41 protein-coding genes are annotated in these 54,991 nt (G+C 67.7%); 16 read left to right on the forward strand and 25 right to left on the reverse strand.

Features of this window, described 5'->3' with window-relative positions; genetic code table 11:
• The first annotated feature begins 192 nt into the window (after positions 1 to 192).
• Positions 193 to 705 (forward strand): transcription repressor NadR, encoded by a 513-nt coding sequence (locus tag HRL51_RS11345; RefSeq protein WP_172191874.1) that lies wholly within the window; start codon positions 193 to 195, stop codon positions 703 to 705.
• A gap of 147 nt (positions 706 to 852) precedes the next feature.
• Here HRL51_RS11345 and HRL51_RS11350 read toward each other — a convergent pair whose 3' ends face one another.
• The 4 genes from HRL51_RS11350 to HRL51_RS11365 all read right to left on the reverse strand — a co-directional run bounded on the left by HRL51_RS11350 (position 853) and on the right by HRL51_RS11365 (position 7,219).
• Positions 853 to 2,712 carry a glycoside hydrolase family 13 protein gene (locus HRL51_RS11350; RefSeq protein ID WP_172191876.1) on the reverse strand — a complete coding sequence of 620 codons (1,860 nt, stop codon included), beginning with the start codon at positions 2,710 to 2,712 and terminating at the stop codon, positions 853 to 855.
• A gap of 59 nt (positions 2,713 to 2,771) precedes the next feature.
• A complete protein-coding gene (locus HRL51_RS11355; protein ID WP_280528699.1) occupies positions 2,772 to 4,388 on the reverse strand; it encodes an L-serine ammonia-lyase in 1,617 nt (538 codons plus the stop codon).
• A 54-nt stretch (positions 4,389 to 4,442) separates the two neighbouring features.
• Positions 4,443 to 6,479, reverse strand: a complete 2,037-nt coding sequence (locus HRL51_RS11360; protein ID WP_172191878.1) for an alpha-amylase family protein — start codon at positions 6,477 to 6,479, stop codon at positions 4,443 to 4,445.
• A gap of 359 nt (positions 6,480 to 6,838) precedes the next feature.
• Positions 6,839 to 7,219, reverse strand: a complete 381-nt coding sequence (locus HRL51_RS11365) for a winged helix-turn-helix transcriptional regulator (RefSeq protein WP_172191880.1) — start codon at positions 7,217 to 7,219, stop codon at positions 6,839 to 6,841.
• Between the two features lie 128 nt (positions 7,220 to 7,347).
• Here HRL51_RS11365 and HRL51_RS11370 point away from each other — a divergent pair, with 128 nt between their 5' ends.
• Together HRL51_RS11370 and HRL51_RS11375 are read left to right on the forward strand one after the other, a co-directional pair.
• Positions 7,348 to 7,962: an NAD(P)-dependent oxidoreductase gene (locus HRL51_RS11370; RefSeq protein WP_172121218.1), complete on the forward strand. Its 615-nt coding sequence runs from the start codon at positions 7,348 to 7,350 to the stop codon at positions 7,960 to 7,962.
• Positions 7,963 to 8,188: 226 nt separating this feature from the next.
• Positions 8,189 to 9,028: a hydroxymethylpyrimidine/phosphomethylpyrimidine kinase gene (locus tag HRL51_RS11375; RefSeq protein WP_172191882.1), complete on the forward strand. Its 840-nt coding sequence runs from the start codon at positions 8,189 to 8,191 to the stop codon at positions 9,026 to 9,028.
• 209 nt (positions 9,029 to 9,237) lie between these two features.
• On the opposite strand, the gene dnaB is transcribed toward HRL51_RS11375, so the two are convergent.
• Positions 9,238 to 10,767 carry a replicative DNA helicase gene (gene dnaB, locus HRL51_RS11380; RefSeq protein ID WP_280528700.1) on the reverse strand — a complete coding sequence of 510 codons (1,530 nt, stop codon included), beginning with the start codon at positions 10,765 to 10,767 and terminating at the stop codon, positions 9,238 to 9,240.
• Between the two features lie 449 nt (positions 10,768 to 11,216).
• Between dnaB and HRL51_RS11385 the strand changes: the two genes are divergently transcribed.
• Positions 11,217 to 12,587: an MATE family efflux transporter gene (locus tag HRL51_RS11385; protein WP_172191884.1), complete on the forward strand. Its 1,371-nt coding sequence runs from the start codon at positions 11,217 to 11,219 to the stop codon at positions 12,585 to 12,587.
• A gap of 91 nt (positions 12,588 to 12,678) precedes the next feature.
• Here HRL51_RS11385 and rplI read toward each other — a convergent pair whose 3' ends face one another.
• The 5 genes from rplI to HRL51_RS11410 all read right to left on the reverse strand — a co-directional run bounded on the left by rplI (position 12,679) and on the right by HRL51_RS11410 (position 16,916).
• Positions 12,679 to 13,134, reverse strand: a complete 456-nt coding sequence (rplI, locus tag HRL51_RS11390; protein WP_172121215.1) for a 50S ribosomal protein L9 — start codon at positions 13,132 to 13,134, stop codon at positions 12,679 to 12,681.
• Positions 13,135 to 13,149: 15 nt separating this feature from the next.
• On the reverse strand, positions 13,150 to 13,386 hold the full coding sequence (gene rpsR / locus HRL51_RS11395) for a 30S ribosomal protein S18 (RefSeq protein WP_006547882.1): 237 nt from the start codon (positions 13,384 to 13,386) through the stop codon (positions 13,150 to 13,152).
• Between the two features lie 101 nt (positions 13,387 to 13,487).
• Complete coding sequence (locus HRL51_RS11400) at positions 13,488 to 14,072, reverse strand: single-stranded DNA-binding protein (RefSeq protein WP_172121214.1); 585 nt, start codon at positions 14,070 to 14,072, stop codon at positions 13,488 to 13,490.
• Positions 14,073 to 14,098: 26 nt separating this feature from the next.
• A complete protein-coding gene (rpsF, locus tag HRL51_RS11405) occupies positions 14,099 to 14,386 on the reverse strand; it encodes a 30S ribosomal protein S6 (RefSeq protein WP_172121213.1) in 288 nt (95 codons plus the stop codon).
• 223 nt (positions 14,387 to 14,609) lie between these two features.
• Positions 14,610 to 16,916, reverse strand: a complete 2,307-nt coding sequence (locus tag HRL51_RS11410; RefSeq protein ID WP_413228094.1) for a transglycosylase domain-containing protein — start codon at positions 16,914 to 16,916, stop codon at positions 14,610 to 14,612.
• A gap of 276 nt (positions 16,917 to 17,192) precedes the next feature.
• Between HRL51_RS11410 and HRL51_RS11415 the strand changes: the two genes are divergently transcribed.
• Positions 17,193 to 20,672, forward strand: coding sequence for a PPi-type phosphoenolpyruvate carboxykinase family protein (locus HRL51_RS11415; RefSeq protein WP_244960184.1), 3,480 nt, complete (start codon positions 17,193 to 17,195; stop codon positions 20,670 to 20,672).
• Between the two features lie 235 nt (positions 20,673 to 20,907).
• A complete protein-coding gene (locus tag HRL51_RS11420; protein ID WP_244960185.1) occupies positions 20,908 to 23,820 on the forward strand; it encodes a DNA methyltransferase in 2,913 nt (970 codons plus the stop codon).
• Between the two features lie 3 nt (positions 23,821 to 23,823).
• Here the strand turns inward: HRL51_RS11420 and HRL51_RS11425 are convergent, their stop codons facing one another.
• Positions 23,824 to 25,155 (reverse strand): MFS transporter, encoded by a 1,332-nt coding sequence (locus tag HRL51_RS11425; protein WP_172191886.1) that lies wholly within the window; start codon positions 25,153 to 25,155, stop codon positions 23,824 to 23,826.
• 98 nt (positions 25,156 to 25,253) lie between these two features.
• Positions 25,254 to 26,258 (reverse strand): hypothetical protein, encoded by a 1,005-nt coding sequence (locus HRL51_RS11430; RefSeq protein WP_172191888.1) that lies wholly within the window; start codon positions 26,256 to 26,258, stop codon positions 25,254 to 25,256.
• A gap of 279 nt (positions 26,259 to 26,537) precedes the next feature.
• Between HRL51_RS11430 and HRL51_RS11435 the strand changes: the two genes are divergently transcribed.
• Both HRL51_RS11435 and HRL51_RS11440 read left to right on the forward strand, forming a co-directional pair.
• Positions 26,538 to 27,863, forward strand: coding sequence for an MFS transporter (locus HRL51_RS11435; RefSeq protein WP_172191890.1), 1,326 nt, complete (start codon positions 26,538 to 26,540; stop codon positions 27,861 to 27,863).
• Between the two features lie 87 nt (positions 27,864 to 27,950).
• The gene (locus HRL51_RS11440; RefSeq protein WP_172121205.1) at positions 27,951 to 28,592 is read left to right on the forward strand and encodes a TetR/AcrR family transcriptional regulator; all 642 of its coding nucleotides are present in this window, start codon (positions 27,951 to 27,953) and stop codon (positions 28,590 to 28,592) included.
• A gap of 90 nt (positions 28,593 to 28,682) precedes the next feature.
• On the opposite strand, the gene HRL51_RS11445 is transcribed toward HRL51_RS11440, so the two are convergent.
• The 5 genes from HRL51_RS11445 to HRL51_RS11465 form a co-directional block, all read right to left on the reverse strand.
• Positions 28,683 to 30,074, reverse strand: coding sequence for a glycoside hydrolase family 30 protein (locus tag HRL51_RS11445; protein WP_172121204.1), 1,392 nt, complete (start codon positions 30,072 to 30,074; stop codon positions 28,683 to 28,685).
• 132 nt (positions 30,075 to 30,206) lie between these two features.
• Positions 30,207 to 32,324: a beta-galactosidase gene (locus HRL51_RS11450; protein ID WP_172191892.1), complete on the reverse strand. Its 2,118-nt coding sequence runs from the start codon at positions 32,322 to 32,324 to the stop codon at positions 30,207 to 30,209.
• 317 nt (positions 32,325 to 32,641) lie between these two features.
• A complete protein-coding gene (locus HRL51_RS11455) occupies positions 32,642 to 33,826 on the reverse strand; it encodes a phosphoglycerate dehydrogenase (protein WP_172121202.1) in 1,185 nt (394 codons plus the stop codon).
• A 161-nt stretch (positions 33,827 to 33,987) separates the two neighbouring features.
• Positions 33,988 to 35,076, reverse strand: coding sequence for a 3-phosphoserine/phosphohydroxythreonine transaminase (serC, locus tag HRL51_RS11460; RefSeq protein ID WP_172121201.1), 1,089 nt, complete (start codon positions 35,074 to 35,076; stop codon positions 33,988 to 33,990).
• A gap of 133 nt (positions 35,077 to 35,209) precedes the next feature.
• Complete coding sequence (locus HRL51_RS11465; protein WP_172191894.1) at positions 35,210 to 36,679, reverse strand: CCA tRNA nucleotidyltransferase; 1,470 nt, start codon at positions 36,677 to 36,679, stop codon at positions 35,210 to 35,212.
• A gap of 102 nt (positions 36,680 to 36,781) precedes the next feature.
• Between HRL51_RS11465 and HRL51_RS11470 the strand changes: the two genes are divergently transcribed.
• The 8 genes from HRL51_RS11470 (at position 36,782) to HRL51_RS11505 (ending at position 48,964) form a co-directional block, all read left to right on the forward strand.
• Positions 36,782 to 37,291, forward strand: a complete 510-nt coding sequence (locus tag HRL51_RS11470; protein ID WP_172121199.1) for an NUDIX hydrolase — start codon at positions 36,782 to 36,784, stop codon at positions 37,289 to 37,291.
• Positions 37,292 to 37,299: 8 nt separating this feature from the next.
• On the forward strand, positions 37,300 to 39,831 hold the full coding sequence (locus HRL51_RS11475; protein WP_172191896.1) for a DUF6049 family protein: 2,532 nt from the start codon (positions 37,300 to 37,302) through the stop codon (positions 39,829 to 39,831).
• An 8-nt stretch (positions 39,832 to 39,839) separates the two neighbouring features.
• A complete protein-coding gene (locus tag HRL51_RS11480; RefSeq protein ID WP_172191898.1) occupies positions 39,840 to 43,502 on the forward strand; it encodes a murein biosynthesis integral membrane protein MurJ in 3,663 nt (1,220 codons plus the stop codon).
• Between the two features lie 100 nt (positions 43,503 to 43,602).
• On the forward strand, positions 43,603 to 44,562 hold the full coding sequence (gene trxB / locus HRL51_RS11485; protein ID WP_172191900.1) for a thioredoxin-disulfide reductase: 960 nt from the start codon (positions 43,603 to 43,605) through the stop codon (positions 44,560 to 44,562).
• 36 nt (positions 44,563 to 44,598) lie between these two features.
• Positions 44,599 to 44,925, forward strand: coding sequence for a thioredoxin (trxA, locus tag HRL51_RS11490; protein WP_172121195.1), 327 nt, complete (start codon positions 44,599 to 44,601; stop codon positions 44,923 to 44,925).
• Between the two features lie 171 nt (positions 44,926 to 45,096).
• Entirely contained in the window at positions 45,097 to 46,524 is a 1,428-nt protein-coding gene (thrC, locus tag HRL51_RS11495) for a threonine synthase (RefSeq protein WP_172191902.1), read from the forward strand.
• Positions 46,525 to 46,679: 155 nt separating this feature from the next.
• Positions 46,680 to 47,987: an aminotransferase-like domain-containing protein gene (locus HRL51_RS11500; protein WP_172121193.1), complete on the forward strand. Its 1,308-nt coding sequence runs from the start codon at positions 46,680 to 46,682 to the stop codon at positions 47,985 to 47,987.
• Positions 47,988 to 47,995: 8 nt separating this feature from the next.
• Positions 47,996 to 48,964, forward strand: a complete 969-nt coding sequence (locus tag HRL51_RS11505; RefSeq protein ID WP_172191904.1) for a D-alanine--D-alanine ligase family protein — start codon at positions 47,996 to 47,998, stop codon at positions 48,962 to 48,964.
• Between the two features lie 248 nt (positions 48,965 to 49,212).
• On the opposite strand, the gene HRL51_RS11510 is transcribed toward HRL51_RS11505, so the two are convergent.
• The 8 genes from HRL51_RS11510 to rpmH form a co-directional block, all read right to left on the reverse strand.
• A complete protein-coding gene (locus tag HRL51_RS11510; protein ID WP_172191906.1) occupies positions 49,213 to 50,433 on the reverse strand; it encodes a ParB/RepB/Spo0J family partition protein in 1,221 nt (406 codons plus the stop codon).
• Positions 50,433 to 51,338, reverse strand: coding sequence for a ParA family protein (locus HRL51_RS11515; RefSeq protein ID WP_172191908.1), 906 nt, complete (start codon positions 51,336 to 51,338; stop codon positions 50,433 to 50,435). The genes HRL51_RS11510 and HRL51_RS11515 overlap by 1 nt, the downstream gene beginning before the upstream one ends.
• Before the next feature lie 158 nt (positions 51,339 to 51,496).
• Positions 51,497 to 52,093: a 16S rRNA (guanine(527)-N(7))-methyltransferase RsmG gene (gene rsmG / locus HRL51_RS11520; protein WP_172192047.1), complete on the reverse strand. Its 597-nt coding sequence runs from the start codon at positions 52,091 to 52,093 to the stop codon at positions 51,497 to 51,499.
• Positions 52,094 to 52,195: 102 nt separating this feature from the next.
• Positions 52,196 to 52,729: a Jag family protein gene (locus tag HRL51_RS11525; protein ID WP_172191910.1), complete on the reverse strand. Its 534-nt coding sequence runs from the start codon at positions 52,727 to 52,729 to the stop codon at positions 52,196 to 52,198.
• Positions 52,730 to 52,765: 36 nt separating this feature from the next.
• A complete protein-coding gene (gene yidC, locus HRL51_RS11530) occupies positions 52,766 to 53,932 on the reverse strand; it encodes a membrane protein insertase YidC (RefSeq protein WP_172121188.1) in 1,167 nt (388 codons plus the stop codon).
• A 73-nt stretch (positions 53,933 to 54,005) separates the two neighbouring features.
• Entirely contained in the window at positions 54,006 to 54,311 is a 306-nt protein-coding gene (yidD, locus tag HRL51_RS11535) for a membrane protein insertion efficiency factor YidD (RefSeq protein WP_172121187.1), read from the reverse strand.
• A complete protein-coding gene (rnpA, locus tag HRL51_RS11540) occupies positions 54,308 to 54,682 on the reverse strand; it encodes a ribonuclease P protein component (protein ID WP_172121186.1) in 375 nt (124 codons plus the stop codon). The genes yidD and rnpA overlap by 4 nt, the downstream gene beginning before the upstream one ends.
• A 3-nt stretch (positions 54,683 to 54,685) precedes the next feature.
• The gene (rpmH, locus tag HRL51_RS11545) at positions 54,686 to 54,823 is read right to left on the reverse strand and encodes a 50S ribosomal protein L34 (protein WP_006547843.1); all 138 of its coding nucleotides are present in this window, start codon (positions 54,821 to 54,823) and stop codon (positions 54,686 to 54,688) included.
• Between the last annotated feature and the right edge of the window lie 168 nt (positions 54,824 to 54,991).

Genomic DNA, 54,991 nt, shown 5'->3' on the forward strand with positions numbered 1-54,991 from the left:
GCTCCACCCGCAGACGTCTCCGCCACCCCCACGACCGTTGTCCCCACCCTGGGGACAAGACGGGCGAACTCGCCTTGCTCACACCCCCACCCTCGGCGTGTCGCTCCTGCCCGGACCGCGTGCGACCACCGTGCTAGGTTCCAGGCGCCCCACCACAGTCGGGGCCGCAGAGCCTCACGAGGAGGAAGGACTATGGAGGCCACCCAGCGCCGCGCGGCGATCCTGACCCGGCTCTCTCAGACCAGCACCCCGGTACCTGCCGCCGTGCTCGGCGAGGAGATGGGAGTCTCCCGCCAGATCGTCGTCGGCGATATCGCTCTCCTGCGGGCAGCAGGCCACCCCGTGCGGGCAACCAATCGCGGCTATGTCCTGGCACGCCCGTCCCACGCACCTAGGCGCTCAGTCACCGTGCGCCACAGCAACGAAGCTGCCGCCCGTGAGCTGCGCACCATCCTGGCAGCCGGAGGGAGCGTCCTGGACACCTCAATCGAGCACGGCCTGTACGGACAGATCACCGTTGACCTCCTTATCCGCTCACAGGAGGACCTAGAGGACTTCCTCGCGCGCCTGAGCACCACACCACATGCCTCTCCCCTATGCACCCTCACCGACGGCTGGCACACCCACACCATCGAGGCCGCCAACGAGGAGGTTCTTGACGCCGTCGAACAGGCTCTGGATGAGCTCGGGATCCTGCAGAGGTAGCACCGCCTAGTCCGACCGCCAACGCCCCACCCGACCGCCAACGCCCCACCCGACCACCGAATTCGCGTGAATACGATGGTCGGACGGGGCATTCGTGGTCACTGAGGGCGTTAGGGGGCGGCACAGGCCTGACGGCATCGCAGCACCTCAGGATCGACACATCCAGACCGTCGTCGCCGCAGGCAGTACGCGGCCGTGCCCTGCACAGGCATCCCCAGGACGTGGGTTGCTGGACACAAGAACCTCACCCACCGGCAGCTCAGCGTCCTGGTCGAAGGCCGTCCAGCACTCGACCCCACCGCGCGCGAACGCCAGGACGTGCTCGTCGCGCCGCAACCAGGTTAGTGGCTCCCGGTTGGCCGCGCCCCACAGCTGGTGACGCAGCGCCAGCCCACGCCGGTACAGCACCAGGGTCGAGCCAGAGTCCCCCTCCTCGACGTCGACGGCGTGGCTCCCCCACCCTGCCGGCTGCGGCAGGTGCGCCTCAGCCCCGCCGTCGGGCCCGAAGCCGTAGCTCGCCCCCTCAGCCGTCCAGGGCAGCGGCACCCGGCAGCCGTCGCGTCCCTTCTCCACCTCGCGGTTGCGCGAGGCGATGGGGTCCTGCAGCCGCTCCTGCGGGATGTCAGGCACCTCGGGCAGACCGAGCTCATCCCCCTGGTAGATATACATGCACCCCGGTAGCGCCATCATCAGCAGGGCACCGGCCCGCGCCCGCCGCTCTCCCAGCCCGGCGTCCTGAGCCGGGGACTCGCCGTCGGCCAGCACCCACAGGCGCGACAGACGCATCTGCCGGCCAGCCGGCGCACCGTCCGCGCCCGCTCCCGCGTCATGGGCCTGGTCGCGGTCAGCACGCACCTGCTCGACCACCTTCTCCTCAGGGTCGAATCCATAGCGCGTGGCCACCCGGAAGGTGTCGTGGCACCCCAGGACCCAGGTGGTCGAGCCACAGGCAGCCTCGTCAGCCAGACCGGCGTCGATCGCCCAGGCGTAGGAGGAGGCCGTGAAGTCAGCGTCCTGGAGCTGGAAGTTGAAGGCCTGCCCGATGGAGGCGACGTAGCGCGCACGGCGGGCCGGGTGGACACCAGCCTCGGCGACGGCGAAGCGCGGCGGGTCGTAGGAGTCCAGCACGGTACGCCACTGGGCGTAGACCTCGTGGACCTCGTCGCGGTCAAAGAGCGCGTGGGAGCCGTCATCCGGCAGCGGCCAGTAGGGCATCTGCGCGAAGGGGCGCTCGAGCTGCTCCATGTCCTTGGTCATGCCGTGAGCCACGTCCACGCGGAAGCCGTCGACTCCGCGGTCGCACCAGAAGCGCAGCGTGTGCTCAAAGTCCTTGCGTACCGCAGGGTTGGCCCAGTTCAGGTCGGGCTGCTCGGGCGCGAAGATATGCAGGTACCACTGGTAGGGGCGCCCCGTCCCCGGTCCAGTCAGGGGCGTACCGTCCTCAGCCTGGTCCTCGACCCGCTCCCAGATGGGGCCGCCGAAGAGGGAGCGCCAGTCGTTGGGAGGCTCCACGCCACCCTCGCCTCGGCCCTCGTAGAAGTGGTAGAGCCCGCGCTCGGGGGCGTCTGGCCCACCCGCCAGCGCCGCGCGGAACCAGGCGTGACGGTTGGAGGTGTGGTTAGGCACGAGGTCCACGATCACCCGGAGCCCGACCTCGTGGAGCGCGGCGACCATGGTGTCGAAGTCCTCCAGCGTCCCGATCTCCGGGGCGACGTCGCGGTAGTCGTCGACGTCGTAGCCGCCGTCAGCCAGGGCGGAGGGGTAGAAGGGCGAGAGCCACACGGCGTCCACGCCGAGGCGGGCCAGGTAGGGCACGCGGCTGGTGATGCCGGCGAGGTCGCCGATGCCGTTGCCGTCCGCGTCCGCGAAGGAACGCGGGTAGATCTGGTAGACGACGGCGTCCTTCCACCACTGGCGGGAGGCGGCCTCAGAGGTCTGGGAGGTCTGGGAGTCAGGAGCGGCGCCAGCGGGTGCGGTCGCGTAGGTCGAGCTAGTCACGGGCGGCATCCTGCCAGGTTTTGGTGTAGCGCAAAACCTGGCAGGATGCCGCCGCTCTTGCCCCGTACTCAGCACTCGACGACGTTGACGGCCAGTCCCCCGCGCGAGGTCTCCTTGTACTTGGCGAGCATGTCCTCACCCGTCTGACGCATGGTCTCGATGACGGTGTCCAGGCTGACCTGGTGGCGTCCCTCGCCCCACAGCGCCATCCGCGCCGCGTTGATCGCCTTGACCGCGGCCACCGCGTTGCGCTCGATGCAGGGGATCTGCACCAGACCCCCCACCGGGTCGCAGGTCAGGCCGAGGTTGTGCTCCATAGCGATCTCTGCGGCGTTCTCCACCTGCGCCGGCGTGCCCCCCAGAGCCTCAGCGAGCCCTGCCGCAGCCATGGACGACGCCGAGCCGACCTCACCCTGGCAGCCCACCTCCGCCCCGGCGATAGAGGCGTTGGTCTTGATGAGTGCACCCACGGCGGTGGCGGCGAGCAGGAACCGGCGAGCGCCTTCGTCGTCCGCTCCGGGGATGAACTGCTCGTAGTAGCGCAGGACCGCCGGCACGATCCCGGCCGCACCGTTGGTCGGAGCGGTCACCACACGCCGGCCCGCGGCGTTCTCCTCGTTGACCGCGAGCGCGAACAGGTCCACCCAGTCCATGCCGCGCAGGGGGTCAGCCGTCGTGAAGGCAGCCGCCGGCCCGCTGGCCTGGGCCAGCAGGCGCTCGTGCAGACTCTTGGCCCGACGGCGCACCCCCAGCCCGCCCGGCAGGGTCCCGTCCGCTGTCATACCGGCCTCGATGCACGCCGTCATGGTCTGGCGCAGGCGGTCGAGGTAGCCCACGACCTCATCCTCCTCACGTACCGAGACCTCGTTGGCCATGACGACCTCGGACACGCGCAGTCCCTCGCGGGCGCAGATCTCCAGCAGCTCGGCCGAGGAGGAGAAGGGGTAGGGCGCGGGGGTGGCGTGAGCCTGTGCGACGACCGCGGTGGCCAGGGCACGGATCGAGGGCGAGCCGGGCCTGCCGACGTCCTCCATGACGAAGCCGCCGCCCACGGAGTAGTAGGTGCGCCGCAGGACCTCGCCGCCAACGGCGCAGTAGGCGGTCAGTGTCAGCCCGTTGACGTGATAGGGCAGGACGCGTCCGGGCAGGAAGTGGATGTCGCTGGAGGGGGTGAAGGGGACCGCGCCCACGCCACTAACCTCCAGGCGCCCGGCCTCCTCGACCTCCTCCATGAGGTTCTCGCACACCTGGCTGGGCACGGTCTCCGGCTCGTAGCCGGCCAGCCCCATGACGACGGCACGATCGGTGGCGTGCCCGCGGCCGGTGGCACCCAGCGACCCGTAGAGCTCGACGGTGAGGCGGCTGACCGGCTCGGTGCACTGGCCGTCGCCGTGGTCGGGAGCGGGTGAGGAACCGCGCCCGGCCTCACCACCAGGCTCCAGCAGGTCCCTCACGGCCGCGTCCGCGGCGACGACGGCAGCCAGCTCGGTGGCAAAGGCCCGCCCGGCGCGCATCGGTCCCACGGTGTGCGAGGAGGAGGGCCCGATGCCGATGCGCATGAGGTCGAAGACGCTCAGCGGGCGCGAGGCCTCCTCGGCGGTGATCTCTCCGGCCAGCAGGGCAGCCGGTGTCGCGGCGTCCAGGGCGGTGGGGTGCAGGGTCGTGTCGACGGCGTCGGCGGTCATGAGCCCATCATGCCCGCCTCGGCCTGCGCGCCGCACTCCCCGCGCTGGCAGCACTCAGTCCGTCGAGCGCACGAGCCACCAGGCGGCGAAGGGAGGTACCGGCACCATGCCGTCGCCGCTGCCCTCCAAGGTCGCAGAACCTGCCGGGACCGTGTCGGTCAGGGCGTCGACGGCGCCGAGGACGCCGTACTCGGCCAGGCGCCAGGCCGGGACCGCTCGCCAGTCGCCGGTGACGTTGTAGACGCCGACGAAGCTGCCGCGCGGGTGCTCACGCACCGTGACCAGCACGCCGTCGTCATCCACCGGGGCGACGACGGTACGTACCTGCGCCCCCAGCTGCGGCAGGCTGGCACGCACCTTGCCCAGGTGCGCCAGGTCGCTGAAGACCCGGCCGGGGACCGTCGTCGGGTCGTGGCGCTGGGCCACAGCCTCATCACTGAGGACCGGGCGCCCGGCCCAGCGCGAGTCCGCCTCGTGGCCTGACTCGGTGTCCCAGTTGGGGTCGTTGAGCTGGCCCAGCTCGTCGCCGCTCCACAGTACCGGGACGCCTCCCCATCCGTAGATGATGGCGTTGGCCAGGCGCAGGGCGTCCAGCCTCTGGGCGAGCCAGTCTCGCAGCTCCTCCTCGCGCCAGGCCGGCGTCTCCTCCCCGATCCCGGCGACCGCCTCGGCAGCCGCCTCGATGCCGATGAGGGAGGCGGCGGTCCCGGAGATCCGGCGGTCCTGGGTGACCGGGTTGTACTGGAAGACCAGGCCGCGTGCGTCAGACATGGGGTAGACGCCGCGGTACCAGTCGGCCAGGAACTGGCGGTGCCAGTAGCCGTTGAGCCCCACGGCCTCGGCGTCGGCGTCGTCGATCGCCCAGCCGATGTCATCGTGGCAGCGGATGTAGGTGATCCAGGTAGCGCTGGGCGGCTCGACCGGCAGGGCGGACAGAGCCCGGGCGGCCAGGCGGACGTTCTTCGAGGCCAGCATCGACCACACCTGCACCATGAGGGAGTTGTGGTAGGCCAGGTCGGAGACCTTGCCGGTGTACTTGCCCTGCCCCAGGTACTGGAGCAGCTCGGTCGGTGCCACGATGGCCTCTGCCTTGAGGTCCACTGCGGGGCACGCGATCCGGGTCAGGGCCTTGAGTACCTCAGTGATCGCGTGGACCTCAGGCTGGCCCTGGCAGTCCGTGCCCTTGCGCTTGATGGTGAAGGCGATGGCGTCCAGGCGCAGGACCTCCACCCCACGGTTGGCCAGGTCCAGGACGATCTGGGCGTACTCCTCCATGACGTCGGGGTTGCGCCAGTTGACGTCCCACTGGAAGGAGTTGAAGGTGGTCCACACCCAGCCCTTGGCCTCCTCGTCCCAGGTGAAGTTTCCGGGGGCGAAGTCCGGGAAGATCTCCGGGAGGGTCTGCTCGTAGGCGTCCGGCTCGGTGCGGTCGGGGAAGATGTAGAAGTAGTCGCGGTAGCGCTCCTCGCCGGCGCGGGCTCGCTGAGCCCACTCGTGCTCGCGGGCCACGTGGTTGAGGACGAGGTCGACGACGAGGCTGATCCCCTCATGGCGCAGCGCCCCGGTCAGGTGCTCCAGGTCCTCCATGTCACCTAGGTCCGGGCGCACGCTGCGGTAGTCGGCGACGGCGTAGCCGCCGTCAGAGTCGCCCGGGCGTGGGGTCAGCAGCGGCATGAGGTGGAGGTAGCTGACGCCCAGCTCGCGCAGGTAGGCGATACGGTCCTCGACCCCGCGTAGGTTCCCGGCGAATCGCTCGGTGTAGGCGGCGTAGCCGATCCGTGAGGGGTCCTGCGCCCACAGCGGGTCGAGCGTGCGCTCCAGGTCCAGGCGTCGCAGCTCCCCGGAGCGCTCAACGTAGGCCCGGGCCGCCTTCGCAGCCAGATGAGCGGCTGTCACCTCGGCCCTCTCCCCGTAGAGGGTCTCCAGGCCGTCCATGAGATCGGGGCACCAGTGCCCTAGTCGCGTCAGGAAGACCTCACGCCTGGTCGCTCCCATACCCTCCAGGACCGGAGCAACGGCGTCCCGCACGGCTGGCGGCAGACCGTCAGCAGTCTGGGTGCCCGTGGCTGGTGAAGACGTGTTCGCGCTCATACCCCTATAGTCGCTGATTTTGCTCGCAGATGGGCCCAGGCGGGGAAGGATGCTCACGCAGCGGACCGCCAGGCACCGGCGTCTCTCCTCCCCGGCGTCGCCCACCCCGACCTCCGCACCAGGTCTTGGCGGCGTGCTTTGCACCATGGGGGCGTACTTACACCCCACGAAGGCGTACTTCCATCTTGGCGGCGTGCCCACACACGTTCTGACGAACGCCCTCACATCCCAGGCACGCCACAGCATCAGGGAAGCACGCCGCCACTAGAAGAACACGCTGCCAGACTGCGGAAGCACGCCGCCAGGGGCAGTGGTGGCGGCTCAGCTCGGGCTGCGCCCTGCCGCGCGCCTCCATCTCGTCACACCACCGCGGCGTCGTGCCTCTCACGGCGCGCCAGCACCTGACCGGCATGATCCTGCACCCAGTCACGCAGGGTCGCCAGCGGCCCGGTCAGACTACGACCGAGCTCAGTCAGCTCATAGTCGACGCGAGGTGGGACCCCGGGAGTCTGGGTACGCGCCACGAGCCCGTCGCGCTCCATCGAGCGCAGAGTCTCGGTGAGGACCTTGGGGCTCACTCCCCCGACCTCACGCCGCAACTCGCTGAATCGCCTGGGCCCCTCAGACAGCACGACGACGACCAATGGCGTCCAGCGGTCGACGACGTGGCGCAGCACCGTGCGCGAGGGACACTGGGGCGAGAGGACGTCGAAGTCCACGAGAGGCGCCTGCTGTGTCACGATCCACACCCTTAGTTACGTTGAGGTACCTAGTACCTAAAACATGACCATGAGGTCATCGCAACCGCCTTGCCCACATCCGAGGCACCACCAACCACCGGGGCCGCACCCCAAGACAAGGAGCCATCATGAAGATCACCGTCATCGGAGGAACCGGTGCCACCGGATCGGCCGCCGTCGCCGAGGCCGCCAAGCGCGGGCACGAGGTCACCTCCGTCTCCCGCTCCGGCAGGAAGCCCGAGGGCGCCACCCGCGCCCTGGCCGTCGACTTCACTGACACCGCCTCGGTCGTCGACCTGGTGGACAAGGCTGACGCCACGATCATCGCCGTCTCACCCAACCGCACCGGCGGCTCGCCCCAGCCGGTGATCGACGCCTTCAAGGCCCTCATCGACGCCCGTCCCACCAGCCGTCTCGTGGTGGTCGGCGGCGCCGGATCGCTCCTGGACGCGTCCGGCAAACGCCTCGTGGACGACCCCTCCTTCCCTGAGGCCTACCGCAGCGAGGCTCTGGCCTTCTCCGAGGTCCTGGAGCTCTTCCGCGCGGCCGGCAGCTCGATTGCCTGGACCCTGCTCTCCCCAGCCCCGGCCTACCCGGTCCCCGCGTCCTCGGGCTCCTACGTCACGACCACTGACACCCCTGCCGGCGAGACCCTCTCTGCCGCGGACATGGCCATCGCGCTCGTCGACGAGGCCGAGCAGGACGCACACCGCGGCGCCCGCTTCGCCATCGCCAGCGCCTGACGGCTGCGGAAGGTACCCGTGACGTCGCTTCAGGCCCTGAACAGTCGATCCCCACGCTCACAGCACAGGGATCGACTGTTCAGGGCCTGAAGCGACGAGGTGGGGAGCGAGAGCGACGTCAGTGCGGACAGGATCCGACTGTCCAGAGCCTGATACGACGCCGAAGCAGGCGAGACACGCGGGCAAGCACCACGTGCGGAGACCAGCCAGGGGGCAGGCTTCACCCATGACTAGCACGCACGCGACCACCCGCCCCGACAACCCACCCATCGCCCTAGCCATCGCGGGCTCCGAGGCCTCCGGAGGCGCCGGCGCCCAGACTGACCTCAAGACCTTCGCCCAGCTCGGTGTCTTTGGCTGCGTGTCCCTGACCTGCATCGTCTCCTTCGACCCCAAGAACGACTTCGCTCACCGCCTCCACGCCATAGACCCGCAGGTCCTGGCCGACCAGATCGAGGCAGCCGTAGGTGTGCACGGCACCATCGACGCTGTCAAGATCGGCATGCTCGGCACGATTCCCACCATCGAGACCGTCGCCCAGGCCCTCGAGCAGTACAACCTACCCAACGTCGTCGTCGATCCCGTCCTCATCTGCAAGGGCCAGGAGGCGGGCGCCGCCCTCGACATTGACAACGCCCTGCGCGAGAAGGTCCTGCCCTACGCCACCATCACCACCCCCAACCTCTTCGAGACCCAGGTACTGGCTGGCGTCGAGGAGATCACCACGGTGGACGCCCTTAAGGACGCCGCCAAGCGGATCTACGACCACGGTGTGCCGAACGTGCTCGCCAAGGCCGGCACCCTGCTCGGCACCGGCACCGCCCTGGACGTCTTCTACGACGGCGAGACCCTGGAGGTCCTTGAGGTCCCGGCCATCGGCCAGGAGCGGGTCTCCGGCGCCGGCTGCACGCTGGCCGCCGCCATCACGGCAGAGCTGGCCAAAGGCGCTAGCCCGTTGGACGCCTGCCGTACGGCCAAGGACGTCGTCGTCTCCTCCATCGAGAACCGGATGCACGGCAACGCCCCCTTCGACTGCGTCTACCAGGGGCGTTACGGACGCCAGTGAGGCGTCAGCAGCCGGACGTACCCGCGGCCTGGGGTCGCACCTCCTTCAGGAGGCCAGGTCTCCGTCCTTGGACGGAGACCTGGTTGGCTTAGGGGCAGGACACATCAACATGTGGCGCGATTCTACGGAGAACCGGGCTCCGCTAAGAGTCCCAGCCGGCACGCCCCGGAAGCGAAGTCACCCAGGCCCCGGTGCAGCTGCCTCGCGGATCAGTACTCCGGCTCCGGGGCCATGTCCCGTGCCATGTTGGCAAAGCGGGACAGGTGCCCCTGGAAGGCGACGGGGATCGTGCGGGTCGAGCCGTTACGGTGCTTGGCCACGATGATGTCCGCCTCACCAGGGCGCTCCTCGGGCTGGTAGTACTCCGGACGGTGCAGCAGCATGATGATGTCCGCGTCCTGCTCCAGCGAGCCGGACTCACGTAGGTCAGACATCTGCGGCTTGTTGCCGGTGCGCTGCTCGGGGCCACGGTTGAGCTGGGCGACGGCGACCACTGGGATGTCCAGCTCCTTGGCCAGAAGCTTGAGCGAGCGGGAGAACTCACTGACCTCCTGCTGACGCGACTCCACCCGCTTGCCTGAGCTCATGAGCTGGAGGTAGTCGATCACCATGAGCCCCAGCCCCTGCTGCTGCTTGAGGCGCAAGGCCTTGGACCGGATCTCCGGCATCGTCAGGTTCGGGGAGTCGTCGATGAACAAGGGCGCCTCACTGACCTGGTGGTAGATCGAGGCGACGTCCTTCCAGTCGCGGTCGTCCATCGACTTGCCGCCACGCAGCTTGGTCATCTCCACCCCGGACTCGGCCGAGAGGATGCGCATCATCAGCTCCATGCGGCCCATCTCCAGGGAGAAGTAGCAGCTGGTGAACGGGTTGCCGTTGTGGTCCCGGGCGTGGATGGAGGCTGAGCGGCAGAAGTCGACGGCAAGGGTCGACTTACCCATCGCCGGACGCGCCGCGACGATGATCATCTGCCCGCCCTTGAGGCCGCCGGTGAGCTCGTCAAGCTCGGCGAAGCCTGTGGCCACGCCCGTCATCTGGCCGTGCTCGCGTGACTGGCCGGCCTCGATCTCCATGTTGGCGTCGTTGAGCAGCTCGCCGACGGCGGAGTAGTCCTCCCGCTCCCCCTCACGGTGAGCGACGGCGTAGACCTCAGCCTCTGCCATCGTCACCAGCTCGTCGATGTCACCGGCGTCAGTGGAGTAGCCCAGCTGGGTGATCCGCGTGCCGGCCTGGACCAGCCCGCGCATGAGCGACTTCTCCTTGACGATGCGGGCGTAGTAGCCGGCATTGGCCGCAGTGGGCACCTGACCCATGAGGTCAGCGAGGTAGGGAGCACCTCCGACTAGCTCCAGCTCGCCGCGCTTGGCCAGCTCGTCTCCCACGAGCAGCGCGTCCGCAGGCTGGGAGCGGTTGTAGACCTCGACGATGGCGTCAAAGATCATCTCGTGGGCCGGCTTGTAGAACTCCGGCCCGCGCAGTACCTCGATGACGTCAGTGACAGCCTCCTTGCTCATGAGCATGCCACCTAGGGTCGCCATCTCGGCTGCCAGGTCCTGAGGCGGCACACGGTCGAAGACGCCGTCGAAGCGGGCTCCGCCCGAGGGAGCCGCGTCGCCCGAGCGTCCCAGAGCGTGGTCGCCGCGCGGACGCGCTCCCTCACGACGCTCCCACCGTCCCGGGCGCTCACGTCCGGGACGCTCCTCACCCACCGGCTCGACTGCCGGCTCCATCTGCGTCATCCACTGCTCCTGACCGACCTTGCCACCGCACGATCGCTCCCGACGGTCCCGAACCATGCTTACCGGCGGTACCCCGCGCGCGTGACCATAACCAGCGACCCGACCTCGCGCAAACACTCACCCACGACCTCATGTGGACAAGCACGGTGCGGTTGTGGAGCATCAACGGCTTTCTGTGGTGAGGCGGGGGTCGGATATGTGGATAACTCTGGGGTCAAATCCGGCGCAGATGTGGACTCCCCTCCTCGAACCTTGTCATCACAACGAAAAATCCCGATTTTTCCTGTGTCCTCCTCACAGCCCGATCAGGCCGTCAAGATGTGGATAACGCATCCACTCTGTGGACAAACCTCAAGGTAAGGATGAGATTCAGGGCCCGTGAGAGACTGAGGCGTAGCAGATTCTCCTGACGAACCTAGAGCACCTCTCCGACAGGTCTTCCGTTACCCATGACCCAGCACCTCCCCTCGGCCCCTGCAGGTCTGAACCGTCAGATCCTCTCCCTGGCCCTGCCAGCCCTCGGCTCTCTCGTGGCCGAGCCCCTCTTCGTCCTCATCGACTCCGCGATGGTCGGCCACCTGGGGCCCACGAGCCTGGCGGGACTGTCCCTCGCCTCGACGGTCCTGACCACCGCCGTCGGCCTCTTCGTCTTCCTGGCCTACGCGACGACGGCGACCACAGCCCGCCGCTTCGGTGCCGGCGACCGTGCGGGCGGGCTACGTGCCGGGATCGACGGGCTGTGGCTTGCTGCGATCCTGGGACTCGCCGCATGCCTGCTGCTGTGGGTGCTGGCCCCCTGGGTGTCCCACGCCCTGGGCGCCCGCGGGGAGCTCGCAGCCGCCGCCGTGGCCTACCTGCGCGCCTCCGCTCCTGGCCTACCGGGCATGCTCATCGTCTTCGCCGCCACCGGCACCCTGCGAGGCCTGCTCGACACCCGCACGCCCTTTGTGATCGCCGTGGCTGGGGCGGTCACGAACGTGGCGCTCAACGCCACCTTCCTCTACGGGCTGCGTACAGGAATCGCCGGCTCGGGTGCAGGCACCGCCATCAGCCAGAGCCTCATGGCGGTGGCACTCACCCTGCCCGTCGCACGGGCGGCGCGGCAGGCCGCGGTCTCGCTACGTCCTCACCGTGCCGGACTCGGTACCTCGCTGAGCGCCGGGCTCCCCCTGCTGATCCGCACCCTGTCCCTTCGCGTAGCCATCCTCGCCACCGTGTGGGCGGCGACGGCACTCGGCCAGGTACCACTAGCAGCGCACCAGGTCGTCAGCGCCCTGTGGAGCTTCTCCGCCTTCGCGCTGGACGCGCTTGCCATCGCTGCTCAGGCGCTTATCGGCACCGCGCTCGGACAGGCAGAGGCAGACCTGGCCTCGACGGCACGTACCAAGGGCGCCCGGGTACCGGGGGTCGACGCCGTCCTACGCCGGTGCCTGGCCTGGGGCCTGGCTACCGGTGCCGTCATCGGCGCCATCCTGGCCGCTGCCTCCCCCTGGCTGCCGCACCTGTTCTCCTCCGACCCGGCTGTCATCGCTACGGCCCGGCCAGCGCTCCTGGTCACCGCCTCGGCCATGCCTCTGGCTGGCGCCGTCTTCCTCTTCGACGGCGTGCTCATGGGTGCCGGCGACGGTCGCTACCTGGCTGTGGCCGGTCTGTCCACGCTCGTGCCCTACCTGCCCGTCGCTATCGCGGTCGGACGAGGCCTCCTTGGCACCGGGGCAGCGGGCCTCATCGCCCTGTGGGTCGGTTTTGCCTGGGTCTTCATGGCAGCCCGCGGCCTGACCACTGGCCTGCGCGCCCGCACGGATGCGTGGCGCCACTAGGGAGCCGACACGGCCACACAGGCTGAGGGCCTGCCACCGTGACGGTGGCAGGCCCTCAGCCTGTGTCTCAGCGTGGCCGAGTCAGATGCGCTCAGCGAGCGGGAACGACGTTGACCTCAAGGGGAGCAACGACGTCGGTGTGCAGACGCACGGTGGCGCTGTGGCGTCCGGTCGACTTGATCGGGGGAACGACCTCGATCTTGCGACGGTCGATCACCGGGCCGCCAGCGGCCTTGACGGCGTCAGCCAGGTCCGCGGTGGTGACGGCGCCGAAGAGGCGGCCGTTGGCACCAGCGGTGGCGGAGACGGTCACGACGTTCTCGTGCAGCCAGGCGCGAGCGGTCTGGGCCTGCTCCATGGAGTCGATGGCGCGCTTGCGGCGAGCCTCGGCCATCTGGTCGATCTGACGCTGAGCGCCCTTGGTCCACGGGGTGGCCAGCTTGCGGGGCAGGAGGTAGTTACGAGCGTAGCCGTCCTTGACCTCCACGACCTCGCCTGCAGCACCGAGGTGGGAGACGTCGTGGGTGAGGATGAGCTTGGTGGTCATATCCGCATCCTCCGATCAGCGAGCAGAGCTCGAGTAGGGCAGGAGGGCCATCTCACGGGCGTTCTTGACGGCCTTGGCGATCTTGCGCTGCTCCTGGACGGAGACGCCGGTGACGCGGCGGGCACGGATCTTGCCACGGTCCGAGATGAACTTCCGCAGGGTAGCGGTGTCCTTGTAGTCGATGGTGCCGACCTTGATGGCCTTCACCGGGCCGATCTTCTTCTTCGGCTTACGAAGCTGAGGCTTCGCCATAGTGGTACTCCTTGCTATCGAGCGCCCGAGGCGCTCATACGAGATGGTGTGTGGTGCGCAGCACGTGCCGCGCGAGATGGGAACGGAAGCCAGGCCCTGGATCAGAACGGGGGCTCGTCACCGAAGGACGTGCCGCCGCCTGTGGCCCACGGGTCGTCCACGGCACCGCCGGCAGGAGCGTTGTAGCTCGGCTGCTGCTGACCGCCACCGTTGTAGCCGCCCTGGTTGGCGTTGTAGCCACCCTGGTTGCCCTGGCCGGTGTTGTTGTAGCCGCCCTGGCCCTGCGGGGCCCCACCGCCGAAGCCGCCCTGGCCGCCGCCGCGCGACTGCCGGGTGACCTGGGCCTTGGCGTAGCGCAGGGAGGGGCCGATCTCGTCGACCTGCATCTCCACCACGGTGCGCTGCTGGCCCTCGCGGTCGGTGTAGGAACGCTGCTGGAGACGGCCCTGCGCGATCACGCGCGTGCCCTTGGTGAGGGACTCCGCCACGTTCTCGGCCGCGTCACGCCAGATCGAGCAGCGCATGAACAGCGTCTCGCCGTCCTGCCACTCATTGGCCTGGCGGTTGAAGGTCCTCGGGGTCGAGGCGATCGTGAAGGACGCCACGGCCGCACCCGAGGGGGTGAAGCGCATCTCCGGGTCCGAGGTGAGGTTCCCGATGATGGTGATGACGGTGTCGCCAGCCATGCGTGTCTCCGTTCCCTGACCCGGGCTCAGGCCTCGGGGCGCAGCAGCTTGGTGCGCAGGACGGTCTCGTTGAGGCCGAGCTGGCGGTCAAGCTCCTGGGCGATCTCGGGCGTGGTGGTCATGTCGACGACGACGTAGAAGCCCTCGGACTTCTTCTTGATGTCGTACGCAAGACGGCGCTTGCCCCAGACGTCGACCTTGTCGACGGTGCCCCCGTTGCTGGGAACGACCTGCAGCAGCTTCTCGAGGGACGCAGCGACGGTGCGCTCGTCGGTCTCGGGCTCGAGGATGATCATGATCTCGTAGTGACGCATGCTTGGTACCCACCTCCTCTGGTCTGTGGCGGTCACGGTCTTTCCGTGACAGGAGGGTGATGCGTGTCGGTCGCCCCGCCCGACGGGTTGTCAGACGACGCAGCCAGTCCACGAGCCTACCGGAGCCGGCCCCGGCTCGGAAGGCGGGACGACGACGGCCCCACGTGCCGTCAGACACGTGGGGCCGTCGTGGCTCTCCCGGCCAGGCGGACGACGTCGTCGCCTAGCCGTTGCCTCTCTCGATGCCGCCGCTCTCAGTGGGCTCGGTCGAGGGCCGCTGAGTCACTGCTGGCGCCGGGTCCTGCTGGGCCGGCTCAGTGTCCTCCGTGGTCTCCGTCTCCTCCTCGGCCTGTTGCTCTTCCTCCTCAGGCTCGACGTACTCCTCCTCAGGCTCGACGTACTCCTCCACCGGGGCGGCGGTGCCGTAGAGGCTGCCGCGCCTGTAGGAGCCGGAGGTACGGTCCGGGAAGGCCTCGACCGGCAGGCCCGCCAGCGCAGTGCTCATGTACTGGGTGAAGATGTCAGCCGGGTAGGTGGAGCCGGTGATCTCGTTATACATGCCCCACGGGGTGATCGACTCCTCCGAGCCGTCCGCACCGCTTTGGTAGAGCGTGACGGCGGTGGCGATCTGCGGGGTGAAGCCCACGAACTGCGCGGACTTGTTCTCCGAGGAGGATCCGGTCTTCGCGGCCACCGGGCGCCCCAGCGCCCTGGCAGTGCGACCCGAGCCCTCGTTGACCACCTGCTGCATGGCGTAGGTGGCGTCTGCCATGACCTCGTCGGAGAAGACCTTCTCACCGGTGGTGTCGGCCGTGTAGATCACGTCACCACCGGAGTTGGTCACCTGCGCCACCACGTGCGTGTCATGGCGGGTTCCCTGAGCGGCGAAGGTCGCGTAGGCCGTGGCGATGTCGATCGTGTGCGGGGAGGCCGAGCCCAGAACATTTTGGAGCGTGTCGTCCAGGCCCACCGTGTCCGTGGGGTAACCCGCACGCACAGCGACGTCACGAGTCACCTGCGGCCCCAGGTCCCGGTTGAGCTGGACGTAGGGAGTGTTGATCGAGTAGGCGGTGGCCTTGACGAGGCTGGACCAGCCGTAGGAGATGTTCCCGTAGTTCTGGAAGGTCGCCCCGTCGATCGTCATCGGCGAGGAGCCGCTGTAGCCGTTGGACAAGGTCGCTCCCTTCTCCAGGGCCCCGACCAGGGCGAAGGGCTTGAAGGTCGACCCGGCCTGGGCGACGGCGTCGGTCGCCGAGTTGACCTGGCTGGTCAGGTAGTCCGCACCCCCGTACAGCGCCAGGATGCCGCCGTTCGTGGCGTCGATGGACACCAGCGCCGCGCGCAGGTTCTCCGAGTGCCCCTCTGGCAGGGCCTGGACCGCAGCAACGGCAGCGTCCTGCTTGGCCTTGTTGATCGTCGTCGTGATGCGGTAGCCGCCGGTGTCGATCTCCTCGCCGTCGAGCCCCGCCTTGGCCGCCAGCTCGGAGCGCACCAGCTGCAGGACGTAGCCGTGAGGACCGGCATAGACCTCGTTGGTCTGCTCAGCAGCGGTCTGTGGCATCTCTGCCGCATCGTACTCAGCCTGCGTGATGTAGCCGTCGGCGAGCATGAAACCGAGGACCCGCTGGAAGCGGACCTCGGCCTGCTCCGGGTCGACGGCGGGGTCCCAGGCGCTGGGGGCAGGCATGATTCCGGCCAGCAGCGCGGACTCCGAGACCGTCAGCTCACTGGCGCCGTGGCCGAAGAAGGCCTGCGAGGCTGCCTCAATGCCGTAGGCACCGCGTCCGAAGTACACGGTGTTGAGGTAGGAGTCGAGAATGTCCTGCTTGGACATCTCCCGGTCGATCTTGATGGCCATGATGGCCTGCTTGAACTTACCCACGTAGGAGCTCGTGGTGTCCACGTAGTAGTTCTTGATGTACTGCTGCGTCAGGGTCGAGGCCCCCTGGGTCGCCCCGCCGCGCAGGTTGTTCCAGAAGGCGCGCACGATGCCCTTGGGATCCACACCGTTGTTGGTGTAGAAGGTGCGGTCCTCCGAGGCGATGACGGCGTTGCCCACGTAGTCCGGCAGGGCTGAGGCGTCGATGATGGTGCGGTTGACCTCCGCGAAGGTCCCCATCTTCGTCTCGCCGTCGGCGTAGTAGACCGTGGTGGACTGGGCCTGCGCGAACTCGCTGGGGGCGGGGATCTTGATGACGTTGTAGGCGATGATGAAGGTCGTGGCCATCACCGCGACCATGAGCAGGAAGGCTCCCAGGAGGAACCTCCAGCCCGGGAGCCAGCGCAGGACCGGCCCCTTGCCGGCACGCGGGTAGTTCAGCCGCCGGCCTTTGCTGGACGACGCCCCCGCAGCCGCGCCACGAGTGCTCCGGGACCGCCCTCCTCCTGAACGGCTGGCCGACCTGGAGGAGGCCTTGGACGGGCCCGAGCGCCGGCCCCGTCCACCATCATCGCGCCTACCGTTCTTGGCCGCCTCGGCGAGCTTCCCGCCTCGGCGGCTGGAACTGCTGGGCTTCGCGCTGTCTACCACGCGCTCCTCGTTTCTGTCCGCGGACACTGGCTGAGAAGGCGTCACGCCGTCTCAGGACTGTCGTCCAGTATGACCACACCAGAGCGAGGAGAACAGCATGCAGCGCCTGTGACATGGTCGGGAGGCACGCCCAGGAAGCAGTCAGGACTCCACGCGAGGCAGCCACCCGCCTCATTGATCCACGCTGGGGCCCACGGCTAGTTCAGAAAATAAGTCCTGACAAATTAGGTCGACTGTCCCTGCCCAGATGACCGGGTGAGCCGCTAGGGTCGAGGCATGGACACGATCCGCACGACGCAGCGCGCCGACGCTGCCACTGCCTGCGCCAACCAGGACGCCGCCTTCAACTCCGCTATCGCGCTGCGACTGGACCTGCTGGGTCTTCCTGCTCCTGCTGGTGCTGGCGACCCGGTCACTGACCGCCTCATGTCCCCCATCCTCGCCCGCCAGCGAGAGATGAGCCGGCGCCTGTCCGGCCGCCTGTGCGCCGCCGACCGCCGCGTCCAGGCCTTCCTCGACCTCTACCTTGAGGACGCCCCGCTCCACCCGCACCTGCCGGCTGACACCTTCGTCCTTGACAAGCCCGGCCTGGCGCGTGCGCTCTCACTGCCCCTGGACTCCACCAGCTTCACCTCTCCCTACGTCGAGAGCTACCGCACCCTGCAGGGTGTGCTGCACAACCCCCGCAACGACCGCCGCACCACCGCCGGCGTCTTCCACGTGGCCGAGGGCGGTCTGCCCGTCCCGGACGACAAGAAGGCCGTCCCCCGTGACGTCTTCGCCCGGATCCTGGCGGCCGCCGTCGACGCTCCGCAGGACCTGCTCACTCTCCCCTGGTCCTCGACCCAGGAGGAGCCTGCCCGCTGCTTCGTCTCGCTGCTGCTGCGACCCGTCGTCGTCCCTGAGGTCACGGGCTTCTCAGCCGAGCGCCGCATGGAGATCCGCTTCATCGCTCCTGGCGGCCTGGTCTCGAACCTCGACTTCGTCGAGGGCATCTTCGGCAACGCCGGTGACCCCTTCCTCCCCGAGAACGACGCCTCGCTGGCACCGGAGGGATGGACCGGGCACACCGGCTGCGTCATCCTCGCCCCCCACCTGACGACGCTGACCAAGAAGGAGCTCGGCCTGCCGTCCTGGGACGAGGCCACCGAGCGCCAGCGTCGTGACGGCATGTGCTGGAAGGACGCTGACGAGCAGTACAACGACGGCAAGCCCTTCAAGCTGGTCGCCCGCGACGAGCGCGGCGTCATCGTCACGGTCATCGCGGACAACTACTTCGGCTACTGCAAGAAGGAGGTCAAGACCCAGATCGGGTACTCGGTCAACCTCTTCGGCTGCGTGGAGGAGGAGCACGCTGGTGGCGCGATCGCCTTCCCCCGCTACGACCTGGGCCGCGAGTTCCGCGACGTCCACACCCCCGCCTCCTGCACGCTCGCCCACGTGCTTGCAGTCAACCCTGGCCGCTTTGAGCTCCAGGCCGAGGGCCACGCACTGGACCTGACCGACGACTCGGTCATCCTCGTGCCAGGCGGCGCCTTCTACTCCATGCTCACCCAGACCATCACCTGGAACGCCGACGGCGAGGAGCGGTCGATCCCGATGCGTGCGGGCAAGACCTACATCACGCCGTCGGGCTACCAGGTCCACTGCAAGGCCGCCGTCGGCAGTCCCAAGCAGTGGCACATGATCGGTACCGCACCGTGGCACACCCAGCTGCACAAGCCCGCCACCGTCTCCGGAGGCGGCAAGTCCGAGATCTCCAAGTCCATCCTGGACGCCTTCGTCTTCGGCGAGGCCTACGTGGGCGACCTGGAGGCGGACCTGGACGCCGTGCAGCGGATCTTCGACGGCGACTACACCCACCGCTTCGTGGACAAGGCCAACGAGTCCGCTCACCACCGCCACATCCTGTCCGAGCGCCGCTCGCTGGGCAGCGTCATCAAGCTGCTGACCCCCTCGACGATGTACACCGAGGAGTACAACGCCTTCCTGGAGTCGATCCCGGCACACATCAAGGAGCTCATCTTCACCGTCAAGCGTTACTACCGCCCGGAGTGGGGCGAGGAGTGGCGCTCGCACTTCTCGGTGAGCATCATGAACGGCCGCCCGGGTAACGCGGTACGTATGGACGGCGACACCGTCAAGATCAACATGCTGCGCGTGGGCTTCGAGGAGGACGGCTCCTGGCGCCTGTTCTCCCTGCGCCCGGACTTCGCCGCTGCGGCCAAGGTCCAGACCGAGGACGACATCACGGCCTCTACGGTGGCACCGGCCGGCGCTGACGAGCCCGCCTTCACCCAGCACCTGTCACGCAAGTACGTCACCAACGCCGAGTCGCTGCTCTTCCAGCGGCCCGACGACGCCATTGTGCGCGGCTACGACAAGCAGACCGAGCTCGACATGTCCGGCACCGGCCTGTTCCTGTCCAACTACGCGCCGCTGACTCCTGCCGACGCCCGGGCGATGGTGGACGACGCCCCGGGGCTCTCACAGTTCACCGAGCCGATGCAGGACCTGGTGCGCCGCGCCGCGGCCGTCGAGGAGTCCGACGACCCCAGGAAGCAGACCTACTGGGTCTCCACCGCCAATCCCCGGATCGTCGACGGCACCCCGACGAAGAACCCGCGCTACCTCCAGGTCCGCCCTGACATCGCCCGCCCGCAGGAGGCCCACCTGGCCGAGCTGGCAACCCACCTGTACTCTGACATCCCGCTGGACGAGCCGATTCGCCACAGCGTGGACATCGTGGCGGCCGGACGCCGCAACAACCCTCCGGAGGAGGGCGTCCCCGCACTGTGCGCCTACAACCCGCTGCACTTCATGGAGCTGCCTGAGCTGTTCATGGAGTTCATCTCCTCGATGACGGGCAAGTCGCCCTCGACCACAGGAGCCGGCAGCGAGGGGGCCCTGACCAAGTCGCCGTTCAACGCCCTGCCCCCGGTCTACGACCTCAACGCGGCCCTGCTGTCCTACGCCCTGAGCGGCTACGACGGCTGGCTGTCCTCAGCGGGCTACATCGGACCGAGGGTGAAGGTCGCCCACGACATCTCCATGCTCGTCCCCGAGGTCTTCTCCCGTATGGAGCCTGAGGAGCGCGACGCCCACCACCTCCTGGAGGCCGGGTACCTGGAGAAGCTGGAGGACTACGAGCTCGACGGCCGCACGGTACAGGCCTCGCGGCTCGGGTATCGCATGAACAAGGCCTTCGCCTCAAACTTCTTCGGCCGGATCTTCCTCCACCCCGACGTCGTCTTCACCGAGGCGATGCTCAAGCCCGAGCTACAGGACCCAGAGGTCTTCGCTGACTCCGTGGACGTCATCGTCACCACCCACCAGGTGGTGGCCAGGCACTACGTCGACGACGGCTCGATCTCCCAGGCTGTTCCTCCCATCCGGGCGCTGCTGGAGATCATGTACTCCGGCACCTCCTCCGAGGGCTGGACGCTGGCGAGCCCGGAGCTGCGCGCGCTGTTCGAGCGGGAGAACATCCTGGCCTCGCAGTGGTACGCCGAGCGTCTGGACGCCAAGGTGGAGCGTGACCGCAAGCAGGCCGAGGCCTCGATCCGTGCGCTGACGCGCTTCATCGAGACCGAGGGCAACCAGGGCGTGTCCGACCGCCTGGACATCAACACCCGCCTGGAGGCCGCACGCGCGTGGCTGGAGGAGGTCACCTCACCGGCCTACCGTGCGGGCCTCGTGGGCACACTCGGCCTCCAGCCCGAGCTCGCCAAGGGCGAGCCGGTCGACGGCAAGTAGGGGCGTCCTCGCCCTGGAGTCTCAACAGCGTCACTGGGACGACCGCTGCGCCATGCGACCGGCCTTTGGTGATGGGGGTGTGCCTCCCAAGAACTGGGATGCACACCCCCATCACCAAGCCCTGGCCCCATCAGCGAGAGCACAGTCCATTCGGGCCGTTCCACGACTCGCACGGCACCGGTCCCATGAGTAGGGTCGCCCGGAAGATGCGGTAGCGCACCGTATGCTTCACATCGTGACCCCTGCAACAACGACCCCCCCCCCAGCGGCTGAGCACAGGCTTCGTCTTCACGACCAGCGCTTAGCTGCGAGGGCCTTCTCGCAGCGCTGGAGTGGTCACGGGTACGAGAAGGGCGAGACCCAGGCGTTCTGGATCGACCTGCTCGGCAGCGTCGTCGGGATCGAGGGAGCTGCCACCGCGGCGATCTTCGAGCAGAAGACCTCTGCCGGCGGGTTTATTGACGTCCTCATTCCTGAGGCCCGCACGCTCGTGGAGCAAAAGGCCTCCCACATCGACCTCGACAAGCCCGAGCTTCGGCAAGGCACCATGGTCACGCCCTATCAGCAGGCCAAGCGTTACGCAGACAGCCTGCCCAATCCGCAACGCCCTGACTTCATCGTCGTCTGCAACTTCGAGTGCTTCCGCATCCATGACCTGCGTCGCGAGGACCCAGAGCACAGCTACATCTCCTTCACCCTGGCGGAGCTGGACGAGCAGTACCACCTCCTCGACTTTCTCATTGATCCGTCGCGCTCCCGGTCAGAACGCGAGCGCCAGGTCTCGATCCAGGCCGGCGAGGTCATCGGGCGGCTGCGCGACGCGCTCCATGAGCAGTACCGCGCTGCCGGGGATGACCACTGGCGGGACCTCAACGTCCTGTGCGTGCGTCTGGTCTTCTGCCTGTACGCAGAGGACGCGGGCCTGTTTCCCAAGGACGCCTTCGGCACCTACCTGCGCAGCTTCGGCCCAGCCCAGATGAGGCAGGCGCTGCTGGACCTGTTCTCCGTCCTCGACACCCCGCACGAGGCACGCAGCGCCTACCTGTCCTCCGACCTGTCTCATTTCCCGTACGTCAACGGCGGGCTCTTTGCGGACCCCATCGAGATCCCTCAGCTCACGCAGGAGATCTGCAACCTGCTGGTCCATGAGGTCTCCACCGGCGTGGACTGGTCTGGGATCTCTCCGACCGTCTTCGGCGGCGTCTTCGAGTCCACGCTCAACCCGGAGACCCGACGTGCGGGCGGGATGCACTACACGAGCCCGCAGAACATCCACCGCGTCATCGATCCACTGTTTCTCGACGCACTGACCACGGAGCTTGAAGACATCCTGGCGGATACCACCGTCACCGAGCGCACGCGTAAGAACCGCCTACGCCGCTACCAGGACAAGCTGGCGTCACTGACCTTCCTGGACCCGGCTGCCGGCAGCGGAAACTTCCTCACCGAGACCTTCATCTGCCTACGGCGCCTGGAGAACAAGGTGCTCTCCGTCCTCCAGGGTCCGCAGACCGCGCTGGAGTTTGAGGGCGTGGGGGAGTCCGCGATCAAGGTCCAGCTCGCTCAGTTCCACGGGATCGAGATCAACGACTTCGCTGCCTCGGTCGCACGCACCGCGCTGTGGATCGCCGAGCTCCAGGCCAACGCTGAGACGGCAGAGATCATCCAGCGCGAAGTTGAGGACCTGCCCCTGCGCGACGCCGCCAGGATCGTTGAGGGCAACGCCCTCGACATGAACTGGAACGACGTCCTTCCGGCCGATCGCTGCTCCTACGTCATGGGCAATCCACCGTTTATCGGCTATTCAAATCTCACGCCAGAGCAGAACGCCGATCGCGCCCGGCTCTTTGGCAAGGTCAAGACGGTGGACTACGTGGCCTGCTGGTACGTCAAGGCGGCTCAGTACATGCGTGGGACGGCAATCCATACCGCCTTCGTCTCCACGAGCTCGATCTGTCAGGGTCAGCAGGTCACGCCGATCTGGAAGCCGCTGTTTGACGACGGCGTCGACATCACCTTCGCGCACCGCAGCTTTGTCTGGGGCAACGAGGCCTCCGACCAGGCACATGTGCACGTCGTCATCGTGGGCTTCAGCTACGACGCCTCCGGTATGCGGCGTCTCTTTGAGTACGACGGCGAGGCTGCCTTCGTGCGCGAGGTGTCGCATATTAACGCTTACCTTGTGGACGCCCCGGATGCCTTCATCGAGCGGCGGAGCCAGCCTCTAGGTGATGTGCCAGCGATGCAGGCAGGCGGAAAGCCTACTGAGGGCGGGAACCTTCTCATGTCGTCCGCAGAACGCAGTGAGTTGCTGGACCTTGAGCCTCATGCTGCGCAGTGGGTTCGGCGCTTCTCCATGGGCGCCGAGTTCATTAAAGGACAGGACCGTTACTGCCTCTGGTTGGTGGATTGTCCACCGCAGGAGATCGCGAAGATGCCGCTGGTCCGTGAGCGCGTCCTGGCCGTCAAGACGATGCGCGAGGCGTCAGCCAAGGCCGCCACCCGCAAGAAGGCGGAGACACCGTGGCTCTTTGACGAGATCCGCGATCCTGGCACGACCTATATCGCCATCCCGGCCGTCTCATCGGAGCGCCGTCGGTACATCCCGATGGGGTTCGTACACAACGGCATGATCCCTGGCAACAAGCTCTACTTCATCCCCACGGACCGTCTCGACGTCTTCGGGATCCTCATGTCCCAGGTCCACAACGCCTGGATGCGAGCCGTGGCCGGGCGTCTCAAGTCCGACTACAACTACGCCAACACCATCGTCTACAACACACTGGTCTGGCCAACGACCACCGATACTCAGCGCACCGAGATCGAACGTTGCGCCCAGGCCGTGCTCGATGCTCGGGCGCAGTATGAAGGAGCGAGCCTGGCAGACCTGTACGACCCGGACAACAGCTTCCTCTACCCGGCGCTCACCACCGCACACTGCGCGCTCGACTACGCCGTCGAGCAGGCCTACGGCCTGAGCTTCCCCGCGCAGACCAGCAGCGAAGAGAAAGAGCGTGCCATCGTCGCCCACCTCTTCACGCTCTATGCCGAGACCACCACCGCTCCTACGGCCTCAACGCTGCGACGAGAACAGCCTGTGGACCACTCGTCGTCTTCTCCGTCATCGTGTCCACTGCCCGCAGCGTGAGGGTCAAGCCTGCGTCGAGCCCTCCAGCCCCGGCAGCCCCGTCACGGGCCGCGGCCGGTCCCCTAGGCGTCGCACCCCACGGCTGTACCACGCGGCTACGCACCACACGAGGACGACGAGCGCGCCCTGGACCACCGGCGACCAGCCGGTGTCCGGCAGCACGAGGATCGCCACCCCGGCCGCCACGCACTCGGCGGTGTTGAACAGGACGTCGTAGATGGAGAAGGCCCGGCCGCGGTAGGCGTCGTCGGTATCGGCCTGGACGATGGTGTCGACGGCGATCTTCGCTCCCTGCACGCCCACGCCAAAGATGAAAATGCCAATAGCCATCGCCACCTGGTGGTGCGTGACCACCAGGACGAGCTGTCCCGCCGTCCCTCCCACCAGGCAGCACACGATCCACGTCGAGGGCGAGATCCGCTCGTGAGCGAGCGGCGTGAGGACGACGGACAGGCCGTGCCCAGCCACCATCGCCCCCATGAGGATGCCAAAGATCGCCAGGCCTGCGTCGGCGTCGCCCCCCGGAGCCAGGAGGTTGCGGGAGGTGAGGATGAGGGTGATGAGCTCCATGCCGTAGACGAAGCGGTGCAGGGCCATCGTGCCCAGCGCCAGGCCCGGGGTACCTCGCCGGACCAGGTAGCGCACGGCGTCGGCCAGGTCCCCGACCGTTCGGGCCAGCGCACGGCCCAGCCCTCCTCCCTGTCGCAGCCGCTGCGGCCCGAGCTCGTCGCGTCCGAGCCTGGTCACCACCGCGGCCGCGGCCACGTACAGGACGACCGCGCAGGCCAGGCTCGCGCTGTCCTGCACAGGTCCGGCCGGGAGTACCAGCCTCAGGACGACGCCGATCACGGCTCCCACCGCCGTCGCCGCCCCGCCCAGGGTCGGCACCAGGGAGTTGGCCACGAGCAGGCGCTGATGGTCGATGATCTGCGGTAGGCCCGCAGAGAGTACCGACAGCAGGAAGCGGTTGACGCCGAGCGCCACGAGGACCAGGACGTAGACGGCCGCCCCGATCCCCCATTGGCGCAGGACCAGGGCGGTGGCCGCGATGAGCAGCGCGCGCAGGAGGTTGCCGACCACCAGGGTGTTGCGCCGGCGCCAGCGGTCGATGAAGGGGCCGGTCAGAGGTCCGACGACGCTGAAAGGCAGCAGCATGACCGCCAGCGCCCAGGCGACGCCGCTCGTCGTCGTCATGTTCTGGGGCTGGAAGAAGAAGAGGGTGGCCAGCCCCGCCTGGACCATGCCGTCACCGCTCTGGGAGACGAGCCGGACGGCAAGAAGAAGCCGGAAGGCTCGGACGGAGGCAAGGTCCTTGAGGTCCTCGGTCAGGCGCATAGGAGCAGCCTCGCACGTCTGAGGTATCCGGCTCACCACCGAGCACAGAGCCGACGATCTCCTGAGCCCTCAGCTAGAGGCTGATAACGAGGCAGCCCTCAGCTGATGGTGAGCACAGGATTGGCGACGGCGAGGTCATTGAAGACGCTCTTCTCCGAATCTGGAGGCATCCGCAGCGAGATCGTGCCACTGCCAAGACCAAGTGCCCCCGTGTTGATAGTGACAGGCTGCCCAGTGGTCAAGGGCTCTGGAGCGTCACCCGCGACAACCTTGAACAGGATCATCACCGTCTGGGAGGACGTCGGTGTGTAGGTGATGGTCAGAGTGTTCTTTCCCGCCCCTCGCTTGGGGTCCTTCTCATTCTTCGTCCAACGAGTGTTCTGGTACGTGTCCGTAGTACCCAGCCAGACGCTCGGTGCTGTGGCGTTGCGGTACGTGGGGATGGAGGTCGGTACGCCACTGTCAGCGGCTCCGTCTGCCGAGACGAATCCCAGAGTCCCCCGCAGGTTGTGGGCGTAGTAGGTGTCGCTCCACACGTCGAGGGTGAAGGTGTACGTACGCCCAGCACACAGGGGCAAGGGCTTAGAGTGGATCGCCATGAAGGTCAGCGAGTTCTCACCCGTGTTCGATGTTGGGGCCGGGTGGGAAGGGTCTCCTTGGAAGACAAAGTAGTTACGCCCCAGGGCTGAGTCAGGGCTCGCCCCTGTCTTCTCGAACTTTCCTACCGTCGGCGCACTATCCTTCGTTGAATAGCCGCCGGAAGGGTAGTAATTCATCAACTTGATCTGATTGACATTGGCACCGGCATGTCCGATACCTGCCGCCTCGTAACGCCGAAGCATGCTGTAAGAGAGTCGGAATCCCGGCCAGGCGGAGGCGCGCCAGAACCAGTTGTTGTTGGCAGCCTGAGGCCGGAGGGTCCCGGCGGCGGAGGTTGGGTTCATGTCGCCAACGAAGGCGACGGTGTCAGTGCTGGTGTCCGTGCATGAGGCGGCAACAGCATTGGCGGACGCGCCCACAGCGATAGCGGGGACGCTCCAGGCGGCCCCCTTGACAAGGGTGCGGCGGCTCAGGTCACGTTGGGGAACCTGGGTGGCGGTCATCGTGACTCTCCTAGGATCTACACAGAATTTCTCACTGAGCCTCCCCCCCCCCCGGTGTTTGTCAACTCTTATGACGGCAGACACATGGCACTAAAGCGCACACCCCGGCGTAACCGTTCCGCCTGAGCCAGTCTGACAGGCAACGTGATGTGACACATATAGCCATCCATTGACACCCACAAGCCTCAGCATTACCGTTACCAACTATCTACTAGATAGTAGATATCTCTGTATCGCCCTGCGCCGCAACGAGCGCGGCCCTCCGAAAGAGCAGGTGTCATGGCATCGAAGCCGAGTGACTCCACCACCACTGCCCCGATCACGCCTTCCCTGGCCACGATCGACAACGTTCCCTCCTTCTCCCGCGGAACCTTCCTGCGCTTTGCCGCCGGGTTCCTGTCGATCTCGGTGCTGTGGGCCCTGGGGCTGAGCATGGTCGCCACCGTGCTGCTGCCCCAGCGCCTGAAGGACCTCGGCGTGGCAGACCCCAACGCCCTGCTGGCCTCGATCAGCGCCATCACGGCAGTCGTCTCGCTGGTGTCCAACCTCGTCTTCGGCAACTTCTCCGACCGTACGCGCTCCCGCCTGGGACGCCGTACCCCCTGGGTCGTGGCCGGTGGCCTGCTCGGAGGCGTCACCCTCCTGGGCGTAGGCCTCATCGACTCCACCCTGTGGCTGACCATCGACTACTGCCTGTGCATGGTGGGCCTGAACATGATGCTGGCTCCCGCCGTCGCCGTCCTGTCCGACCGCGTTCCTGAGGCCGTCCGCGGCACCATGTCCACCTTCTGGGGCGTCGGCGCGGCCATCGGCTACCCGCTGGGTGCCATCATCGCCGCCGGCTTCATCAAGGGCGACGCCGCCTCGACCGCCGGCTTCGTGCTCGGCGGCTTCTTCATGGGTGTCTCCGGCATCGCCGCCGTCCTGCTGTGGCCTCGCGAGGGCTCGGCCAAGGACCTTGAGGCGCCGGCCTCCTCCTTCAAGGACATCCTCCTGTCCTTCGTCCCGCCGATCCACGGCGCGGCCGACTTCTGGAAGGCCTTCATCGGCCGCTTCACGATGCTGCTGTCCTACCAGATGATCAACGCCTACCAGCTCTACATCATCCAGGACCACCTCAAGGCCTCCGGCCAGGCCCTGTCCGCCGGCCAGGTGGCCGCGACCGTCGCGCTGACCAACTCCATCATCATGGTCGCCGGCCTCGTCGGCGGCTTCATCTCCGGCCCGATCTCTGACCTCCTGCGCCGCCGCAAGGTGCCGGTCGTCTTCGCCTCGGTCTGCTTCGCCGTCGGTGTGGCCATGCCCTGGCTCATGCCCACCACCACGGGTATGTACATGTTCGCCCTCATCGCGGGCTTCGGCTACGCCGTCTACGGCGCCGTCGACCAGGCCCTCAACGTCGACGTCCTGCCCAACCCTGAGGAGGCCGGCAAGGACCTGGGCATCCTCAACATGTCCACGACGCTCGGCCAGATGTGCGGCCCGCTCATCACCGCCTCGGTAGTATCGGCGCAGGGCGGAAGCTACGCACTGGTCTTCCCGATCTCGATCGCCTTCGCGCTGGCTGGTTGCGTCTCGATCCTCCTGATCAAGTCCGTGCGCTGACCTGCACCGGACCTCAGGCACGGCGGCTCCGCTCTGGCGGGGCCGCCGTCGTCGTCTCCCCGCCTTCCCCCGACCCAGAAAGCCACCATGACTACCAGCCGCACCAAGCGCGTCCGACTCACCGCTGAGCAGCGACGCGAGCAGATCGTCGACGTCGCCACGGACCTCGTGGCCCGCCACGGCTTCAGCGGGCTGTCCCTACAGGAGGTGGCCGACGCCGTCGGTATCACCCAGGCCGGCCTGCTGCACTACATCGGCACCAAGAACGGGCTGCTCGAGCTTCTCCTGGACCAGCGCTACGACCGCCAGGGCACGCCACAGGACTTCATCGACTCCGAGGACCCGGCGGCCACGCACCCTGAGGGCATCAGCCTGCCCGCCTACTTCCGCTACCTCGTCGCCTTCAACGAGGCCCGACCCCAGCTCATGGGCCTGTACATGACGCTCGGTGTGGAGGCGACCGACCCCGAGCACCCGGCCTACCACTACTTCATCAACCGCCCTGAGCAGGTCTGGGAGTTCTACTCCCAGTTCACCTGGCGCCTACCTCCCCACGTCCACGACAACGGCGGCTGGCCAAGCATGCGGCCTCTGGTAGAGATGGCGATCGAGGCGATGGACGGGGCCCAGATCCGCTCCTTCCGCAGGCCCGAGGTCAGGCTGAGCCAGGAGTGGGCCCGCTGGGAGCCGGTGCTCTTCCCCTCCCCCGAGTGGGACGGCTACCGCTGAGGACTGCTGAGGACGACGACGCAGGCGGGCCGGACAGTGAGGTCACCGTCCGGTCCGCCTGCGTCGCTACCTGGGCTGGCTGGTCCCGGGTCAGGCCAGCAGCTCGGCCGGCACGTGGATCGTGGAGACCGAGTCAGCCGGGAGCGTGGCCTTGATGAGCCTGCCCGCCGCGCCGAAGACGATCGGCATCTCCGTGGTCATGTCGTTCTGGGCCGCGATGACGATCGAGCCGTCCGGGTTGGCGAAGGAGAGCACGTTCTCGTAACCGGTGTAGGACAGGGTCGGCAGGAAGCGTGCACCGCGCTGGACGAAGTGAGCCAGATGCTTCCAGATGTAGTACTCGTAGTTGAAGGTGTAGGTGGCGTCAGCCGGGTCCACCGTGACGAAGGAGTTCTGGCTCCAGCCCCAGCGCGAGACACCGCCCTCGTCCAGAGACAGGTTCCAGTAGTCGTAGACGTTGGCGCCGTGGTTGAAGTAGTGGCGCATCATCGTCCAGGCGTAGCGGGCGTAGCGCCAGTCGTTCTTGCCGTCACCGCACTCCTGCTCGCTCTGGTAGATCTTGAGCTCGGGGTGGGCGTGGTGGACGTAGGGCACCGCGCCCTTGCCGGCCCACTGGAAGCCGACGCCGCGGATCTTGTCCCCGATCTCAGGATCGGCCAGGACCTCCTCGACCAGCTGCTCGTCGGGACGCTCCACGGTGCCGAGGAAGACCTCGACGTCACGCTTGCTCATCTCGGGAACGAGGTGACGCAGGAAGCGGGCCAGGCCCGCCGGAGTCCAGGTGCAGGAGGGGAAGACCTGGTCGGAGTTGAACTCGTTCTGCGGCATGACCATGGAGATGTCGATGCCGTGCTCGGCGTAGGCGTCGATGAACTTGCCGAAGTAGCACGCGTAGGCGTCCAGGTGCTCCTCGTCGAGGATGAAGCCGTCGGTGCCCTCGGGGATGGCGCGGTCCGGGGTCAGGCCGTTGTCGTAACGGGTCTGCTGGGCCATCGGGCTGGGCACGCCGCAGGCGTAGTGGCCGTTGGTCTTCATCCAGGTCGGCGGGCACCACGGCGAGGCCCACAGGCGCAGGTCCCCTCGCACCGCCTGGGCGGCCTTGATGAAGGGAACGAGCGTGGCCTCGTCGTGCTCGATCGAGAAGTCCCTGAGCTCAAAGTCTCCGGGGGTCTCGTCGTAGGAGTACCAGTCGATCGAGAAGTCGTTGGCGCCCACGGGCATACGGCACACCGAGGCGTTACCGCCCTCGGGGGAGAAGATCTCCTTGAGGATCTCGGCGCGCTCGTCCTCCGTGAGGCGGGCCAGCGAGGTCCAGCCCAGCTCGTTGAAGCACACGCCGAAGCCCTCGATCTCCTGAGCGGGCTTGTCGGTCTGGATGAGGGCACCGGGGAACTCGTCCATCGGGGTGATCGTGACACCCGTGGCGGGCGTGGCCCAGGACTCGTGCTCGGTGGTGACGACCCAGGTGGGCTGTGCGGTCATGGAAGTCTCCTTACGTGTCTTGTGCGTCCTTGCAGTGGTCCCGGGACGGACCGGCCCGGGCGCGTCTGAGGCGCCTGCCCAGCGGCGGGCGAGCGGTCGCCGTCGTCGTGGGTGACGACGGCGACCCGAGGCTCAGGCCTGCTCGCCCTCCAGGGCGAGCACTCCCCATCCGGGCAGCGTCACGGTGGTACCCGCCGCCAGGACGGCGCCGGGCTCACCGAGCGTGCCCAGCACGTCGGTACCGCCCACCGGGAGGGTGAGGGTGACGGGCTCGTGGCTGTAGCGCAGGAGGTAGGCCAGCGGTCGGTCGGCACCGTTGACACCCTTGCGCACGGTGACCTGGCCAGCGAGCTCGCCCGCCCAGTCGGTCACGCCAGCACGCTCGGCCACGAGCGTGACGACGGCGCGCACCACCTCGGGGCTGGCCCAGGCAGCCAGGTGGGTGATGGAACCCGAGCCGACGGCGCGGGCCGCGATGGCCGGGCCGGACCAGGCGTGGTGGTCGTAGGTAGCCAGGACCTCGACGTCGTCCACGCCCTCGACGGGGGTCATGAGCTCCATGAAGTGGGTCAGCCCCAGGTCGGCGCCCTCGGGCAGGGCGGCGGCGAGCGCCCCGGCGGGAGCCAGCCGTACGCCGTCGGGCCGGGTGAACTGGTCGGTGCCCAGGCCGAGCAGGCTGGACAGGCCGTGGGGCTGACGGTCGGTGAAGACCTGGACGTTCTCGTCGGCGACGGCGGTGCGGAAGGTCGTCACCAGGTGGCCACCGCCCTCGACGAAGGCGCGCAGGCTGGCAATGGTCTCCTCCGGCGTGACGTACAGGGCCGGAGCCAGCAGGACGTCGTAGCGAGCCAGACGCTCGACCGGGGCGTCGGCCGGCACGATGTCAGCCTCAAGGTTGGCCTCGAACAGGGCGTCGTAGACCAGGCGGAAGACGTCGTTGTAGCTGGCGCCGCCCCCGCCGAAGTGGCGCGGGAAGCCGGAGTCGATGGAGAACCACTCCAGGGCCGTGTAGGCCTCGTTGGAGACCATGACGGCGATCTTGTTGCGCTTGGTCAGGCCTGCCAGCGACGCGGCGTGCTCCTTGATCTCAGCGCCGAAGCGGGCCGCCTCCAGGTAGGTGGGGTTGGCGGAGTAGTCCTGGGAGACCAGGCCCTTCCAGTAGGTCTCGAAGGAGTTGTGGAGCGAGCCCCAGTGCCAGTACATGATGCCGTGCGCGCCGGAGGCGAGGTGGGAGTAGGCCTGCAGGCGCAGCTGGCCGGGGTAGGGCAGCCATCCCATCTGCCCCTGGGCCTCGGTCTCCAGGACCAGGTAGGGCGCGCCGTCCTTGAGGCTGCGGTTGACGTCCCCACCGAAGGCGATCTCCTTGCCCGTGAGCTGGTCCTCGGTGGGGTGGTAGATGTCGACCCCGGCCAGGGTGACGGCCTCGGCCGCCTTGAAGTGGTCGACCGCGGGCTGGATCCCGAAGGAGTAGCCACGCCACTCGTAGTCGAAGTTGTGGGTGACGAACTGGTCCTCGCGGCGGTACTCGTCCACGATGGCGCGCTGCCACAGGAGGAAGTCAGTGACGAGTGAGCGGCGGAAGGAGTCGAAGGCTGCGGCTAGGGAGCCGTTGATCGTCTGGTTGACGTCCGGGAACTCCTCCCAGGCGTTGATCCGGTTGGCCCAGTAGTTCAGGCCGTAGGCCGCGTTGAGGGCGTCGAGGTCGCCGCCAAAGCGCTTCCTGAGCGAGTCGACGAAGGCGCGCTGGATGTCAGCGTTGTAGGCGTCGTAGTACTTGGTCTCGTTGTCCAGCTGGAAGCCGATGACGTTCTCACGCGGGGCGGTGTGGGCCACGAGCGCACGGATGGCCTGCTCGCCGTAGTAGCGGTAGGCAGGAGCGGTGATGTCCATGTTCTGGCGTGGACCGTACTTGTTCGGGGTCCCCTGGGCGTTGACGCCCATGACCTCGGGGTGGCGGGCGACGAGCCAGGTGGGCACCGCGGCGGTGGGCGTCCCGATGATGACCTCGAGGCCGTGGGCGGCTGCCGCGTCGATCGCGCGGTCGACGTGGGTGAAGTCGAAGACGCCGGGGGCGGGGTTCCAGGTGCCCCAGGTGAACTCCGCGATGCGGATGGTGGTGAAGCCGGCCTCGACCATCATCTGCATGTCGCGCTCGAGGCGGTCCTCGCCTGCCGAGGCAGGGGTGTACTCGTCGTAGTAGGCCGCGCCGAACAGGAGACGGTTCGCGGAGCTCGTTGTCGGGCTTGTCATGGTGACCTCCTGCGGCGCCCTCGCCGCTTATCTAGTAGTTACTAGATAGTAGACGATAAGAGCGCCCTCTGTGAAGCCCTGGCGGCGTGCATCCGTCATACCGCGGCGTACTCAGACAATGAGGGCGTGTCCCTCAACGCATCAGGACACGCCCTCAGATGTCACCCACGCCACCACGACACGGATGCACGCCGGCTACCAGCGATAACACGCCGCCATGACCTATGCACGCCCCCGTGCACGGAAACATGGCTCATCCGCAGGGCGGCGTTGACGGCCAGGTAGCACGCACGCCCCCGTGCACGGAAACACGCCGCTCAGGACCGGGCTGGGATCAGACGCACGCTCTGCACGCCGTCGATCCCGCGGACCTCCTCAGCCAGCTGGGAGTCAGCATCGCCCTCGACGTCGACCAGCGTCACCGCCAGCTCACCGCGGGAGCGGTTGAGGAGGTTGGCGATGTTGTGGCCGCGCTGGGCGACGAGCGTGGAGACCTGGCCGACCATGTTCGGCACGTTCTTGTTGACGATGAGGAGGCGGAAGGTGCCAGGCTCACGCGCCATCACCGCCTCGGGGAAGTTGACCGAGTTGTGGATCTGGCCGTCCTCGAGGAAGCCGCGCAGCTCGTCCACCGCCATGACGGCGCAGTTGCGCTCGGCCTCCTTGGTGGAAGCACCCAGGTGGGGCAGCGAGATGCACTTAGGGTGCTTGTGGACCGCCGTCGACGGGAAGTCGCAGACGTAGCCAGCCAGGTAGTCCTGGTCAAGCGCGGAGACGATCGCCGCCTCGTCCACGATCTCGGGCCGGGCGAAGTTGAGGATGACGGCCGAGTGCTTCATCAGGGCCAGACGCTGGGTCGAGACCAGACCACGGGTGGCGTCGATGAGAGGGACGTGGACGGTGAGGACGTCGGCCCGCTTGAAGACCTCCTCCATCGACTCCGCACGCTCGACCTCAGCGGACAGGTTCCAGGCGTGGTCGACGGAGATGGCCGGGTCGTAGCCCACCACCTTCAGGCCCAGCCCGAGCGCCGCGTTGGCCACGCGCACGCCGATCGCTCCCAGACCGATGACACCGAGGGTCTTGCCTGGCAGCTCAAAGCCGACGAACTGCTTCTTGCCGGCCTCCACCGCCTTGGCGATCTCGGCGTCGGTGCCTGAGAGCTCGTGGGCGAAGCGGGCGGCGGGAATGAGGTTGCGCGAGGTGATGAACAGGCCGGCCAGGACCAGCTCCTTGACCGCGTTGGCGTTGGCACCGGGGGTGTTGAAGACCGGGACACCGCGCTTGGTCATCTCAGCCACGGGGATGTTGTTCGTCCCGGCGCCGGCGCGGGCGATGGCCTGGACGGACTCCGGGATCGGGGTGTCGTGCAGCTTGGCCGACCGCACGAGCAGGGCGTCGGGAGAGTCGACGCTCTCGCCAACCTCGTAGCGCTCAGCGGGGAAACGGGTCAGTCCGCTGGCGGAGATGGCGTTGAGGGTCTTGACGCGCAGCTTGGTCATCATGGTCCTTCCGGTGCTGGCGGCTTGCAGGCGTAGTGAATCAGGCTGGGACAGTCATCTAGGAAACACTCAGGAAACCGTCTTCCGGCTCCCGCGTGGGCGGCCACGGGCTCGGGTGGGCCGACGGCGGAGCCTGGCTGCGCCGTCGGCCCACCTCGCGCTCAGCCGTGGGTGCGCTCGAAATCAGCCATGTAGTCGATCAGGGCGCTCACGCCCTCATCGGTCATGGCGTTGTAGATCGAGGCTCGCATGCCGCCAACGCTGCGGTGGCCCTTGAGGTTGACGAGCCCGGCGGCACTGGCGCCGGCGAGGAAGTCGGCGTCGAGAGAGGGGTCGGCCAGCGTGAAGGGGACGTTCATCGCCGAGCGCGATCCGGGCTCCACCGGGTTGTGGTAGAAGCCGGAGGAGTCGATGGCCTCGTACAGGCGGGCGGCCTTGGCGTCGTTGCGCTGCGCCATGGCCTCCAGACCGCCCTCGTCCTCGATCCAGTGCAGGATGAGGCCGAGCAGGTAGATGGAGAAGGTGGGCGGGGTGTTGAGCATGGAGTCGTTGTCCGCCATGACCTGCCAGTCCCAGATCGCCGGGACGTCCGAGCGGGCGTGACCCATCAGGTCGCGGCGGATGATGGAGATGTCCATACCGGCCGGGCCGAGGTTCTTCTGTGCACCGCCGAAGACGACGCCGAACTGGGTGACGTCGATGGGACGCGAGAGGTACATGGAGGACACGTCTGCCACGATCGGCACGCCTGCGGCCTCCTCGGTGGGCACGTAGGGCATGGCGACGCCACCGATGGTCTCGTTGGCGCAGTAGCCGAGGTACGTGGCGTCGGCGGGGACGGTGAAGGAGCCGGGGGCAGGGGTGGTGGTGTAGGAGGAGCCGGCCTCGTCAGCGACGACCTTGACCTCCAGGCCCTGACGGGTGGCCTCCTTGATCGCCTTCTTTGACCACTGACCCGTACTGAGGTAGGCGATCGTGTCCCCGCGCTGGGTGAGGTTGCCGGGGATGGCGGAGAACTGGCCGGTGGCACCGCCGGCAAGGAAGAGCACGGCATAGTCGTCCGGGACGCCGGCCAGGCGGCGGATCGTGGCCTCGGCGTCAGCGGCGCACTCGGTGAAGTCCTTGCCGCGGTGAGAGACCTCGAGGACGCTCATTCCAGAACCTCGCCAGTCGGTGAGCTCGGCGGAGGCCTGCTCAAGAACGGGGAGAGGGAGCTGGGCGGGTCCTGCTGAGAAGTTATGCACGCGCATACTCCATCTTTGCCCACATCTCAGCGAATGGGCAAAGTGGTCTCACGGCGCGGGCCGCAACCACGAAAGTGGACCAGACAGGGCACGAAATCTAGACCAGACAGAGCACGAGCACCAGGAACGGCGCGCCGGCCTACTTCTCTCCTCGTGCGGCCCACCACGAGTGCAGGGCCTGGCGAGCCAGGTCCTCACCCATCGGCCCCTTCTCCATGCGCAGGTCCATGAGGAAGCGGTACGCCTGCCCCACGACCGGGCCCGGCTCGATCCCCAGCTCGGCCATGATCTGCTGGCCGTCCAGGTCGGGACGGATCGCCGCGAGCTCCTCCTCCTCGGCGAGCTGGGCGATGCGCTCCTCCAGGTCGTCGTAGGCCGCCGAGAGCATCTGCGCCTTGCGCTTGTTGCCCGTCGTCACGTCCGCACGCGTGAGGCGGTGCAGGCGCTCCAGCAGCGGCCCGGCGTCCGTGACGTAGCGGCGCACCGCCGAGTCGGACCAGCGCGCGTCGGCGTAGCCGTGGAAGCGCAGGTGCAGCTCGACCAGCCGCGCCACGTCCTTGATGGTCTGCTTGTCAAAGCGCAGAGCCGTCAGACGCTTCCTGGCCATCCGCGCCCCTACGAGGTCGTGGGCGTGGAAGGTGACCACGCCACCTCCCTCGAAGCGGCGGGTCGCCGGCTTGCCGATGTCGTGGAGCAGGGCGGCCAGGCGCAGCACGAGGTCGGGAGCCGGAACCGGTCCCTGCGGCCCGGTCTCCAGCGCGATCGCCTGGTCGAGCACCGTGAGGGTGTGCTCATAGACGTCCTTGTGGCGCCCCTTCTCGTCCACGGTCTCCTGCAGGGCGGACAGCTCCGGCAGGACGACGTCGGCCACCCCGGAGTGCACCATGAGCTCCAGCCCGCGCCGGGGCCAGCGGGAGGTCAGCAGCCGCTCCAGCTCAGCCCGCACGCGCTCCGCCGAGACGATCTCCAGCCGCCCGGCCATCTCGCTCATGGCCTCCAGGACGTCCACCTCGACGTCGAGGCCGAGCTGGGCCGCAAACCGCGCCGCGCGCATGATGCGTAACGGGTCGTCGTCAAAGGACTGCACGGCCGTGACGGGTGTGCGCAGCACGCCTGCCTCAAGATCAGCACGCCCCCCGCAGGGGTCCACCAGCTCCAGGTCCGGCAGTCGCAGCGCCATGGCATTGACGGTGAAGTCACGGCGGGTGAGGTCACCCTCCAGCGTGTCCCCGTAGGCGACGACGGGCTTGCGTGAGCCGACCTCGTACTCCTCGGTGCGGTACGTCGTCACCTCGACGACGACGTCGCCCTTACGCGCCCCGATGGTGCCGAACTCCTTGCCGATGTCCCAGCAGGCGTCACCCCACTGGGTGAGGATCGCCTCGGTCTCGTCGGGCCGGGCGGAGGTGGTGCAGTCCAGGTCGTGAGGCACCACGCCGAGGAAGGCGTCACGCACCGGTCCACCCACCAGGGCCAGCTCGTGGCCCGCACGCACGAAGAGGTGCCCTAGGGCTGCCAGCGAGGGCGGCAGCTGCGCCAGGGCGTCCAGGGCTGTCTCAGTCAGGCCGCGAGGTGTGGAGGAGGCGGAGGTCGCGTTCGTCGTCGTCATCGACCCTAGAGTGCCATCTTTTCCCCGCCGCACGCCTGCCTGCCAGGCACGCCACCTCGGACCTGGGCCAAGACTCACGTCAAGACCGCCTAGAGTGTCCCTATGCCTAGCCACCGCACTCGCCGACCCCGCGCGGGCTCCCAGCCGCGCAGGACGAGTGCGCGCAGCCTCCCCGTCGTTGACGAGACCAGTGCCGGCGGCCTGGTTATTGACGTCCAGGACGGGCGCGCAGTCACGGCCGTCATCGCCCGGCGCAACCGCGGCGGACGCCTGGAGTGGTGCCTGCCCAAGGGGCACCTCGAGGGCACTGAGACCCCTGAGCAGGCGGCCGTGCGTGAGATCGCCGAGGAGACCGGTATCCACGGACGCGTCCTGCGGCACCTGGCCACGATCGACTACTGGTTTGGCGGGGACGACCACCGCGTCCACAAGGTCGTCCACCACTTCCTCCTCGAGGCGACTGGCGGCACCCTGACCACGGAGAACGACCCTGACCACGAGGCCGAGGACGTCGCGTGGGTGGACCTGGAGGAGGTCTCCCGCCGCCTGGCCTACCCCAACGAGCGCCGTATCGTCGCCACGGCCCGCGAGATCCTCGTGGGAGACGGGTGAGGGCGCTGGTGAGGCTCGGCCGCGCACGCTCGGCCCGCCGTCGGCCCACCGCCATCGCCCACGCCCGCTCCGCGACCGCGGGCGTGTGTGCTGTTCTCGCCCTGGGCCTGGCTGGCGTCGCCACGGTCCCGGTTCCCGCCTCACAGGCCGCCGTGATGACGGCGCCGCTCGCCTCCCGCACAACCGTGCGCTCCGCGGCCGAGGTGGTCGAGGGCCAGGTGACGACCTCCGTGGACTCACTGTCTGCCGAGGTCCTGGCCAGCGACCAGGACCTGACGATCAACGGCACGATCGCCAACGGCACGGACTCGGCCCTGTCCTCCGTCCGGCTGGCCGTCCGGGTCCAGCGGTCCACGGAGGTCACGACGGCGGCCCTGGGTTCCTGGCTCGCCGCTGAGCGCACCGGGTACCTCTCCACCGTCGCCACCCTGGAGCTTGACGGCGAGGTCGCGCCCGGCACCGTCCGCGGCTTCTCCCTCACCGTCCCTGCCGCCGACCTCCCCTTCACCTCCGCCGAGCAGTGGGGGCCTCGTGGGGTCGAGGTCCAGGTGCTGCAGGACGGTGAGGAGGTCTCCAGCGACCGCACTGTCGTGGTGTGGGACGCAGACGTGGAGGTCGACGCCACGCGCGTCACTGCCATCGTCCCGGTGGTGGCCTCAGCCGATGAGATGAGCCTCCTGGCGACCGCGAGCGTCACCGACCCGGCGCCGGAGGACGGTACCTCGGCTGAGGCCGCCAGCTCGCCCTCTCCCTCGCAGGCCACCGCCTCACAGACCTCCCTGCCCGAGACCGAGGACGGCTCCGGGCAGACCGCCAGCCAGCACGACGCGGTGGACGACCTCGTCACACGGGTCACCGGCCTGCTCTCGCTGGCCGGGCCCGGGGTGGTCCTCGCCGTCGACCCCGCGCTCATGGAGGTCCTCGGCGCCACGGCTGAACCGGATGAGTCCCAGGCGGAGCCGGAAGGGTCCTCCACCGACTCCCCTGACGCGCCGCAGGCTCCTCAGCAGGCCACGACCGCGCAGGACAGCCCTTCGGATCCTGCCTCCGACGACGCCTCCCCGCTTCCGGCCGCGAGCGCCACCCCGGCCAACGAGGCAGGCGGCTCGCCCTCTGGCCCTGCCGCCGCTGCAGCGGGTGACCACCCTCGTGTCGCGGTGTCCTCCGCTCGTCTTGCTGAGCTGCGCCAGGCCGTACGCGACGCACTGACCAAGGGCACGGTCATCGCCCTGCCGTGGGCGGACGCTGACCTCACGGCCCTGGCCCACCTCGGGCAGGTGGAGGAGATCTCCTCCGCCCTGGCCCGCTCCCAGCAGGCCGTCGGCTCCTGGGACGACGTCGTGACGACGACGGTCCTGGCCACCGGCCCCCTGGACACCACGACCCTGGACCTGCTCCCGCAGTCGGTGACCTCCGTCGTCGCCCAGGCCGGGGACCTGGCGGTCTCCGAGGACCTGACCTACACCCCGTCAGGAGGGACGAGCACCCATGGCCGCACCGTCCTCGTCCCTGAGACCGACCTGACCGCGGCACTGGCCGGTCAGCTTCCTGCTGCCTCCGCCGACGGCGAGCAGGTGGCTCGGACCGGCTCCGAGCTCGACACCCGTCAGCTGATCCGTGCTGAGTCTGCGATCCTGACCCGCCAGGCACCTAACCGCCACCGCAACCTCGTCGTCACCGTCAGCCGCGAGGACGCGGCCCGGACCTCCCCGGAGGTCCTGGGAAAGCGGCTGGGGTCCTTGCTCAGCTCGTCGTGGACCTCGGCCCAGGACCTGACCGGGCTCCTTGACTCCGTGCAGCAGGAGCAGGAGGCCGGCACCCAGGCTGAGCGCTCGCAGCCGCCGCAGACGGACTCCGCCCCGGGCGAGCTGACGCAGGAGGAGCTGGTTGAGGCCCGGCAGCTCAGCTCTGACCTGGCCTCGATCGCCTCCGTCCTCAGCTCTCCGTCCCCGGCCCTGGGGACCGCCACTGACGTGACCTCCTGGGCTGCGGCCACCTCGTGGCGCTCGGACGCGGAGGCACGCACGGCCTACCTTGACCAGGCTCGTTCAGCCGGCACCGCGGTGACCAGCCGCGTCACCGTGGTGCCCTCCTCGACGATCAACGTCATCTCCTCCTCGGCTGACCTGCCGCTGCGGATCCAGTCAGGTCTGGACCAGGAGGTCACCGTGCAGGTGAGGCTTCGACCGAGCTCGACCCGGCTCCAGGCCGTCAAGGACGTCACGGCCACGGTCCCGGCCCACGGGCAGGTCTCTGTCACCATCCCGATCAAGGCGGTTGGCAGCGGAGACGTCGACGTCCACATCACCCTGCTGTCTGCCGACGGCACGCCGGTCGGTACCCCGCTGACGCTGCACACCCGGGTCCGCGCCGACTGGGAGTCCCTGGGCACCACCGTGATCGCGGCGGTGCTCGCCGTCATGCTGGTGGTCGGCATCGTGCGCACGGTCCGGCGCGGACGTCGCTCCGACGCCGACGGCCAGTCCCTCAAGGCCCCGGCCACCGCCGGCGCCCGCGCGTCCACCACTGAAGCCGGCTAGGAGGCCCCATGAGCCAGTCCTCGATCGCACGCTCCAGCGTCGTCATGGCGGCAGGCACCCTGACCTCACGCGTCCTCGGCCTCGTGCGCAACGCGCTGCTGATCGCGGCCCTGGGGGCGACGGCGTCGGGAGCGGCTGACGCCTTCAACGTCGCCAACATGCTGCCCACCCAGCTCTACAACCTCATCATCGGCGGTGTCCTCAACGCCATCCTCGTGCCGCAGATCGTACGTGCGATGCGCCAGAGGAACGGTGAGGAGCTGGTCAACCGGATCCTGACCGCTGCGGGCCTGCTCATCGCGGCGGTCTCCGCCGTCCTCACCGTGGCAGCCCCTGTGGTCATCATGCTCTACGCCTCGGGCCTGGGACGCTGGCAGCCGCTGGCCTTCGCCTTCGCCTTCTGGTGCATGCCGCAGGTCTTCTTCTACGGCCTGTACGCCCTGTGGGGCCAGGTCCTCAACGCCCGTCACAGCTTCGGCCCCTACATGTGGTCGCCGGTGCTCAACAACATCATCTCCATCGCCTCGATCCTGGCCTACCTCCACCTGTACGGCGGCTACTCCGCTGGGCAGGACCCTGGCATCTGGGACGCTAGCCGCGTCATCCTCATCGGCGGCTGCTCGACGCTGGGCATCGCGGTCCAGGCGCTGGTCCTCTACGTCCCCCTGCGCCGCTGCGGCTTCCGTCCACGTCTCGTTTTCGGTGTGCGCGGACTAGGCCTGGGCTCGATGTCCAAGGTCGCGTTGTGGGCGCTGCTGGGTACCGCCATCGTCTCGCTGGGGGACCTGGCGGTGACCAACCTGGGGTCACGCGCCGTCACGGCCGCGGAGTCAGCCCGGTACGCCGACGTCATCGTCCCCTCGACGACGATGTACGCCAACGCGCTGCTGGTCTACATGCTCCCGCAGTCCCTCATCACCACCTCGATCATCACCGCGCTGTTCACGCGTATGAGTGAGAAGGCTGCGGCCGGTGACGCCGAGGGCGTGCGTGACGACCTGTCGCTGGGGCTGCGCTCGATCGCCGTGTTCACGGTGCTCTTCGCCGCCGGGATCATGACCTTGGCAGGCCCTGCCCTCCAGCTCTTCGTCCCCTCGATCTCCCGCGAGGTGGCCGACGCCTCGGCACCGATCCTGTCGGTCCTGGCCGTCGGCATCATCTTCCAGGGCGCCTGGTTCACTACTCAGCGCGTCATGCTGGCCTACGCGGACACCAAGCGCCTGCTGGCCGCTGACTGCGTCGTGGGCAGCATCGCCGTCCTGTCCTGCCTGCTGGCGTTCCTGCTGGCCCCGGCCACGCACTGGATGGTGCTGGCTGCGGCCGGAAACACGATCTCCCTGGCTGCCGCGTGCGTCGCGATCATCCCGCTGCTGCGTCGCCACCTGCCGGACCTGGACGGCCGACGCATCCTGTCCACCTACGCCCGTCTCATCGCCTCAGCGGCCCTGGCGGTCGTCGTCGGCGTGCTCACGCGCGGTCTTATCGGCCCGGCCGACGGCTCGATGACCGGCACGCGCGCCCTGGACGCCCTGGTCATCATCCTCGTGACCGCCGTGGTCATGACGCTGGTCTACCTGGCCGTGGCTCGGGTGCTGCGCGTGAGCGAGCTCGGGGTCCTGTTCCGCCCCGCCTCCAAGGTCCTGCTGGCGCTGGGCGCCCGACTGCCTGGCGGGCTGGGCCGTGCGGTCCGACGGGGCGGACAAGCCCTGGCCCTGCCGGCCGCCGAGCCTGCTGACCACGCACCCGCACCCGTCCCGGCCGCCAGCGGGGTTCCGATGCCTGGCGCTGCTGCCGATAGAATCGGGATGTATGCGTCACTGCGCACGGGAGGGGACACCATGGGTGACGGCACGCCGATCGGCTCCGGTCGCTACCAACTGGTCTCTCCGTTGCCTGCCACGCTCCCGCGCGTCCTGCGACATCGTGGTCAGGACACGATCCTGGACCGGCCAGTCACCGTCCTGTCCCTGACGGACATCACCCCTTGCCGCCGCGAGGTCCTGGAGGCTGCCACACGCGCCGTCCTGGTGGAGGACCAGCGGATGCAGCGCGTCTACGACGTCGAGCAGGGCAACCCCGCCTTCATCGTCACCGAACCCACTGCCGGCCAGCCGCTGTCCGTCCTGGCCGCCACCGGCCTCACACCCGCCCAGGCCCGCGCGGTCGTCGGCGAGGTCGCCCAGGTCCTTGACGCCTGCTCGCGCAGGGACCTGCACCACCTCAACCTCTCCCCCGACTCCGTGCGCATCCGTCCCAACGGCTCGGTGCAGGTGTGTGGCGTGGGCATCGAGGCCGCGGTGCTGGGCCTGGAGGCTGACAGGAACGACCCCCTGGCAGCCGACCGCGCTGACGCCCACGCACTGGTCGAGCTCCTCTACTTCAGCCTCACGGGCCGATGGCCCGGCAAGCGGACCGGCATCCCCTCGGCCCCGCTCAGCGGTGGCACACCCGTGGCACCCTCCACGCTCGCCTCAGGGATGTCTGACTCCGACGCTGACCTCGACGCCCTCGTCGCCCAGACCTGGGGAGCAGCGCCCCCGACCTCGGCGGCCGAGGTGGCTGCGCTTCTCAGCCCCTGGGACACCTCTGTCCTTCCCGTCCAGGAGCCTGCGTCCGAGGCGACGCCCCCGTCCTCGGCCACCGGCGCCCTGGGCTCTGGTCTGGTCGACGCCGCTCAGGGGCTTCTCGGGCGTCTCGGGGCGCTGGCGAGCAGCCGACGCTCGAGCCGTGCTGCAGGTTCCGGCGACCAGGATCAGGCCCCTGCACAGCCAGTCGCAGCACAGGCACCCGCGCCCTCAGCCCTCACCCCCGACCCGGCGCAGGCCAGTGGGCCGAGCTCGTTGACGCCGTCGGCCCCCACTCTGGACCCCGCGCTCGACGCGGACGAGGTCCTGGAGCCCCCGGCGTCTGCCCTGCCCCGCCCGAGCACGCCGTCAGCTCCCGAGCCTGAGCCAGCTCCCGCTCCGGCACCCGAGCCTGAGAGCCCTGAGAGCCCGGCAGTGAGCGAGGAGGAGCAGGAGGCCTCGCGCGCCGTCAGCCGGACGACGGCGATAGTGCTTGTCGCCGCTCTCGTCACCGTGCTCGTCGGCGCCTTCTTCGCAGTGACCAACCTGCTGTCCCTGGCGAGCCTCAAGATCAGCGACGAGGACGTCCCGGCCGCCAAGACAGTTCCCACGGTAGCCGCCACGACCCCGGATGAGGCCCAGGAGGACGGTCAGGCACAGTCGCAGGCCGAGGAGGCAGCGGCACCGATCACGGTCTCTGGGGCGCAGTCCCTGGATCCCCACGGGGACGACAACGAGCACCCCGAGCTCGCCTCCGCTCTCGTTGACGGTGACCCGGCGACCTCGTGGTACTCGCGCTACTACGCGTCCTCCTCCCTGGCCTGGAAGCAGGGGCTGGGCGTCGGTGTGACACTGGCGCAGGAGGCTGAGGTCTCCGCCATCGACATGCAGGGCACCGGCAGCGGCGGGCACGTCGAGATCCGCTCGACCTCGCCTGAGGACCCTCAGGGCGGGACCCTGCTGGCTGAGGGTGCCTTCACCGAGGGCACGACGACCTTCGAGATACCCGCGACCACCACGAGCTCGATAGTGGTGTGGGTCACTGAGCTTCCCACCGCCTCCGACGGGCTCCTCAAGGTGACTATCGGCGAGATCACTCTTCGATAGGTAAATACTTCGGAACATTCGCGTCCTATCACCTGTTCCACAGACAATACTGGAGGCAGGGTCACGCCGACCCTCCTGAACGCTCGACATGAGGAGAGCCATGATCCACGACGTCATCATCGTCGGCTCCGGACCAGCCGGGTACACCGCTGCCATCTACGCAGCACGTGCGCAGCTGTCACCGATCGTGCTGGCAGGATCAGTCACGGCGGGTGGCGCGCTGATGAACACCACCGAGGTCGAGAACTACCCCGGCTTCACCGAGGGCATCATGGGCCCCGACCTCATGACCCACATGCAGGAGCAGGCCGAGCGCCTCGGTGCGGACATCCGCTACGAGGACGTCACCGCCCTGGACCTGGAGGGCGAGGTCAAGCGCGTCACCACTGATGACGAGGTCTACGAGACCCGCTCGGTCATCATCTCCACCGGCTCGGAGTACCGCAAGCTCGGCCTGGACGGTGAGGAGCGTCTGTCCGGGCACGGTGTGTCCTACTGCGCCACCTGCGACGGCTTCTTCTTCAAGGACCAGGACATCGTCGTCGTCGGCGGTGGTGACTCCGCCATGGAGGAGGCCACCTTCCTCTCCCGCTTCGGCAGCTCGGTGACGGTGGTCCACCGTCGCGACTCCCTCCGCGCCTCGGCCGCTATGGCCCGTAAGGCCATGGATGACCCGAAGATCTCCTTCGCCTGGAACTCCCAGGTCGTCGCCCTGCACGGCGAGCAGGCTCTGGAGTCCGTCACCCTGGAGGACACTGTCACCGGGGAGCGTCGGGACCTGCCGGCTGCCGGGCTGTTCGTGGCTATCGGCCAGACCCCGCGCTCCGAGCTCGTCGCCGACGCGCTTGACCTCGACCCTGCGGGCTACATCCGTGTCGAGGCCCCCAGCCAGCGCACCAAGATCCCCGGCGTCTTCGCCTGCGGCGACGTCGCCGACCCGGTCTACCAGCAGGCGATCACCGCTGCGGGCTCCGGTTGCCGCGCGGCACTGGACGCCGAGCACTACCTCGCTTCCCTTCCAGGCCTGAGCCACCAAGCTACCGGCCGCCATATCTCGTAGCCACATCCGCGACCACTTCATCCAAGGAGAAACCTCATGTCCAACGCACTCGACGTCACCGACGCCACCTTCTCTGACGAGGTCCTGTCCTCGGACACCCCCGTCGTCGTCGACTTCTGGGCCACCTGGTGCGGCCCGTGCCGCCAGATGGCTCCCATCGTCGACGAGGTTGCCGCCGAGCTCGGTGACCGCGTCAAGTTCGTCAAGGTCGACGTCGACGCCAACCCGGCGACGGCCCGCTCCTACGGCGTCCAGTCGATCCCGACCTTCGCCGTGATCCGCGACGGCGAGGTCTTCCACCAGTTCGCCGGCTCGCGCCCCAAGGCTGCCTTCAAGGCTGAGGTCGAGAAGGTTCTCGCCTGAGACGCATCGACGAGATCGTCTGTCCACGCCGTACCTGAGCGTGGTGAGCGCCGTCCACTCACGTGGGCGGCGCTCGTCGCAGGTGGGCCGCCCGCCATACGGAGGCTCCTGCTCCCGCACCCAGCCACCAGTACACTGAGGCCGCATCAGCGGCTTGTGAAGGCGGAGGACATGCAGTTCATCTCCACGCGCGGGGGCATGGAGCCCCTCGGTTTCACTGACGTGCTCCTGTCCGGGCTCGCACCTGACGGTGGACTGGCTGTCCCGGCCGAGATCCCACAGGTGGGAGCAGCTGACCTGGAGGAGCTGCGCCCGCTGAGCTACCCCGAGCTCGCCGCGCGTGTCATCGGTCTGTACGCCACCGACATCGATACCGAGGACCTGCGTACGCTGACCGCTCAGGCCTACGGCCCGCACCGCTTCCCCTCCCCCGCCGTCCCCCTGAGCAGCCTCAGCGAGGTCTCTGCCGGGCTCGGGCTCGTCGGCCTGTCCGAGGGGCCCACAATGGCCTTCAAGGACCTTGCCATGCAGTTCCTGGGCCAGGCCATCCCCTACGTGCTGCGAGGACAGGGCAAGGTCCTCAACATCCTCGGTGCCACGAGCGGTGACACCGGCTCGGCTGCTGAGCACGCCTTCCGCGGCCAGGAGGGCGTCTCCGTCTTTATGCTCTCCCCTCAGGGGCGGATGAGTGCTGTGCAGCGTGCGCAGATGTACAGCCTGAGTGACCCCAACATCCACAACATTGCGGTGGCCGGAGTCTTTGACGACTGTCAGAACCTCGTCAAGGCGGTCAACGCCGACGCCAGCTTCAAGAGCCGTTACTCTATCGGTGCGGTCAACTCCATCAACTTCGGTCGTATCGCGGCCCAGGTCGTGTACTACGTGTGGACATGGCTGCGTGCCACTGACACCCTGTCGACCGAGCAGCGTGCCACCTTCCGTATCGACGTCGCGGTTCCCAGCGGAAACTTCGGCAACATCTACGCCGGGCACCTCGCACGCAGCATGGGGCTGCCGATCCGCAGGCTGATCCTTGCCACGAACGAGAACGACGTCCTGGACGAGTTCTTCCGCACCGGCGTCTACGCCCCACGAGCAGGAGCAGACACGCTTGCGACCTCCAGCCCGTCCATGGACATCTCACGCGCCTCCAACCTCGAGCGCTTCATCCACCAGCTTCTCGGCGAAGAGGCCTTCATCCCCGCGTGGCGGGAGCTCGAGCAGCGCGGTCGCCTTGACCTGTCCGCACACCGCTCACGGATGCGTGACGAGTTCGGATTCGTCTCCGGCAGATCCACTCACGCGGACCGCCTCGCAACCATCCGTCAGGTCCACGACGCCACAGGCCGTCTCATCGATCCGCACACCGCCGACGGCGTGACCGTCGCCCTACGCGAGATGGAGCCCGGATTCCCCACATTCGTGCTGGAGACCGCGAAGGCAGCCAAGTTCGGTGGGACCGTGGCCGAGGCGATCGGCTCGGAGCCGCCCGTCGCTCCCGAGCTTCGGGATCTCCTGGACTCTGAGCAGTACGTGACGGAGAGTGACGACGACGTCGCGCAGCTGCGAGCCCTCATCGTCGCCTCAGCACTGGCCTGAGTGCGGCTCCCGCTGCTGGCACCGGTGTCCCGGCGATGTTTCACGTGAAACATCCATCCTCTGTTCCTACACAGTGATCGTGATCTCTGTGAGCCGCCACCACGTGGCAAACTTGTGCTCTAGGCGCGGAAGGTCCCGCCTGAGAGGAGCTGGACGTGACTGACGCGCACCAGGTACGTGGGAACCGACTCGATCCCTGGCTGGACTCCTATGCAGCACGAGCTCATGGGCTGCGCGCCTCCGAGACCAGGTCCCTGTTCGCCGTCGCCTCGCGCCCTGAAGTCGTGTCCCTCGCTGGTGGCATGCCCAACCTCAAGGACCTCCCCCTCGACCGCCTCGCTGATGCCACGGCCCAGATGATCCGCAAGGACGGCGGTCGGGCGCTCCAGTACGGCAACGGGCAGGGCCTTCCTGCGCTGCGTGAGAAGATCCCCGAGATCATGGCGCTGGAAGGCATCGACGCCGACCCTGAGGACATCATCGTCACCACTGGCTCGCAGCAGGCTGTCGACATCATCACCGAGCTCTTCATCGACCCAGGTGACGTCATCCTGGCTGAGGCACCCACCTACGTCGGTTCTCTCAGCATCTTCTCGACCTACCAGGCTGACGTCCAGCACGTGGAGATCGACGCTGACGGAGTCATTCCTGAGGCCCTAGAGGAGCGCATCACCCAGCTCGAGCGCGAGGGTCACTCCATCAAGTTCTTCTACTGCCTGCCCAACTTTCACAATCCGGCCGGGGTGACGCTGTCTGAGGAGCGACGTCCACAGGTCATCGAGATCTGCCGCCGCCACCACATCCTGATCGTCGAGGACAACCCGTACGGTCTTCTCGGCTTCGGGGGACAGACCTACACGGCTCTCAAGACACTGGCCCCTGACGACGTGGTCTACCTCGGCTCCTTCTCCAAGATCTTCGCACCCGGCTACAGGGTCGGCTGGGCCGTCGCTCCTCCGGCTGTGCGGGACAAGATGAAGCTCGCTTCGGAGGCGGCGATCCTGTGCCCGTCCTCCGTCGGCCAGTACTCCATCGCGATGTATCTCGACAGCTTTGACTGGAAAGCGCAGATCCGCGAGTTCCGTGGGATGTACCGCAGGCGTCGTGACACTATGGTGGAGGCTCTCAACGAGTTCATGCCGATGTGCACGTGGAACGTGCCCGATGGCGGCTTCTATGTCTGGGTCGGACTCCCTGACGGGCTGGACGCCAAGGAGATGCTTCCGCGTGCTGTCACGAACCTGGTCGCCTACGTCTCCGGCACGGCCTTCTACGCCGGCGGGCGAGCCGGCCGTGACCACATGCGTCTGTCCTTCTGCTACCCGGAACCCACTGAGATCCGCGAGGGCGTCCGTCGGCTCTCTGAGGTCGTGGTCAGAGACCTCGACCTTGTCACGCTATTCGGCCCAGCCCGCTCCCGCGATGACGACGGCGTCGTCGCCCCCGCACCCGACCAGATCTGAGGAACACGATGACCACCTACACCGCCCCATCCTCATCCGAGCCCCTGCGCATCGCGATTCTCGCCGGTGGACTGAGTCACGAGCGCGACATCTCCCTGCGCTCAGGCAACCGCGTCGCACAGGTGCTCAAGCACCTCGGCCACACCGTCCTCGTGCTCGACGTCGACGCCCGAACCATTGCCTCACTTCGCGCCTTCGGGCCTGACGTCGTGTGGCCGCTGGTCCACGGCGGTCCCGGCGAGGACGGGGGGTTGCAGAACATCCTCATTGCTCTCGACCTCCCCTACGTCGGGACGCACTCCGACGGGTGCCAGCGCGCCTCCTTCAAGCCCACGGCAAAAGCCGGCGTGCGTGCGGCAGGTGTGAAGACGCCAGACTCCCTGACCCTGCCCAAGGCCTACTTCTCCCAGCTCGGCGCCCAGGAGGTTCTCGGTACCGTCGTGAGCAGGCTCGGCCTTCCCGTTGTGGTGAAGCCGCAGCAGGGTGGCTCTGGCCTCGGAGTGTCGCTAGCTACTGACGCTGATCAGCTGCGTAACGCCATGGTGGCTTGCTTCGCCTACGACGAGCGTGCGCTCATCGAGGCATACGTCAACGGCCGCGAGATCGCCGTATCAGTCGTCGATGCGGGCGATGGTCCACGTGCGCTGCCGCCCGTTGAGGTGGTCGCTGAGGGCCAGTACGACTTCGATGCACGCTATAACCCTGGTCGCTCGGAGTACTTTGCTCCGGCACGGCTGACCGCTCAGGAGACGGAGCTGGTCCAGGAGATGGCCGTGTCCGTGCACCGGACCCTTGGCCTCGGAAACGTCTCTCGCACGGATCTCATTCTCGACGACGAGGGCACACCCTGGTTCATTGACGTCAACGTGGTCCCCGGGATGACAGAGACCTCCCTGCTCCCACTGGCCGCTGAGGCCGAGGGGGATCTCCCCGGTCTCTACGACGCGCTCGTTCGTCATCCTCTCGTGCACTCCTGACCCCAGACCTTCTCGCCCCCCGGGCTTCTGGCCCTTGACCGGTCGGCGTATGTCAGACTGCCCCGGTCGGGGCAGAACGGAGCGCGCACTGAGCCTTGGATCCACGCGCCGGAAACGTCGGTCTGCCTCAGTCTTGACGTCCCACACAAGAGGCCCCATGCAGGAGGCCGGTCAGTGTTTCACGTGAAACACTGACCGGCCTCCTGCTGTCATGGTCGCCGCTGCGTCAGCGTCGGCATGTAGCGGCCTCAGCTTTCACGCGGGTCAGTTCCCGGTGCCAGGGCCTCGACGATGCGGGCGAGGTCCTCTGTTCCCGCGAACTCGATCGTGATCTTGCCCTTCTTGGCACCCTGGGTCACCTTGACGCGTGTGTCAAACACGTCCGACAGGCGGCTCGACAGCTGCGGCATCGGGATGCTCCGTGACCGCAGTGCGGGCGCCTTGACCTCCCCCACCGGCTCATCGTGCAGTGCCACGAGCTCCTCCGTCGCGCGCACGGACAGTCCTTCGGCAACGATGCGCTGCGCCAGCCTCTCCATGGCCGCAGCGTCAGGGAGCCCGAGGAGGGCTCTCGCATGACCGGCTGACAGCACTCCAGCCGCCAACCGCCTCTGCACTAAGGGAGGGAGCTTCATGAGCCGCAACGTGTTGGAGATCTGCGAGCGAGAACGCGCGATACGGGTGGAGAGCTCCGCGTGAGTGCAGCTGAAGTCCTCAAGCAGCTGCTGGTAAGCGGCAGCCTCCTCCAGTGGATTGAGCTGGACGCGGTGGAGATTCTCTAGGAGTGCGTCCCGGAGCAGGTCCTCGTCCTCGGTATACCGAACGACAGCAGGGATCGTCTCCAGCCCAGCCTCTCGTGAGGCCCGAAGGCGGCGCTCCCCCATGATCAGCTCATAGCGCGTCGCCTCACCGTCAGTACCGTCGATGCGACGCACGACGATCGGCTGAAGCAGCCCCACCTCCTTGATCGAGGCCGCGAGCTCGGCGATGTCTTCCTCATCAAAGACCTGGCGTGGCTGACGCGGATTCGGGGCGATCAGCTCGACAGGCAGGTCGGCGAAGGTGGCGCCGGGTACCGGGACCAGGCCCGCCGCAGCGGGCGCGCTCTCGAACGCCGCACTGGGGTCGCTGGGGTCACTGACCCGTCCCTGTCCGGCCTCAGCACGCAGTGTTTCACGTGAAACACTCTCCGACTGCTCGACGACACCAATCGCCTCACCCGATGTTTCACGTGAAACATCCTGAGCCTCACGCTGCCCGCCGCGCTTGGAAGCCTGCATACGCTTCGACGGCGCCAACAGCGTCGACGCGATGGTTGCGGCATGCGTAGAGGCTGCGCCATCGCTCGTCTCAGCTCCGGCAGCGGAGGGAAAGAAGACGTCTGAAGGACGACGGGACGGGTTCTCTGCCTGCGCCTCAGGAATAAGTGCCTGCAGACCCCGACCCAGGCCACGCTTCTTCTGTGCCATCAGTTCTCCTCCAGTTCAGTACGTCCCTGCGCTCCACGTTGCGCAATCTCCTGAGCCAGGACCTTGTAGGCCACGGCGCCCGTTGACCGGGGGTCCCAGTAGACCACAGGGGCTCCATAAGACGGCGCCTCCGCGATCCTCACTGATCGTGGGATCCTCGTCTCAAGCGTGGCCTGCGGGAAGTAGGTCCGAACCTCTTCCTCGACATCACGTGCCAAGGTTGTGCGCTTGTCAAACATGGTGAGGACGATCATGGACACGCCTAGCGCCGGGTTGTGGATCTGCGCGATCCTCTCCACCGAACGCGTCAGCAGGGCCAGACCCTCAAGAGCGTAGTACTCGGCCTGCATCGGAATGAGGACCTCACCAGCGGCGACGAAGGCGTTGATCGTCATGATGCCGAGGCTCGGTGGACAGTCGATGAGGACGTAGTCGAGACGCTCCTGCCCCGCCTCGCGAAGAGTGATGAGGTACTCACGCAGGGCCAGCCTCAATCGGGACTCTCGCTGAGGAGAGCTGATGAGCTCGATCTCGACGGCAGCGACATCGATCGAGGACGGCACGCACCACAGAGTCGGCGCGAAGCGTGTCTGGACAGCGACGTCGGCAACTGGTACTCCCTCAACCATGACGTCATAGAGCGTCACGTCCTCCTCGCCGTGCGGAACACCCAGGGCGGTTGAGGCATTTCCCTGAGAGTCGGCGTCGATGACCAGGACATTGAGACCAGCCTCCGCCAGCGCAGCCGCGACGTTGACAGTCGTCGAGGTCTTACCGACACCACCCTTCTGGTTCGCCACGGCAATCACCCGAGTCTGCTCGGGACGAGGAAAACCTTCAGCGGTCACCTGGTTCAAGGCTGCGTGATCAGCCCGGAGCTGGTCGAAGATGGACGAATCTGACAAACCTGTCCTCCTCGGACGACCAGAGCTGTGGGGTCACTCCCCAGGCAGCCCAGTCTACGTGAGTCCACTGACATGAACTGTGGGGGCCACTGTCCACGACAGTGACCCCCACATCAGTCACAACTCGGCTGGTCGGCACACGCCGAGGCACCCGGGTTCTATCCGCGATGACGACGCACCTCAATGACGCGGGTCAGCTCCTCGCCCGGGGTGACAACCTCGTGAATCACCGCCGGCTCCAGCTTGGCCTTCTTGATGACGTACGTGGCGTCGTCGACCTCCTGCTGCGCCTTCGCACCCTTGAGAGCCAGCAGGCTGCCACCCGGCCGAAGGAGTCCTGAGGTCAGGCGCACCAGCTTCGAGAGGTTCGCAACCGCTCGCGCCGTCACGGCGTCGTAGCGGTCCTTGATCTCCTCAGCACGTGCCCTCCGGACCATGACGTTGTCCAGATCCAGCTCGGCCACGACGAGCTCGAGCCACTCGACCCGCCGCTCCATCGTTTCGATAAGCGTTACATCTAGATCTGGACGCATTAATGCGACAACAATGCCCGGGAAGCCCGCACCTGACCCTACATCCGCCACCGTTCCCCGCTTGGGCAGGAAGGGGACGACGGCGGCAGAGTTGACGATGTGCCGCGACCACAGCCGTGGTAGCTCACGCGGCCCCACCAGCCCACGCAGCTCGCCCTCGGCAACCAGCATGTCGGCAAAGTGCTCAGCCGCCGAGAAGGCGACACCGAACATCTCACGCATCTGCGCCGTCGGCTGCTCGAAGTCCTCCCCCGCCGCGGCCTGGTCACCCGCCGGGACCACCCCGTCACCCTGCACAGGCGTCGTCTCGCTCATGGCTTCGAGTCAGTCCTGCTCATCCGCCTCATCCTGCTGCTCAGCAGGAAGGACGACGACGTGCCGGTGCGGCTCAGCCCCCTCGGACTCCGAGACCAGGCCAGCAGCCGCGACGACGTCGTGGCAGACCTTGCGCTCAAAGGGGTTCATCGGCTCCAGGGCCACGGTCTCGCCAGTGGCCTGAACCTTGGCGACCGCCTCCTGGGCGACCTTCGTCAGCTCAGCACGACGAGCGGCACGGTAGCCGTTGATGTCGAGCATGAGACGTGAGCGGTTACCCGTACGTGCCTGGACCGCCAGCCGGGTCAGCTCCTGGACGGCCTCGAGGACCTCACCGTCACGACCCACGAGGTCAGCCAGCTCGCGCTCGTCGCCCTCCTCCGAGGCGACGATGGCGACCGAGGCGCGACCGTGGTCGATGTCGATGTCGATGTCTCCGCCGAGGTCGGCGATGTCGAGGAGCTCCTCGAGGTAGTCCGCGCCGACCTCGCCCTCCTCCTCGAGGCGCTTGACAGTGGTGGAGTCAGTAGTGTTCTCGCTCATGAGGGGTTCCGTTCTCTAGGGCCTGGGTGGGGCGGCTCAGCGCGACTTGCGCTTCTTGCCGTTGGACTTCTTGCGCTGCTGACGCTGGCGCGCGCGCTTCTCATAGCGACGGCGGGCGATCTCCTCGGGAGTCAGACCCACGATATTGGTCTCGATCTCCTCGATCGCCGACTCGGTCTCCGCTTGGTTCTCTTGATAACGCTGCTCCTCGGTCTGGGGAAGAGCTGAACCAGCACGTTTCTGGCGGTTCTTGCGTACAGGCTGGACCCGCTGACCACCGGTCTTCCCGGCAGCCTCGAGCTCCGCAGCGCGCTTGGCTGCCTCTTCCTCCTCCAGGCTCGGCAGACCCTTGCGTGCGCGCTTAGCGTTGACGCGTGCGCGGTACTTCTTCTCCGCCTCAGAGCCTGGCGCGGGCATGTTGCGGATCGTGAGGAACTGCTGACCCATGGTCCACAGGTTGGTGGTCACCCAGTAGACCAGGACACCAATCTGGAACTGGACACCGGTGAAGGCGAAGAAGATCGGCATGATCGTCATCATCATGCGCTGGGAGCGCATCATGGGGTTGTCCGAGTTCTTGGCTGACTCGGGCATGTTCTTCATCGTCAGCTGGGCCATGGTGTACCACTGGCTCACCGACATCGCGATAATCATGAGGACCGTGACGACCTTGGTCGTCACGTCCGAGGAGTTCATGAAGGACTCAGACAGGTGCGCCCCGAAGAGGGTGGAGGCCTGGACGTCCTCAGCCAGCTCGGCCGTGAGCGGCCCGATCGAGTCGTGGTTCGCGTAGGTTCCGGTCGCCACGGCCTGCAGCGAGGCCAGCACCCGAAAGAGGGCGAAGAAGACCGGCATCTGTACCAGGATCGGCATGCACGAGGAGAAGGGGTTGGTGCCGTGCTTGCGGTACAGCGCCATCATCTCCTCCTGCTGGCGCTGGCGGGAGGCCGGGTCGGTCTTGCCCTTGTACTTCGCCTGGAGCGCCTGGAGCTCGGGCTGCATCAGCTGCATGCCACGGCTGGCACGAATCTGCTTGACGAACAGCGGCATGATGAGCAGCCGCACGAAGACCGTCAGTCCCACGATCGACAGCACCCACGCCGCGCCAGGGCCGTCCGGCAGGCCGATGAAGACCAGGGCCTTGTGGATGTTGACCATGACCCAGGCGACAGCCACCTTCAGCGGCCAGAGGATCGCGTCCATTGCACTCCTTGTGATGGGGCGTGGCCACAGATCTCGTGCGGCCACCGGCCGACTGTGCCGGCCACGGCTTGAGTCAGAGCGACGACGTCGCCGCACCTGCCTCGGGTCGAGGGATGTCGCGGGGATAGTGGTAGCGCCACTGCCCCGGCTCAGGCACGTGGTCCACGCCGCCACGCGTCACAGGGTTGCAACGAGCCAGACGCCACAGCGCTAGCACGACGCCCTTGGCCGGACCGTGCACCTGGACCGCCTCGACGGCGTAGGCCGAGCAGGTCGGGTAGTAACGGCACCGACGAGGCAACGCCGGAGAGACCCAGCGCTGGTAGCCACGTACCGGCGCCAGCACCACCCTGGTGAGCAGAGGCTGCCGCGAGCTCATGAGGACGTACCCGCACGACGCGAACCAGCCTGCTGACCGCGCGCAAGCAGGCGGTCCAGGTCCTTGGCCAGCTCCTGGCTCGAAGCGCCGTCGGCACCAGCCAGCCCGCGCAGCACGATCCTGCTTCCTGGCTCAAGACTCGCCACTCGCTCACGCATGAGAGCACGAACGCGTCGCTTGATCCGGTTGCGGTGCGTGGCCCTGGGGACCTGCTTCTTAGGCACGACGACGCCGACGAGGGCCGGGGTCGTGTCCCCGGTCTCGCCGGCGCTGTAGTGGATGACGAGCCTGCGGCTGCCTGCGCGCGCACCCGACCTCACCGCGGTCGTGAAGTCCTCACTCCGCAGCATCCGGTGCGCGGCCGGGAGCACGTGTCAGGCAGCGAGACGCGCGCGGCCCTTGCGACGGCGGGACGCGAGAACGGCGCGGCCGGCGCGGGTGCTCATGCGCGTGCGGAAGCCGTGCACCTTGGCGCGACGACGGTTGTTCGGCTGGAAGGTCCGCTTGCTCACGGGTGTACTCCTGGTCGGATGATCGGAACAGTGCGTCACGGGATTCGCGGCACTGTCGCTCGTGCTGGCTGCCCCATGGACCGGGACGTGACTCCACACGAACGTCCTCACCACGATACGGTTCGTCTTCCCGCAGGGTCAAACGAATTTCAGGGCCTCTTACTGAGA

It is taken from the genome of Actinomyces faecalis (assembly GCF_013184985.2).
Classification (GTDB): Bacteria; Actinomycetota; Actinomycetes; order Actinomycetales; family Actinomycetaceae; genus Actinomyces; species Actinomyces faecalis.

What these genes read in the sequence shown, in the direction of transcription:
- rpsR (WP_006547882.1), bottom strand. Translation starts at nt 13,386, where the DNA reads ATGGCGAAGCCTCAGCTTCGTAAGCCGAAGAAGAAGATCGGCCCGGTG.
- HRL51_RS11355 (WP_280528699.1), bottom strand. Translation starts at nt 4,388, where the DNA reads ATGACCGCCGACGCCGTCGACACGACCCTGCACCCCACCGCCCTGGAC.
- HRL51_RS11350 (WP_172191876.1), bottom strand. Translation starts at nt 2,712, where the DNA reads ATGCCGCCCGTGACTAGCTCGACCTACGCGACCGCACCCGCTGGCGCC.
- HRL51_RS11345 (WP_172191874.1), top strand. Translation starts at nt 193, where the DNA reads ATGGAGGCCACCCAGCGCCGCGCGGCGATCCTGACCCGGCTCTCTCAG.
- trxA (WP_172121195.1), top strand. Translation starts at nt 44,599, where the DNA reads ATGTCCAACGCACTCGACGTCACCGACGCCACCTTCTCTGACGAGGTC.
- thrC (WP_172191902.1), top strand. Translation starts at nt 45,097, where the DNA reads ATGCAGTTCATCTCCACGCGCGGGGGCATGGAGCCCCTCGGTTTCACT.
- rplI (WP_172121215.1), bottom strand. Translation starts at nt 13,134, where the DNA reads ATGACCACCAAGCTCATCCTCACCCACGACGTCTCCCACCTCGGTGCT.
- HRL51_RS11440 (WP_172121205.1), top strand. Translation starts at nt 27,951, where the DNA reads ATGACTACCAGCCGCACCAAGCGCGTCCGACTCACCGCTGAGCAGCGA.
- HRL51_RS11435 (WP_172191890.1), top strand. Translation starts at nt 26,538, where the DNA reads ATGGCATCGAAGCCGAGTGACTCCACCACCACTGCCCCGATCACGCCT.
- trxB (WP_172191900.1), top strand. Translation starts at nt 43,603, where the DNA reads ATGATCCACGACGTCATCATCGTCGGCTCCGGACCAGCCGGGTACACC.
- HRL51_RS11510 (WP_172191906.1), bottom strand. Translation starts at nt 50,433, where the DNA reads ATGGCACAGAAGAAGCGTGGCCTGGGTCGGGGTCTGCAGGCACTTATT.
- HRL51_RS11450 (WP_172191892.1), bottom strand. Translation starts at nt 32,324, where the DNA reads ATGACAAGCCCGACAACGAGCTCCGCGAACCGTCTCCTGTTCGGCGCG.
- yidC (WP_172121188.1), bottom strand. Translation starts at nt 53,932, where the DNA reads ATGGACGCGATCCTCTGGCCGCTGAAGGTGGCTGTCGCCTGGGTCATG.
- rpsF (WP_172121213.1), bottom strand. Translation starts at nt 14,386, where the DNA reads ATGCGTCACTACGAGATCATGATCATCCTCGAGCCCGAGACCGACGAG.
- HRL51_RS11480 (WP_172191898.1), top strand. Translation starts at nt 39,840, where the DNA reads ATGAGCCAGTCCTCGATCGCACGCTCCAGCGTCGTCATGGCGGCAGGC.
- HRL51_RS11525 (WP_172191910.1), bottom strand. Translation starts at nt 52,729, where the DNA reads ATGAGCGAGAACACTACTGACTCCACCACTGTCAAGCGCCTCGAGGAG.
- dnaB (WP_280528700.1), bottom strand. Translation starts at nt 10,767, where the DNA reads ATGACGCAGATGGAGCCGGCAGTCGAGCCGGTGGGTGAGGAGCGTCCC.
- HRL51_RS11430 (WP_172191888.1), bottom strand. Translation starts at nt 26,258, where the DNA reads ATGACCGCCACCCAGGTTCCCCAACGTGACCTGAGCCGCCGCACCCTT.
- HRL51_RS11385 (WP_172191884.1), top strand. Translation starts at nt 11,217, where the DNA reads ATGACCCAGCACCTCCCCTCGGCCCCTGCAGGTCTGAACCGTCAGATC.
- HRL51_RS11425 (WP_172191886.1), bottom strand. Translation starts at nt 25,155, where the DNA reads ATGCGCCTGACCGAGGACCTCAAGGACCTTGCCTCCGTCCGAGCCTTC.
- HRL51_RS11375 (WP_172191882.1), top strand. Translation starts at nt 8,189, where the DNA reads ATGACTAGCACGCACGCGACCACCCGCCCCGACAACCCACCCATCGCC.
- HRL51_RS11360 (WP_172191878.1), bottom strand. Translation starts at nt 6,479, where the DNA reads ATGAGCGCGAACACGTCTTCACCAGCCACGGGCACCCAGACTGCTGAC.
- HRL51_RS11445 (WP_172121204.1), bottom strand. Translation starts at nt 30,074, where the DNA reads ATGACCGCACAGCCCACCTGGGTCGTCACCACCGAGCACGAGTCCTGG.
- HRL51_RS11465 (WP_172191894.1), bottom strand. Translation starts at nt 36,679, where the DNA reads ATGACGACGACGAACGCGACCTCCGCCTCCTCCACACCTCGCGGCCTG.
- yidD (WP_172121187.1), bottom strand. Translation starts at nt 54,311, where the DNA reads ATGAGCTCGCGGCAGCCTCTGCTCACCAGGGTGGTGCTGGCGCCGGTA.
- rsmG (WP_172192047.1), bottom strand. Translation starts at nt 52,093, where the DNA reads ATGCGTGAGATGTTCGGTGTCGCCTTCTCGGCGGCTGAGCACTTTGCC.
- HRL51_RS11400 (WP_172121214.1), bottom strand. Translation starts at nt 14,072, where the DNA reads ATGGCTGGCGACACCGTCATCACCATCATCGGGAACCTCACCTCGGAC.
- HRL51_RS11505 (WP_172191904.1), top strand. Translation starts at nt 47,996, where the DNA reads ATGACCACCTACACCGCCCCATCCTCATCCGAGCCCCTGCGCATCGCG.
- HRL51_RS11415 (WP_244960184.1), top strand. Translation starts at nt 17,193, where the DNA reads ATGGACACGATCCGCACGACGCAGCGCGCCGACGCTGCCACTGCCTGC.
- HRL51_RS11370 (WP_172121218.1), top strand. Translation starts at nt 7,348, where the DNA reads ATGAAGATCACCGTCATCGGAGGAACCGGTGCCACCGGATCGGCCGCC.
- serC (WP_172121201.1), bottom strand. Translation starts at nt 35,076, where the DNA reads ATGCGCGTGCATAACTTCTCAGCAGGACCCGCCCAGCTCCCTCTCCCC.
- HRL51_RS11455 (WP_172121202.1), bottom strand. Translation starts at nt 33,826, where the DNA reads ATGACCAAGCTGCGCGTCAAGACCCTCAACGCCATCTCCGCCAGCGGA.
- HRL51_RS11470 (WP_172121199.1), top strand. Translation starts at nt 36,782, where the DNA reads ATGCCTAGCCACCGCACTCGCCGACCCCGCGCGGGCTCCCAGCCGCGC.